This window comes from Micromonospora sp. NPDC050795 (genome assembly GCF_044456785.1).
In the GTDB taxonomy this organism is placed as follows: Bacteria; Actinomycetota; Actinomycetes; order Mycobacteriales; family Micromonosporaceae; genus Micromonospora.
On sequence record NZ_JBITGE010000026.1, the window covers coordinates 55,627 to 106,966 of the forward strand.

The window sequence follows — 51,340 nt, forward strand, 5'->3', positions numbered from 1 at the left end:
TTGGCGATCAGAGCGGTGGTCGAGTTGGGCGCGCTGACGTACTGGTTGTTGGCCCGGGCCCGCAGGGTGGAACCGCTGACGGTGGGCGGCGGGGTGGTCGTGCGCGGCGAGCAGTCGGCGGTCACGGAGCCCGCGGCGACCTGGAGGCCACCGAGAAGCATCCGGGTGAAGTTCGGGTCGGTGTACGACGCCTCGGTGTGCCCGAGGCCGGTGTACCAGGCCCGTCCGCCGCCGTACGCCTTGCACCAGGTGATCGGGTGGTCGCCGCTCATGTTGCCGCCGCTGTAGGACGACTCGTCGAGGTTGGCGAGGACCCGAGCGGTGGACCGGGGGTTGGTGCGGTAGTTGTACCACTCGTCGGAGCGGACCCAGGTGGTGCCGAGGTGCGCGGTGGACGGGTTGGTGTTGTCCTCGATCCGCACTGTGGCGTTCTGGATCGCCGGGTGCGAGTCGAAGTACGCGCCGACCAGTTGGCCGTACCACGGCCAGCTGTACTCGGTGTCGGCCGCGGCGTGCACGCCGACGTAGCCGCCACCAGCGGCGATGTACGACTCGAAGGCCGTCTGCTGGCTGGCGTTGAGGACGTCGCCGGTCGTCGACATGAACACCACCGCCTGGTACTGGGCCAGGTTGGAGGTGGTGAACTGGGCAGCGTCCTCGGTCGCCGTCACGGTGAAGCCGTTGGCCGAGCCGAGCTGCTGGATCGCGGCGATGCCGTTGGGGATCGACGAGTGCCGGAAGCCGGCGGTCTTGCTGAACACCAGGACCTTGGTCAGTGGTGCCGCCGAGGCGGGTGTCGGCAGGGCGACCAGACTGGCCAGCATGACTGCCAGGCCGGTGACGAGTGCCAACAGGCGGGGACGGGAACGCATGGTGTTGCTCCTCTGCTGAGCGTCGACCTCAGGCCGGTGCGCATGGGCAGGCCAGGGGCCATGGTGGCGGTGGTGCGGAAGCCGGGCCGCCGATGCTCGGCTGAGGTGCTGCGGGGTGGTGGGGTGATGGAGGAGTGGTGGGGTGGAAACAGTCGATGACCTCGCCGAAACACTGTGGACGGTCAAAATTCATCGATTGGTATCGCTGACGCAGTAAACCTCCGATGTATGCGCCCCGTCAACCCCACCGGTTACGGCCCGGGTGCGCCCGCGCACGGCCCACGTCACGGTGGAGGTGGAACGCGTGGTCGGTGGCATGAGCACCGACGAAGATCGAGAACGCCTCGCAGGGCACCTCATGGCGCTGCCGGTCCGCGAGCTTGTCGACGTCCTCCGCCGTGCCCTAGCGCACTTCACCGAGGGATCCGCGTGCGCCCTGACCTGACCTGCAAAGACGACGGGACGTGGTACGGCTGGGCCCGGTCACCTATGCGGGCCTGCGGGTGCCAGTGGTCGCCATGAGGATGAGGTCGGCGATCGTCTCCGGGTGGGTGACCATGGCGAGATGCGACGACTCGACCTCGATGGTCGTGGCGTTCATCCGGTCGGCCAGAAACCTCTCCAGCTCCGGCGCGGTCGTGCGGTCCTGCGTGGAGATCGAGTAGTAGCAGGGCTTGTCCCGCCAGGCGGCCGTTGTCGTCCGGCCCGTGAAGAGGTCGTCGGCGATCGGCCCCTGCACCGCGTACAGAGCGCGGGCGCGGGCCTCGTCGACACCACCCGCGAAGTCGCTCAGGAAGGCGTTCTCGCTCAACTGTGCGTACCCGTCGTGGTGCACGAGGCCGGCGTTCGCCGGCGGCGTGGGGAACTTCGCGGCGAGCGCGGCGTAGTCCTCCCCGGCGTCCGGCGCGCGGGCCGCGACGTACACCAGGGCGGTAACCGTCGGATGATTGCCGGCCTCGCTGATGATCGTTCCGGCCCAGGAATGGCCCGCCAGCACGGTCGGCCCGTCCTGCCGGTCGAGGGCGCGGTTGGTGGCCGCGACGTCGTCGGCCAGCGAGGTCAGCGGGTTCTGCACAGCGGTGACCGTGAGCCCGGCCCGCTGCAGGATCGGGATGACGTCGGACAAGGAGGAGCCGTCGGCGTACGCGCCGTGGACCAGGACGACGTTGCGGGCCCTCTTGACCGAAGACGTGTCGCTCATCCGAAAACCTCCGCACGACGCCGTGCCGTCGCTCGCTCGTCGACAGCTCTCGTCCGCCACTCTTCCGCGCGCCGGTCGGACCGGTGGGCCGAATGCCCAGGCTTCAGCCGCTCTGGCGCGCCGGTTCCGGTGCGAGGGCGTTCCAGTTCAGGTGGTCGCGGTAGCGGTGCCGCAGGACGATCCAGCTGACCGAGAACGGAATGGCTCCCATGGCCACCACGCCCAGGACGGTCGCGCCGACCACCTCGAAGACCGCCCCGACGTCGCCGAACAGCTGAGCGACCGTCTGGAACGCGACGTGCAGGCCGATGCCGGCCCAGATGTCGCCGGTGGCGGCACGGAAGGCACCCACCAGCAACGCGAAGACGAAGAACAGCGCCAGCCGGTCGACGGATCTGGCCGCCCCGATGAGGAACCCGAACACGGTGAACAGCACCGCCTGCCCGATGACCGCCTGCCAGGCGGGCAGCCGGGTGGCGAGGTGGTGTTGCAGGTACCCACGGAAGACCAGTTCCTCCGGCAGCGCCTCCTTGAGGAAGACCAGCACGACCAGCAGCGCCGCCACCCGCAGGGCGTCTCCGACGGACGTCCGGACACTGATCTCGACCCAGCCGAGACCGAGGCAGAGCGTGAACCCCGCCGCGGCGGGGACGAGCCAGCAGGCCATCCCGAACAGCAGACGCCGCCAGCCGGCGCGCAGCGACGGCAACCCGAGGCCGGCCCAGGGCCGACGGTCCAGGACACGACGGGCGACGACCACCAGGGGTACGACGACAGCGGTGGTGAGGACCGCCCCGATCGCGTGGGTCAGTCGGTCGTAGTCCCGACCGAGCAGAGCGCCCAGGACCAGCCACACCAGCACGGCGGCACCGGCCACGACGAGGATCCGCCACGGCAGGGCGGGGCGAGATCCGGCGCTCACCACGCGCAGCGTAGCCAGCGGCGTCAACTGGTGACGGTCAGCGGCCGAGGACGAGGTAGCCGAGGCCGAGGACACCCCGGTAACCGCCGACGTACTCGCGCAACCGGTCGTCGAGCTCCGCGCGGACCTCGGCCGCACGGGGATCCTCCGGGTACGCCAGCAGCCACTCCTGCCGCCCGGCGAGCCAGGTGGACTCGAAGTCATCCCACTCCCGCTGATCGGCGGTGCTCAGGTGCAGCAACCGCCAGCCCCGCTGAAGGGCGGCCTCGACCAGCCCGGGCAGGGTCGGGACCTCCGGACCGAAGACCTCCGCGATCTCCGCCGTGGGGGACCGCTCCCAGTACGCGTCGCCGAACAGCAGCCGCCCACCGGGTCGGACCACGGCGGCGAGGGCGTCGAGGGCAGTCTCGGTGCCGCCGAAGGCGTGTGCCGAGCCGATGCAGAGAACCCGGTCGGCCGGCTCCTGCCAGGTCGCCGCTTCCCCCATCACGAAGGCGACGTGCCGGTTCAGCGACCGCCCCGCGGCCAGCCGCCGCCCTCGGTCGAGCGCGGCCTCGTCGGTGTCGACGCCGACGCCGCGCGTCGGAACCGGGCCGGAGACACCACCGGCGGCGACCGCCCGCAGCAGCAGCTCACCCCAGCCGCAGCCGAGGTCGAGCACACGCGCGCCGGGCCGGACGTCGAGCCGCTCCAGCAGCAACGCGGCGTGCTCCGGCGAGAGTGGAGTGTTCCAGCGCATCCGCGCGTAACGGCTGGCGGCGAGGTGGTCGGTTGACTGCATCCGTTGAGGGTGTCAAAGCGTGCGCCGGGTGCGGCACCGGGGCGTGCGGCAGGATCGGTGGGATGGACGCGCAGAGACCGGGGCCGGCGCGGCGGCCGACCCCGCAGGAGGTGGCGGCGGCGGCCGGCCGGGGTCTGCCGGACATCATCGGCCCCGGGCTGCGTGTGCTGTTCTGCGGCTTCAATCCGGGCCTCTACTCGGCCGCCGTGGGGGAGCCGTTCGCCCGCCGGGGCAGCCGATTCTGGCCGGCCCTGCACGGGGCGGGCTTCACCGACCGCCAACTGCACTCCTGGGAACGCGACGAGCTGCTGCGGCAGGGCCTGGGCATCACCAGCCTGAGCAACCGGGCCACCGCCCGCGCCGCGGAGCTGACCTCGGAGGAACTGGTGGCCGGGGTGACCGGGCTGGCGGTGAAGGCCGAGCGCTACCGGCCGCGGTGGGTGGCGATCCTCGGGGTGAGCGCGTACCGCATCGCCTTCGCCCGACCGAAGGCCGGGCTGGGCCCGCGACCGGACCGGCTGGGCCCGGCCCAGGTCTGGGTGCTGCCGAACCCCAGCGGCCTGAACGCGCACTTCCCGCTGCCGGCGTTGACCGCCGAGTTCGCCAGGCTGCGGCGGGCCCTCGACTCCTAACCGGCCGCGGCGACCAGCCCCTGGTAGTAGGGCTGCATCGCCGGGTGGTAGTCGTCGAACTCGGGACGGGGCGAACCATCCCGGGAGGCGACCAACATGTCCAGGTAGTACTCCCAACCGGCGCCCACCTCGGCGATGCCCTCCACGCTGCTCAGGTGCTGCACGAACCGCAGCTCGGTGGTGCCGTCGGTCTCGGTCAGCGACAGCTCCAGCAGCCAGCTGCCGTAGTCGTCGACCATCGACACGGCAAGGCGCTGCCGCGGTTCGCACGCGTCGATGCGCATCTCGCACCAGGGCTGCTGCTCCTCGTACGCCATCTGGACCCGGATGGTCCGGCCGGGGCCGGCGTCGCCCTCCCACGGGCCGAACCAGCGGGCCGTACGCTCGGACTCGGTCAGGCTGGCCCAGACGTCCGCTGCCGGAGCGCGGAAGGTTCGGGTGAGGACGAGATCGTGGCCGGAGTCGGTGTGAAACAGGCGTCCGGCGGGTGTGCGGGTCATGCCGTGTGCTCCCTTCGGTGCTCCACCGGGCCGCGGCTGCGGCGCTCTCGGCGGGTGCGATAGACCTCGGTCTCCAACGCGTCGAGGTGCCGCTCCCACCGGTCGGTGGCCGCGAGCGCGGCGAGCCAGTCGACCAGCGGGGCGAGCGGGCGCGGATCGAGTCGGTAGATCCTCTGTCGGCCGACCATCTCGTCGTGCACCAGACCGCTCTCGCGCAGCAGCCGCAGGTGGCGGCTGATCGCGGGTCGGCTGATCACGAATCGCTGCGCGATGTCACCAGCGGACAGCGGCTCGTCGCGCAGCAGGGTCAGGATGTGCCGCCGTACCGGGTCCGCGATCGCGGTGGCCACCTCGTTCACCTGGAAAGCGTAACCTATGGGTTACGCGTTGGCGTGGCGAAGGCCACGGACGGCCGTATGTCGCCGCGTCGATGGTGGGCACATGATCACTTGACCTGGCACTCTGTATGGCATGGCCGCCCTCCTTCGCTCCCGCCTGACCGACTGGACGTTCGTCGTACCTGTGCTCGCCGTCCTGATATTGATGGTCACCTGGGGGCGGAGCCTGCCTGGGCCCGTCATCGTGGTTGTCGCGGTGCTGCTGGGCGGCGCGGTGCTCGCGGCGGTGCACCACGCGGAGGTGGTCGCCCACCGGGTGGGAGAGCCGTACGGGTCCCTCGTGCTCGCCGTCGCGGTCACCGTGATCGAGGTGGCCCTGATCGTCACGCTCATGATCAGCGGGCCGGAGAAGACCCAGTCGCTCGCCCGGGACACCGTCTTCGCCGCCGTCATGATCACCTGCAACGGAATACTGGGTCTGTCCCTGCTGCTCGGGGCGCTGCGTCGCCGCGTCGCGGTGTTCAACCCGGAGGGCACCGGCGGAGCCCTGGCGACCGTGATCACCCTGGCCACCCTGAGTCTGGTCATCCCCAGCTTCACCACGGCCCGCCCCGGCCCGGAGTTCAGCCCGGCCCAACTCGTCTTCGCCGCCGTCGCGTCGCTGGCCCTGTACGGGCTGTTCGTGCTCGTGCAGACCGGCCGGCACCGCGACTACTTCCTGCCGGTCGACAGCCGGGGCAAGGTCATCGAGACGGAGGAGCACGCCAAGCCGCCCACCACCCGCGCGGCGATGGTCAGCCTGGGCCTGCTGCTGGTGGCGCTGGTCGCGGTCGTCGGCGACGCCAAGACGGTCTCCCCGACCATCGAGGCCGGGGTCGCGGCGGCGAACCTGCCACACGCGTTCGTCGGCGTGATCATCGCCCTGCTGGTGCTGCTGCCGGAGACCCTGGCCGCCGCCCGCGCCGCCCGCCGAGACCGCGTCCAGACCAGCCTGAACCTCGCGCTCGGCTCCGCGATGGCCAGCATCGGCCTGACCATCCCGGCCATCGCGATCGCCTCGATCTGGCTGGACGGCCCGCTGCTGCTCGGCCTCGGCGGCACCCAGCTCACGCTGCTCGCGCTCACCGCCGTGACCGCCGTCCTCACTGTGGTGCCCGGCCGGGCCAACGTGTTGCAGGGCGGCGTACACCTGGTGCTGATGGCCGCCTTCGTCTTCCTGGCCGCCAGCCCGTGATCCGCACGGCCCGCCGGTTCAGCCCGTGACCCGCACGGCCCGCCGGCTCGTTCCGTGACCCGCACGGCCCGTGCGGGTCAGCCGGCGGGCGGCGGGTCGCCCGCGAGGCGCTCCGCGCGGGCGTTCAGGTAGCGCTGCTGCGCGAGGTTCGTCGAGCGCGCCGCCGCCATCCGGTACGCCTCCCGCGCGGCGACCCGCTCGCCCTCCAGCTCCCAGAGGTGGGCGCGGGCGGCCGGCAGCCGCGGGTCGTCGGCGAGACGGGGGTCGTCGGCCAGGTCGGCGAGCAGCGCCAAGCCGGCTGGCGCGCCCCGGCTCATGGCCACCGCCACCGCGTGGTTGAGCGCCACCACCGGGTTGTCGGACATTCCGAGGAGCACCTCGTACAGCGCGGTGATCTGTGGCCAGTCGGTGGCCGCCGCGCTGGGCGCCTCGTCGTGCACGGCCGCGATGGCCGCCTGGAGCTGGTACGCCCCGACCACCCCGCGCGGCAGTGCTCCGGTGATCAGCTCGACGCCCTCGGCGATCTGGTCGGCCCGCCACCGGGAGCGGTCCTGCTCGGCCATCGGCACCAGCTCACCGTGCGGGCCGATCCGCGCCGGCGCGCGGGCGTCGGTGAGCAGCATCAACGCGAGCAGCCCGGTGACCTCGGGGTCCTCGGGCACCAGCCGGCGCACCAGTCGGGTCAGCCGGATCGCCTCGGCGGTCAGGTCGGCGCGCAGCAACCCGGGCCCGGCGGTGCGGGCGTACCCCTCCGTGAAGATCAGGTAGAGCACGTGCAGCACGGCGGCGAGCCGGTCGGCGCGCTCCGGACCGGTGGGTGGCGCGAACCGCAGCCCACTGTCACGGATCCGCTGCTTACCCCGACTGATCCGCCGGGTCATCGTCGCCTCCGGCACCAGGAAGGCGCGCGCCACCTCGGCGGTGCTGAGCCCGCCCACCGCCCGCAGGGTGAGCGCGATCTGCGACGCCGCCGACAGCGCCGGGTGGCAGCACAGGAACAACAGGATGAGCGTGTCGTCGGCGTCCCCCTGCGGACGGTCGGCGGCGGGGGCGCTCCAGTGTTCCGGCAGCACCCACCGGGCCACCGTGTCCTCCCGTCGCATCCGGGCCTGCTCGCGACGAAGCAGGTCGGTCAGCCGACGGGACGCCACGGTGATCAGCCAGCCACGCGGATTTTCCGGTACGCCGTCGCGCGGCCAACCGTGCGTGGCGGCGATCAGCGCCTCCTGCACCGCGTCCTCGGCCGTGTCGAAGTGCCCGTAGCGGCGGACCAGCGCGCCGAGGACCTGCGGCGCCAGTTCGCGCAGCAGGTCCTCGGCGGGAGTCTCCGGCACCGGGTCAGCCGGCCAGGTCCTCGACACCGTCGAGCACCGGGCGCACGTCCACGTACCCCCCGGGGGCGTCCGGGTCGACCAGGCCGGCGGCGATCTCGGTGGCCCGGTCGAAGCTGGCGCACTCCACGATGGTGTAACCGGCGAGGACCTCCTGTGTCTCCGGGTACGGGCCGTCGGTGACCACTGGCGCCCCCTCGCGCACCTGGACCCGGCGGGCGTGCACCGGCTCGCTCAGGCCCCGGGCGAGGCACCACCCCGGCACCCAACGAAACGTCGAACCCAACCCCCGCCCTCCGGACACGCCACCCCAACCCGAATCGGTGATCATGAAGTTAGCGTCACGACACGCCGAGCGGGATGACGCCAACTCCATGATCACCGGGGTTCGGGGGTGGTGGGTGGGGCTTAGGTTGGCGGGGTGACTGTGGTGTGGGTGGTGGTGGGGGGTTTCGTCATTGCGGCGGGGGTGGCGTACGGCGTTGTGGCTCGGCGGGGGCGAGCGGACGTCGGGGACGATCCGGCGGCTGGGCGGGAGGCTCGGGGTCGCCAGCACAGGTACGAGGCCGAGCGGCACGGTGACCAGGGTGACACCTGGCATCGCGGTCGGGAGTCGGGCGGTTGAGCGACGCTACTGGCCGTACGAGCGGCGGAGCCGGCCGTTGATCAGGTAGTTGAGGCGGTGGCGTAGGTGCCCGAGGGTGCTCTCGCTCGAGGAGGTCGCCGTCGGTGGAGAGCGTCCAGCGCAGCGTGCGCCGCGCAGACCCGCTTCCCGTGGGCCGCGCAGAGCCGCCGCCCCTTTGCCGCCAGAACAGCACCGAGCTGATCGGCGTGAACCGTCCGTCCGCACCCTGCGTAGAACCGGTGATGGGCGTGGCGGTCGTATCGTCGGGGTACATCGCCGCGCGAGCACCGATGTCTGGGGAGGCACAGTGGGGGCACGGTTCGGACGCGACGCGCGGGGCCCGCTGGCGGGACTGCTGATCGCCGCTCTGGTCTCCCTCGCCTGCGCGGGCGGTGGGCTGGCCGAGCCGGAGGCCGAGCGCCCCCGGGCGAACCCGCCGGCAGCGTCACCGGGACCGGACACCACCCGGGCCGACAGCACCACCAGCGTCGCCGAGTTCGAGCAGGACGTCGCCGACGCGCAGGCGATCGCCGAGCGGTACTGGGCGGCCCAGTTCAAGGAATCCGGGCAGCAGTTCCGACCGATCCGGCGGATCATCCCGTACCAGCGTGACGGCGAGGTGTCCTGCGGCGGCCAGGCGTTGCCCCGCAACAACGCCGTCTACTGCTCGCAGGGCGACTTCATCGCGTACGACGTGGCGTGGTCGGTGGCGGCGTTCCGCGAGGTCGGCGACGCGTTCGTGTTCTACCTGCTCGGGCACGAGTACGCGCACGCCATCCAGGTGCGGCTGGGCATCAACTACAGCTTCACCATCCAGCAGGAGTTGCAGGCCGACTGCATGGCCGGGGCGTACCTCGGCGACTCGGTGCGCTCGGGGACCCTGACCCTCGCCGAGGGCGACCTGGACGAGTTCCGGGAGGGGGTGGCGGCGGTCGGCGACGACCCGGACCAGCCGTGGTTCGCGGAGGGGGCGCACGGCACCGCCGAGCAGCGCACCGACAGGTTCTTCCGGGGTTACGAGGGTTCCCTGAAGGAGTGCGACCTGGGCTGAACGGGGTTGTCCGGATCACCCTGGCGCCCGTTGCCGCCACGAGCCCCTGCGGCTGCTGGCAGGATCGCCGGTGTCGGTCACGACCCTGGAGGTTCCGCTGAGCAGCCATCACCCCGCCGCTGTGCTCTTCGACATGGACGGCACGTTGGTCGACAGCGAGAAGCTGTGGGACGTCGCGTTGCAGGAACTCGCGAAGGAGTACGGCGGGGAACTCTCCGTCGACGCCCGCCAGTCGACCATCGGCACCGCCATGGCCGAGTCGATGCGCATCCTGCACGACGACCTGGGGCAGCCCGAACGGGATCCGGAGATCAGCGCGGCGTGGATCAACGCCCGGATCCTGGAGCTGTTTCGCACCGGTCTGCCCTGGCGGCCGGGCGCGTTCGACCTGTTGGGTGCGGTCCGCGCGGCGGGCATCCCCACCGCGCTGGTGACCTCCAGCCCCCGGGCGCTCGTCGAGATCGCCCTGGACACTCTCGGTCGGGACAATTTCGACACGGTGGTCGCCGGCGACGAGGTGGTGGCGGCCAAGCCGCACCCCGAGCCGTACCTGACCGGCGCCCGGCTGCTGGGTGTGCCGATCGAGCGGTGCGTGGCGATCGAGGACTCACCGACGGGGGTGGCCAGCGCGCTCGCCTCGGGCGCGGCGGTCCTGGCCGTACCGGCGGAGGTGGCGTTGCCGAGCACTGTCGGCGTACACCAGGTGGAGAGCCTGACCGGTGTGGACCTGGCGCTGCTCGCGGCGCTGTTGACAGATCGGGCCGCTGCCTGAACGAACAGAAAGGGAGGCCCTGCTGACGCGCTCGCGTCAGCAGGGCCTCCCTTTTTCGCCCGATCAGTCGTGGGCGATGGCGCCCAGGACGTTGATCCGGGCCGCCCGGATGGCCGGGAGCACCGCGGCCACCACGCCGATGATGGCGGCCAGGCCGAGGAAGACACCCATCTGCCCCCAGGGCAGGATCAGGTCTGTGATGCCCTCGTCCTTGAGGGCCTCGACCACAGCGGCGCCGAGGCCGGTGCCCACCACCACGCCGAGCAGCGCGCCGAACACCGAGATCACCACCGCCTCCACGGTGATCATGCCCATGGTCTGGGACCGGCGGAGACCGATCGCCCGCAGCAGACCCAGCTCGCGGGTCCGCTCCAGCACTGACAGGGCCAGGGTGTTGATGATGCCCAGCACGGCGATCACGATGGCCAGCGCGAGCAGGATCTGGATCATCGTGAGCAGCCCGTCGAGCGAGCTGGTCTGCTGCTTGATGAACGCGTCCCGGTCGGCCACCGACACCTCGGGGCTGTCCGCGAGCAACGCCTCCACCTGCGGCTGGACGTCGGACACCCGGGTGCCCGGGTCCAGTTGGATGAAGCCCTGGATGGGCTGCGGGATGGCGAAGTCCTTCGCCGCGGTCGCCGGCAGCGTCACCGGGTTGGTCAGCTGCGACGACTCGTAGATGCCGCTGATCGTGTAGGTGCGTGCCTCGCCCCGGGTCAGTTGCACGTTGACCGTCGAGCCCACCGACCAGCCACGGGACGTGGCCGTGTCCGAGCTGGCGAGCATCTGGGTCGGCCCGAGCCGGTCGATGTCACCGGCGGTCGGCTTCGCGCCGAAGATCTGCCGCAGCGACGCGATGTCGCTGCTCGCCGCGACCCAGGTGCTCTCGCCGTCGATCCGGCCCATGTCGCCGTATTCGCCGTCGACCAACCGCACACCGGGCAGGGCCTTGGCCTGGTCCAGCACACCCGGGTCGAAGGTCGGCGGACGCGGGCCGCCCTGCTGACCGGCGATCACCAGTTCGGCCTTGATGGTGTCCTGGGCGAGCGCGCTGATGCTGCCCTTGGCCGAGTCGAGGATCACCGTGACGCCGGTGACCAACGCGATGCCGACCATCAGCGCGGCGGCGGTGATCGCCGTACGACGTGGGTTGCGCCCGGAGTTGAGCCGGCCCAGCTTGCCCGGCACCGACCAGGAGAAGATCACGCCCAGCAGGCTCACCACCGGCCGGCTGATCAACGGGGTCAGCAGCGCCACCCCGATGAAGGCGAACAGCACGCCACCGAGGATGGTCGACAGCGTCTGACCGCCGGCGTTGCCGCTGAGCCCGAGGAACAGCAGCACCGCGCCGATGCCGGTGACCAGCGACCCGGCGACCGTGACCTTGGTCAACGGCCGGTCCGGGGTGGCCACGTCCTGCATGGCCGCGATCGGCGGGATCCGGGACGCCCGCAGCGCCGGCAGCAACGCCGCCACCACGGTGATCACCAGACCGACGGCGAACGAACCGATCACCGCGGCCGCCGGCACGCCGATCCCGGCCAGGGTGAGCCCGCCGGCCAGCTTGCCGAACAGGAGGGCCAACAGCGCGCCCACCCCGATGCCGGCGGCGAGGCCGAGCACCGACGCGATCAACCCCACCGCGATGGCCTCCAGCACCACCGAACCGATGATCTGCCGTCCGCTGGCCCCGATGGCGCGCATGAGCGCCAACTCCCGGGTCCGCTGCGCCACGATGATCGAGAAGGTGTTGAGGATCAGGAAGGTGCCCACCAGCAGCGCCACCGCGGCGAAGCCGAGCAGGATCTTGTTGAAGAAGGACAACCCCTCCTTCAGACTGGCCGAGGCGTCCGCTGCCACCTCCTTGCCGGTCTTCACCTCGAAGTCCGCGCCCAGGGTGCGGGCCACGTCATCGCGAAGCTTCTCGTCCGAAACCCCGTCGGCGGCCTGCACGGTGATGCTGCTGAACACGTCCGGCTCGCCCAGCATCAGCCGCTGCGCCACCGGCGTGGTGAAGAAGACCTCGTTGACCCCGCCGATCGAGTCCCGGTCACCGCTGTACCCGAAGACGCCGACCAGGGTGAAGTCCCGCTTCTTCGACTCGAACGCGGTCAGCACACCGACCCTCTGGCCGACCTGCACCTTCGCTGCCGTGGCCAACGCCTTGTTGATGACGATCTCGTCCTCGGCCTGCGGCGCGCGCCCCTCACGCAGCTTCAACAGATCGCTCTCGCCGGTCCAGTTCTCGCCCAACTGCGGCGGGCCGAACGAGGTGACGACCTTGCCGTTGCTGCCGATCACCCGGGCGCCGTCGGCGTTGACCACACCGGTCGCCGAGGCCGCCCCCGGCACCTGCTTCACCCGGTCCACCAGGGCGGCCGGCAGCGGGGCGGCGGTCTGCTCGCCCTCCAGCTCGTTGACCTGCACCTTCGGCTTCGCCGCGACGTTCACGTCGATCTCGGAGAAACCGTCGGCGAAGACCGAGTCGAAGGAGCGGCCCAGCGTGTCGGTGAGCACGAACGCGCCGGAGACGAACATCACCCCGAGCACCACCGCCAGGCCGGACAGGATCAGCCGGACCTTACGGGCCAGCAGACTCTTCAGCGTCGCGCGGAACATCAGTTGCCCACCTCGGCCGCAGTGTCCAGCTTCTTCATGGTGTCCAGCACCGTCTCGGCGGTCGGCTCGACCAGCTCCGAGACGATCTCACCGTCGGCGAGGAAGACCACCCGGTCGGCGTACGCGGCGGCCGTCGGGTCGTGGGTGACCATCACGATGGTCTGGCCGTGCTCCCGGACCGAGTTCCGCAGGAAGTTGAGCACCTCCGCGCCGGAGCGCGAGTCCAGGTTGCCGGTCGGCTCGTCCGCGAAGATCACCTCGGGGCGGGAGACCAGCGCCCGCGCGCACGCCACCCGCTGCTGCTGCCCACCGGAGAGCTGCGCCGGGCGGTGGTCCAGCCGGTCCTTCAGCCCCACCGTCTCGATCACCGTGTCGTACCAGGCCGGGTCCGGCTTGCGTCCGGCGATCGACAGCGGCAGCAGAATGTTCTCCTTGGCGGTCAGCGTCGGCAGCAGGTTGAACTGCTGGAAGATGAAGCCCACCTTGTCGCGCCGCAGCTTCGTCAGCCCCGCGTCGCCCAGCCCGGTGACGGTCGTCTCACCGATCGACACCGTCCCCCGGGTCACCGAGTCCAGACCGGCCAGGCAGTGCATCAGCGTCGACTTACCGGAACCCGACGGGCCCATGATCGCGGTGAAGCGGCCACGTTCGAACTCCGCGCTGACCCCCCGCAGCGCGATGACCTGAGCCTCGCCGCTGCCGTACACCTTCCACACGTCGTTCGCCCGGGCCGCGGCCTGCGCCTGCTGGCCTACCGTCGCGGTCACGTCATCTACCTCTTCCGTCTGTCCGAAAATGCACGCCGCCCCCCGATGGTCCGGCGCGACTGTTCAATCATCGGTGCCGAATACGCCCGCCCCGTCCGACCCTGGGGGGACCCGGAGCGGATTTCCCGCTGCGGGTGCACCCCCATATCGCATCAGGGTTGCCCCTGAGTCGACGGCCGGTCGACCGTTTTTCCACACAGCGGCGGCAGCACCGACACGTGCACCTGACGCCACAGGAGGGTCAACCGAACCGAGCCGTCTGCGGTCACGGTAGGTGACGACCGCAACGCCGGCCGTCCCCCCACGGAGGGATCTTCGAGTACGCCGGGTGAGGTACCTCAGCCGGCGCACCTACGCCCGGGGGCGGACCAGCCCCGACTCGTACGCCAGCACCACCGCCTGCACCCGGTCGCGCAGCCGCAGCTTGGTCAGCACATGCCCGACGTGTGTCTTGATGGTGGTCTCGCTCACCGACAGGACCGTCGCGATCTCGGCGTTGGACAACCCTCGGGCGACCTGCACGAGCACCTCGCGCTCCCGGTCGGTGAGCGCGTTGAGCGCAGCCGCCGGCGTCGCCGCCGGGTCGGGCAGCAGGTCGGCGAAGCGGTCGAGCAGTCGCCGCAGGATCCGAGGCGACACCACCGCGTCCCCGCCGGCGACAGTGCGGATCGCCGCGATCAGATCCTCGGCCGGCACGTCCTTGGCCAGGAACCCGCTGGCGCCGGCCCGCAACGCGCCCACCACGTACTCGTCCAGGTCGAAGGTGGTGAGGACCAGCACCCGTACCGGCAGCCGGGCGTCGACGATGGCCCGGGTCGCCGCCACCCCGTCCATCCGGGGCATCCGGATGTCCATCAGGACGACGTCGGGCAGCAGCCGGCGGGACAACTCCACCGCCTCCACGCCGTCACCGGCCTCCGCCACCACGTCCAGGTCGCTCTCGGCGCCCAGCACCATCCGGAACCCGGTCCGCAGCAGCGGCTGGTCGTCGGCGAGCAGGATCCGCACCGGCCGCGCCGAGGGCGCCTGAACGCTCATCTGCTGCTCTCCCGTCCCGCCGACGTCGTGGCGCGCACCGGTCATCCTCGCGCACCGGAGCCGGTGCGTCGCGGATCACCGTAGAGGCCAGCCGGTCGTCCTGTCCCGACCGCGGCGGCACCGCTGCTGTCGGGTCTTCGGCGTGCGGCAGGCGATTCCGGCGGCCGGAATCGCCGCGCCCGGCGTACGCGTCGCTCAGGAGGCCGTCACTCGTCGGCGCCCGGCGCGACCGGAGTGGCCGCCCGGGAGTCGCGCAGCGGGTCGGCGCCCGCCGCCGCGACCGGGAACGGCGGCGGGGTGCCGCCGAAGCTGGGACAGAGCGCCTGGTGGCTGCACCAGTCGCAGAGCCGGCTCGGCCGGGGCCGGAAATCCTGCCGGGCGGTGGCCTGCTCGATCGCCCGCCACAGCGCCACCACGGTGCGTTCGAAGCGGACCAGCTCGTCGGCGTCCGGGGTGTAATCCAACACCTCGGCGTCGCGCAGGTAGAGCAGACGCAGCACCCGGGGCACCACCCCCCGGGTGCGCCACAGCACCAGGGCGTAGAACTTCAGCTGGAACAGCGCCCGCGCCTCGAACGCCTCCCGCGGCGCACCCCCGGTCTTGTAGTCGACGACCCGCAGCGCGCCGTCCGGAGCGACGTCGAGCCGGTCGAGGTAGCCCCGGATCAGCAGCTCCTCGTCGACGACCGCGGAGATCAGGCTCTCGCGCTCGGCCGGCTCCAGCCGGGTCGGGTCCTCCACCGCGAAGTAACCCTGCAACAGCCCGGCGGCCGAGCGGAGGAACTCCACGGGGCCGGCCGGCTCCGCGCCGTCGAAGATCCCGGCCAGCTCGGGCTGCTCGGTGACCAGCCGGTCCCACTGTGGGGCCACCAGGTCGCCGGCCGCCTCCGGTGTGCGGCCGGTGGCCGGCAGGTCGAAAAGGCGCTCCAGCACCGCGTGCACCAACGTGCCCCGGGCCTGCTCGATGGTGGTGCGCTCGGGCAGCCGGTCGATGCTGCGGAACCGGTAGAGCAGCGGGCAGGTCTTGAAATCCGCCGCCCGCGACGGGGACAGCGAGGCCCGGACCGTCGGCGGCGCCTGCGCCGCGGGGGAGGGTTGGGGGGTGGTGACCGATTCCGCCGTCATGTCGGCAAAGGTTAGGGCACCGGTGTGACACCGCCCGCCGCCCGCCCCGCCCAGCGACGGTCCGTAGCATCGTGGCGATGGAGCAGACAACCAGGCCGCCGCGCCGACCGGACCGACGTCTCGGCCTGAACGTCGGCAAGGTGTTCGGGGTGCCGCTGTACCTCAACGGCTCCATGGTCCTGCTCGCGGTGCTCATCGCCGTGCTGTACGGCGAGTTCGCCCGCCGACAACTGGACCTGCCGCAGCTCAGCGGCTACCTGATCGGCTTCGGGTTCGTCGTGTCGCTGCTCGGCTCGGTGCTGCTGCACGAGCTGGGCCACGCCCTCACCGCCCGGCGGTACGGCATCGGTGTGCGCGGGATCACCCTGGAGCTGCTCGGCGGTTACACCGAGATGGACCGCGACGCCCCGTCGCCCCGCGTCGACCTGCTGGTCTCGTTGGCCGGCCCGGCGGTCTCCGCTGTGCTCGGCGTCCTGGCGGTCGCCGCCACGCTCGCCCTGCCCGAGGGAACGGTGGCGCACCAGCTCGCCTTCCAGCTCGCGGTCAGCAACGTCATCGTGGCCCTGTTCAACAGCCTGCCCGGGCTTCCGCTCGACGGCGGCCGGGCGCTGCGCGCGGCGGTGTGGGGGCTGACCCGCGACCGGCACCTCGGCACCGAGGTCGCCGGGTGGGCCGGCCGGATCGTCGCCGTCGGCACCGCGGCCCTGGTGGTGCTGCTCACCGTCGAGCGGCGGCTGGCGCCGCTGGCGCTGCCGCTGATGCTCCTGGTCGCCATCACCCTCTGGCGTGGCGCCGGGCAGTCGATCCGGGCCGCCCGGGTCAGCCGCCGGTTCCCGCTGATCGACCTCTCCCGGCTGGCGCGTCCGGTCTGGCCGGTGTCCACCGGAACGCCACTGGCCGAGGCCCAGCGCCGCCGCGCCGAGAGCGGGCAGCCCGACGCCGCGCTGGTGGTCACCGACTCCACCGGTCGACCGGTGGCGTTGGTCGACCCGGCCGCCGCCGACGCGGTGCCGGTCGAGCGCCGACCGTGGTTGGCGGTCGACGCCGTCGCCCGGTCGCTGGGCAGTCTTCCCACGTTGTCGCTCGGGTGGGACGGCGAGCGGGTGATGGAGGCCGTACAGACCTACCCGGGCGCACAGTACGTGGTGACGTCAGGCGAAGATGTCGTCGGCATTCTGCACATCGCGGACCTGGCACAGCTCCTCGAACCCAACCGGAAGATGACACCGTGACCGCAACTCCCTCCACCGTCGCCGCCGACTCCGCCAGCCGGGCGCTGACACCCGTGCACCGTGGGCCGTTCCGGCCCGGGGACCGGGTCCAGCTGACCGACCCCAAGGGGCGGATGCACACCGTGACGCTGGAGCCCGGCAAGGAGTTCCACACCCACCGCGGCATCCTGGCCCACGACGCGCTGATCGGGCTCCCCGACGGCAGCGTGGTGACCACCTCCGGTGGGGGCACCGCCTTCCTGGCCCTGCGGCCGCTGCTGTCGGACTACGTGCTGTCCATGCCGCGCGGCGCGCAGGTGATCTACCCGAAGGACTCGGCGCAGATCGTGGCGATGGGCGACATCTTCCCCGGCGCGAAGGTCCTCGAGGCCGGCGCCGGCTCCGGCGCGCTGAGCTGCTCCCTGCTGCGAGCCGTCGGCACGGAGGGCGAGCTGCACTCGTTCGAGGTACGCGACGACTTCGCCCAGATCGCCAAGCGCAACGTCGAGGCGTTCTTCAACGGGCCGCACCCCTCGTGGAACCTGCACGTCGGCGACGTCGCGCAGTGCCGGGAGACCGGCTTCGACCGGATCATCCTGGACATGTTGACCCCCTGGGAGACCCTCGACATGGTCGAGCGGGCGCTGGTGCCCGGTGGGGTGTTCATCGGCTACGTCGCCACCACACCGCAGCTGTCCGAGCTGGTGGAGGCGCTGCGCGAGCGGGGCGGCTGGACCGAGCCCCGGGCCTGGGAGTCCCTGGTGCGCGACTGGCACGCCGAGGGCCTCGCCGTCCGTCCGGACCACCGGATGATCGCGCACACCGCCTTCCTGGTGTCCGCCCGCAAGCTGGCCCCGGGGGTCACCGCGCCGCCGCGTCGCCGCAAGCCCAGCAAGGGCACCGAGGCGTACGCGCAGCGCCGTCAGGACCTGCGTGAGGCGGAGGCGGCCCGACAGGCCGCCGCCGCGCAGGCGGCGGGCGCGCAATCCAACGGTGCGGGGGAGATGGACAGGCCGTGACCATCGAGCTGGGTGTCGGCAGCGCCGAGCAGGGGGAGACGCTGGCATGAGCCGACCGGGCTACGGCGGTGGAGACCTCCCCGCGGTCTTTCCCGACTGGTCGCCCTACCAGGACCTGGAGTCGGCGGCGCGGGCCTACCTGCGCGACCCGGACGTCGCCCTGGAGGCGCTCGGCGGCGTGCTGCGCGGCGCGTCGGTGCTCGGCTTCACCCTGGAACGCTTCGTCAACGAGGTCAACGGGGTGTGGCAGGAGGTGGTGGTCTGCGATGGCAGCCGGCTCATCCTCTGGCACGGGGAGGACGTACCGCCGGAGGAGGGCCCTCCGGGCTCGATGACCTCGTCGCTGCGGGTGGTGCCGGTCTCCACCGTCACCGAGGTGGGCTGCCGGCGGCGGCTCAACCGTGCCGAGAACGGCGAGATCCGGGTCGACAGCATCGACGTCTACCTGCTGCTGACGTCGTTGGACGAGGCGCCGCCGAGTGAGGAGATGCCCGGCACGCCCCGGCACGACGCGTTGCGCTTCGGCAAGACCCTCGACGACGGCGGGGCCGGGCAGATCGCCCGGTTGGAGGAGTTCGCGCGGTTGGTCGCCTCGGTGGTCGGCCGCCCGATGCTCTGAGGCGTACCCCGTTCTGGACCGGCCGGGCCGCGCGGCCCGGCCGGTGGGTCAGTCGTCCTCGGCGTCCGGGCCGGCGACCTCGACGCCGTCGCCGCGCACCACGTGGATGCAGTCGCCCGGGCACTCCTTCGCGGAGTCGATCACCTCGAGTCGCAGGTGCGCGGGGACGTCGACCCGGCTGCCCGGTGCCATCCGCAGCTCACCGTCGACGCCCTTGACGTAGGCCAGGCCGTCGATGTCGAACTCGAACACCTCCGGCGCGTACTGCACGCAGAGCCCGTCGCCCGTGCAGAGGTCCTGGTCGACCCAGACCTGCAATTCGTCGGTCGCGACCTCGGCCACCTGTGCACCCCCCATGTTCTCCCGTGCCACGCTCCGACGGTACCCGAACGCCGGTAACGGCCCGTCAGGCCACCCTTGGCGATCAAGGTTCAGTGACGAGGGTGTTGCGTGGGACCGAATCGGCCTCATAGCGGCTAGTGTTAGGGCAGAACGTTCAAGCCCCCCGGGGAGGTGGGACGTGGCAGCACGTAGCGACGACGCGGACTCGCGCGCCGCACGGTGGGAGAAGGAAGCCCACGATCTCTCCACGCAGGTCGCGTTCCTGCAAGAGGAACTCGCCCTGGTGCGGCGGAAGTTGACCGAAAGCCCCCGACACGTCCGGCAGCTCGAAGAGCGGCTGGCGGCCACCCAGGCACAGTTGGCGCGGCTGACCGAGAACAACGACCGGCTGGTGAGCACCCTCAAGGAAGCTCGCACGCAGATCGTGACGCTCAAGGAGGAGATCGACCGGCTCGCGCAACCGCCGAGCGGTTACGGAGTCTTCCTGGCCAAGCACGAGGACGGCACGGTGGACGTGTTCACCGGTGGCCGCAAACTACGGGTCGCGGTCTCGCCCTCGCTCGATGTGGGTGACCTGCGGCGCGGCCAGGAGGTCCTGCTCAACGACGCGCTCAACATCGTCGACGCGTTCGGTTACGAGCGGGTTGGCGAAGTGGTGATGCTCAAGGAGATCCTGGAGGGGCCGAACGGCGGGCCGGGCGACCGGGCTCTGGTGGTCTCCCACTCCGACGAGGAGCGCATCGTGCACCTCGCCGAGACGCTCATCGGCTCGGCGATCCGGGCCGGCGACTCGCTCATGATCGAGCCCCGTTCGGCGTACGCGTACGAGCGGATCCCGAAGAGCGAGGTCGAGGAGCTGGTCCTGGAGGAGGTGCCCGACGTCGACTACGGCGACATCGGTGGCCTCCAGTCGCAGATCGAGCAGATCCGCGACGCGGTGGAGTTGCCGTTCCTGCACGCGGACCTGTTCCGTGAGCACCAGCTCCGTCCACCCAAGGGCATCCTGCTCTACGGCCCACCCGGCTGTGGCAAGACGCTCATCGCCAAGGCGGTGGCCAACTCGCTGGCCAAGAAGATCGCCGAGCGGCAGGGCAAGGAGAAGCACACCAGCTTCTTCCTCAACATCAAGGGCCCGGAGCTGCTCAACAAGTACGTCGGTGAGACCGAGCGGCACATCCGGCTGATCTTCCAGCGCGCCCGGGAGAAGGCCGGCGAGGGCACGCCGGTGATCGTGTTCTTCGACGAGATGGACTCGATCTTCCGAACCCGTGGCTCCGGTGTCTCCTCCGACGTGGAGAACACCATCGTTCCGCAGCTGCTCAGCGAGATCGACGGCGTGGAGGGGCTGGAGAACGTCATCGTCATCGGCGCCTCCAACCGGGAAGACATGATCGACCCGGCGATCCTGCGCCCCGGTCGCCTCGACGTGAAGATCAAGATCGAGCGACCGGACGCCGAGGCGGCCAAGGACATCTTCTCCAAGTACATCCTCTCCGGGCTGCCCCTGCACCCGGACGACCTGGCCGAACACGGCACCGACCCCCAGGCCACCGTCGCGGCGATGATCGACGCCGTGGTGCTGCGGATGTACTCAGAAACCGAGGAGAACCGATTCCTCGAGGTCACCTACGCCAACGGTGACAAGGAAGTCCTCTACTTCAAGGACTTCAACTCCGGCGCGATGATCCAGAACATCGTCGACCGGAGCAAGAAGATGGCCATCAAGGAGTTCCTCACCTCGGGTCGCAAGGGGCTGCGCCTTCAGCACCTGCTCGACGCCTGCGTCGACGAGTTCCGCGAGAACGAAGACCTCCCCAACACCACCAACCCCGACGACTGGGCGCGCATCTCCGGCAAGAAGGGCGAGCGGATCGTCTACATCCGCACGCTCGTCTCCGGCGGCAAGGGCGCCGAGGCCGGCCGGTCCATCGAGACCGCCAGCAACACCGGCCAGTACCTCTGACCCCAGCAGCGAGGGTGCCCACCATCCGGTGGGCACCCTCGCTGCGGGTATTTCAGGGCGGCGGTCAGGCAGCGAAGATCCACCGCTTCGACACCACGTAGTTCGCCGCCGACAGCGACGCCGTCACCAACAGCTTCGCCAGCAGGTACGGCGTGCCCGCCCAGGTCAACGCGGACACCAGCACCACGTTGGCGGTCAGGTTCGCGAGGACCAGCGCGAAGTAGCGCCCCACCTGCGGCACCATCTGGGCGGACGAGCCGAACGACCACGCCCGGTTCAGCCCGAAGTTGACCCAGAACGAGGTCAGGAACGACATCCCGGCCGCAACCGGCAGGACGATCCGGAGAACTCCGTGGTACACGAAGAGCGATCCCGTGTCCACGGCGACGCTCAGACCCCCGACGACCAGGAACCGCACAGCGCTGTGTCGGGACAGGTGGCGGACGGACTCGGCAACAGGTGACAGCAAAGAGTTCTCCAAGGGGGGACCCGGAGCGGTGAGGACGACGAGGGAGTCTATCGTCTGTCCATCTACCCAGCGGGGCCTGCCCGCGCGAGCCGCGAGGTTGACGTGCCTGATCCCGGAAGTGTGACGTTGCCGGCCACCAGCGGAAGCCCGGCGGCCACCATCAGCACAGGCCGACGACACTGGGCCCTCGCCTTCGCCGCATTCTTCCTGATCATCTTCGCCTGGTCGATGGCCGCCCCGTACGACGGCACCCCGGACGAGCGGGAGCACATCGTCCGGGCGGCCGGCGTCGCCGCCGGGCAGATCGCACCCCCTCCCGCCGACGCGAAGAAGGGCACCGGCGCCTTCCAGACCGTTCCCGGTGGTCTCGTCCGCGAGCAGTGCTGGCAGTTCAAGAAGGAAGTCTCGGCGGCCTGCGCCCAGCCCCCCGGTAGCGACGACACACCGACCCGCGCCGGCACCGGGGCCGGTCGTTACTTCCCCGCCTACTACGCCCTCGTCGGCGCACCCACGGTGCTCTGGCCCGGCTGGTCCGGCGTCCTGCTCGCCCGCATGATCAGCGCCCTGTGCTCCGCGGCGCTGCTCGCCTGCGCGTACGTCGTGATCCGCAACCGGTCCCGCCGCGGCCTCATGATGGGCGCCCTACTCGTCGTCACCACCCCGATGGCCGTGCACATGGCCAGCGCGGTCAACCCGAACGGCCTGGAGATCGCCGCCGGCATCGCCTTCTTCAGCGCGGTCATCCCCCTGCTCCTCGGCCCACCCGGCCCACGGCGCGGCCTCATCGTCCTCGTCGGGATCAGCGCGCTGCTCCTCGCGGTGCTGCGCCAGACCGGCCCGCTCTGGCTGGCGACCGCCTTCATCGCGTTCGCCTTCCCGCTGCGCCGTGGCAACCTCCTCGGCCTACTGCGGGACCGGGCCGCGCAGCTCTGGGCAGGTGGCATCGTCCTGTCCACCCTCGCCGTGCTCGCCTGGTCCGTCCGCCAGCAGACCTCCGACCTCGGCAACTACTCCGCCGACCGGCTCACCTACGGGCAGGCGGCCCTGCGTGAGGCCGACCGGTGGCGGGGATACCTCGACCAGATCGTCGGGGTCACCTCCTGGCTGGACACCCGGATGCCCGCCCCGCCATACCTGATCTGGCAGCTCGTCGCCGGAGCGCTGCTGCTCATCGGGGTCGTCTGGGGCAGCACGCTCGACCGGTGGCGCCTGCTCGTTCTGCTCGGCGGCGGCGTGGCCGTTCCCTCCCTCATGCAGATCGCCCTGGTCAACGAGAGCGGCTTCGTCACCCAGGGCCGCTACATGCTGCCCATGCTGGTCGGCGTTCTGCTCTACGCCGCGTGGGTCGCCGAACAACGCGGCTTCGAGGTCGCCCGGGCCCGCTCGTTCACCCGACTCGCCGTACTGCTCCTCCTGCCGATCCAGTTGTTCTGCCTGGCGTACACGATGGTCCGCTGGCAGAACGGCCTGCCCGCCAACATCGGGCTGAGCAGCCTCAACCCCCTCGCCGGCGACTGGCACCCGGTGGTCGGCTCGGTGATCCCGCTGCTGAGCGCAAGCGTCGGCCTGGTGCTGTTCGGGTGGCTCGTCTGGACGACCCGTTCCGCCGCGACCGACGACCTGACGCCGCCCACGGGGCATTCCGACACCGAATCCAGCGACCTGTTGCGGCCCGCCGGCACTCACCTACAGAGTGCAGGTGCTCAGGGCGGACTACGCTCGACCTGACGGTGGACCGGGTCGGGCGAGCGAAGCGGGTAGGTCGATGAGCGTAAGACGGATCATGGGCACCGAGGTCGAGTACGGCATCTCCGTGCCCGGGCAGGCCGGAGCCAACCCGATGGTCACCTCATCGCAGGTGGTCAACGCCTACGGGGCACGCCCGGAACTCAACCGGGGCGGCCGGGCCCGGTGGGACTACGAGGAAGAGTCGCCGCTGCGCGACGCCCGCGGCTTCACCTACTCCGGTGCCGCGTACGACCCCGCCGAGGCCCTCGCGGACGAAGACCTCGGCCTGGCCAACGTGATACTCACCAACGGCGCACGGCTCTACGTGGACCACGCGCACCCCGAATACTCCACCCCCGAGGTCACCACCCCCAGGGACATCGTGCGCTGGGACAAGGCCGGCGAGCGGGTGATGGCCGAGGCTTCCCGCCGGGCCGCCACCATCCCGGGCACCCAGCCGATCCACCTCTACAAGAACAACACCGACAACAAGGGCGCCAGCTACGGTGCCCACGAGAACTACCTGATGCGCCGGCAGACGCCGTTCGCCGACATCGTGGCGTACCTGACGCCGTTCTTCGTCACCCGGCAGATCGTCTGCGGCGCCGGTCGGGTCGGCATCGGCCAGGACGGCGGCCAGAGCGGCTTCCAGATCTCCCAGCGTGCCGACTTCTTCGAGGTCGAGGTCGGCCTGGAGACCACCCTCAAGCGGCCGATCATCAACACCCGGGACGAGCCGCACGCCGACGCCGACAAGTACCGCCGGCTGCACGTCATCATCGGCGACGCCAACCTCTCCGAGATCTCCACCTACCTCAAGGTCGGCACCACCGCGCTGATCCTCACCATGATCGAGGAAAAGGCCCTCGGCGCCGACCTCGGCATCGCCGACCCGGTCAGCGAACTGCGCGCCGTCAGCCACGACCCCGCCCTGACGCACCGCATGCGACTGCGCGACGGCCGCCGGCTCACCGCCCTCGACCTGCAATGGGCGTACCTGGAACGGGTCCGGTCCTTTGTCGACGACCGGTACGGCACCGACGCCGACGAGCAGACCATCGACGTGCTCGACCGCTGGGAGAGCGTCCTGGACCGGCTCGGCCGGGACCCGATGCTCTGCGCCGACGAGTTGGACTGGGTGGCCAAGCTGCGACTGCTGGAGGGCTACCGGGAGCGGGAGAAGCTCGGTTGGGGCTCGCACAAGCTCCAGCTCGTCGACCTCCAATACTCCGACGTCCGGCCGGAGAAGGGCCTCTACCACCGCCTGGTCAGCCGGGGGGCGATGAAGACGCTGCTCACCGACGACGAGACGCGCAGCGCGATGACCGAGCCGCCGGAGGACACCCGGGCCTACTTCCGCGGTCGCTGCCTCGCCCAGTACGCCTCCGAGGTGGTCGCCGCGAGCTGGGACTCGGTGATCTTCGACGTGGGCCGGGAGTCGTTGGTCCGGGTGCCGATGATGGAACCCGAGCGGGGCACCCGCGCGCACGTCGGGGCGTTGTTCGATCGCTGCGCCAGCGCCAAGGACCTGTTGGAGACGTTGACCGGGGGCTGAGATCCGGTGCCTCCGCCGGGAATCGCTCTGTGGCATGCTAGGCCGTCCCCCGATCCGTCGACCCACACGGTGATGCGATGCTTCCCTCAGCCCGGCAGGTTGGCCTGCGTGCGATGACCGTTGTACCGCTGTCGAACGCGTACGCCGGGCGTGCCAACAGCTTCGGCTTCCTGCGGCTCTGCTTTGCCGTCGCGGTCGTCCTCGCGCACACCGCGGTGATCGGGTACGCCCGACCGTTGACCGAGGTCGTCGACGTGGCCGGTCTGGGGGTGGCCGGCTTCTTCGGCATTTCCGGCTTCCTCATCACCCGCAGCGCCCGGAGGGCCAGCCTGCCCCGCTACCTGTGGCACCGTGCCCTGCGGATCTGGCCGGGCCTCTGGGTGTGTCTGCTGTTCATCGGCTTCGTGGTGGCCCCGATCGTCTGGTACGCCGATCGCGGCAATCTGGACGGCCTGTGGCGACACCCGGCCGGCGTGATCAACTTCCTGCAGGCGAACTGGTGGGGTGGCTACCGCCAACAGGGGATCATGGACGTCTTCCGGGACACGCCGTACGGCGACCTGGTGCGTAAGAGCGTCCTCGACGGCTCACTCTGGACGCTCAGTTACGAGATCTTCTGCTACCTGATCGTGGCTTCGCTGGCCGTGGTGGCGGTGCTGCGCCGTGCCCGCTGGCTGGTGCTCGCGGCCGCCGTTCTCGTTTTCGGTCTGCTGCTGTGGAACCAGTACGAGGCGCTGCGCTTCGGTGGATCGACATACTTCACCAGCGGTTCCGTCGGCACGTTGCCGCTGCTGGGCACACTCAGCAAGATCTGGTTCCTGCGGTTCGGCTTCATGTTCCTGGTGGGCGCCGTGGCGGACCTCTACAGCGACAAGCTGCCCATCAGCGACGTCCTGGGCGTGCTCGCCATCGTGGTGACCGGCTGGCAGACCCTGGAGGGCCACCTGTTCGGCCCGGCCTTGCTCGCCTACGAGTACGCCATCCTCTACCTCGCGGTCCGGTTGCCACGGCTGCTGCACCGCGTGGGCCAGAAGAACGACTACTCGTACGGCATCTACATCTACTCCTTCGTCGTGCAGCAGATGTTGGCCTGGCTGGGGGCGGCTGCCTGGGGGTTCGTCGGCTACTTCGCGGTGGTCATGGTCTTCACCGTCGTCCTGGCGTTCCTGTCCTGGCATCTGGTGGAGAAGCAGGCGTTGCGGTTCAAGGACTGGACACCCCGCCTGCGGCGCGGGGCACCTCCGGCGGAGGCGTCGGGGGAGGAGCGGCGTGAGCCGGAGCGGGTCCCGGTGCCGGTGCCGGGCCCGGCACCGGCAGACGCCTCGTCTCCTCGGAGCTGACCGCTCCACGGCAATTGAAGGCCCCCGACCCGAACACGGCGGACGTGAGGGCTTTCTGTCGTCTGCACGGGGTAGATTTCTTCTCAGACGATCGTGGAGGAGACAGCCATGGCCACTCATGACAGCGGCGGCCAGTCGCAGTCCGGCAAGTCCCGTCAGGGCGAGGAAATCGAGGACGTCACCACCGAGGCCAACCCCGAGGTGGCCGAGCGGCACGCCGAGATCACCGAGGACGTCGACGACCTCCTTGACGAGATCGACTCCGTCCTCGAAGAGAACGCAGAGGAATTTGTGAGGGGATACGTGCAGAAGGGAGGTCAGTAGACAGATAGGGCTTTTCGGACATGACTTCCTCAGGGCAAGATCAACATGGTCTACGGCGGTGCCGCGACTGCGGGGAGTGGAAGCCGCTGAACGTTTTCTGCTCTAGCAGTAAACGGCCCAGCGGTCGCGGCAGCTACTGCAAGCCATGCTTCAACGAGCGGTCGAAGGCCAGCTATGCGAAGCGGGTGAAGGAGAAGCCCGGCCGGGAGGTCCGTGAAGCGCGGGAGGTTCCGGAAGGACACCGATTCTGCCTGGACTGCGGGACGGCCAAGCCCTTGGCCGAGTTCCCCCGTAACCGTTCGGACAGCACCGGGTACGGCACATACTGCAAGCCGTGCCACAACGGCCGCACGCGCGAGACCAAGCAACGGCTCTACGGCGGCAACCGCGAGTACCACCTGCGACGGCGGTACGGCGTGGGTGAGAAAGAGTTTCAGGAGCTCCTGGCCGAGCAGGGCGGGGTCTGCGCGATCTGTGGCGGTGCCGACCCGCAACATCTGGACCACGATCATCGCACCGGATGGGTGCGCGGGATACTCTGCTTCAACTGCAACGGTGGTCTTGGCCAGTTCCGTGACAGTCCCATGAGGCTGGCCAGGGCGATCACGTACCTGAGAGGAACCACGTGGCAGCGGGCTTTGATCCATCCGGGCGTCTTCCAGATGTGTTCACCAACGCGGGGACGTCCTCCTTCACGACGTTTCTGAGTCGGGTGGCCCCCGAGATGTTGCCCGGTCGGCGACCGCTGCCGCCGGGCATGGCCGCCGACCTGGCGCCGCACGCGACCACCATCGTCGCCATCGCGGCGGCCGAGGGTGTGGTGATGGCGGGCGACCGACGGGCCACCATGGGCAACCTGATCGCGCAGCGCGACATCGAGAAGGTGCACCCCGCCGACGCGTACTCGCTGGTCGGCATCGCGGGCACCGCCGGTATCGGCATCGAGCTGATGCGACTGTTCCAGGTGGAGCTGGAGCACTACGAGAAGATCGAGGGCGCGATGCTCTCGTTGGACGGTAAGGCCAACCGGTTGGCCTCGATGATCCGGGGCAATCTGGGGGCGGCCATGCAGGGGTTGGCCGTGGTGCCGCTCTTCGCCGGGTTCGACCTTGCCGCCTCCGACCCGGCGCGGGCCGGTCGGATCTTCAGCTTCGACGTGACCGGTGGCCCGTACGAGGAGACCGGCTACGACGCGATCGGGTCCGGGTCGCTGTTCGCGAAGTCCGCGTTGAAGAAGCGGTTCCGGGCCGGGTTGTCCGTCGAGGACGCGACGCGGCTGGCGGTCGAGGCGCTCTACGACGCCGCCGACGACGACACAGCGACCGGTGGGCCGGATCTGACCCGCCGGATCTACCCCGTGGTGATGACCGCGACCGCCGAGGGCACCCGCCGGTTGACCGACCCCGAGACGGCGGCGATCGCCGAGGGCGTGGTTGCCGGCCGGATGGAGAACCCGGGCGGTTGAGACCCGCACCCCACCAGTCAGCAGTCGTCAGCACAGCGCCGTAAGGAGAACCGCCGACGTGGCCATGCAGTTCTACGCCTCTCCCGAACAGATCATGCGCGACCGCTCCGAGTTGGCCCGCAAGGGCATCGCTCGGGGTCGCAGCGCGGTGGTCCTCAGCTACTCCGGCGGGGTCCTCTTCGTCGCGGAGAACCTTTCCAGTGCCCTGCACAAGGTCAGCGAGATCTACGACCGGATCGGGTTCGCCGCGGTCGGCCGGTACAACGAGTTCGAGAACCTGCGCCGCGCCGGAGTCCGGATGGCCGACCTGAACGGGCTCAGCTACGACCGGCGTGACGTCACCGGTCGGGCCCTGGCCAACGCGTTCGCGCAGACCCTGGGTGCCATCTTCACCGAGCAGTCGAAGCCGTTCGAGGTGGAGATCTGCGTGGCGGAGGTCGGTGCCACCCCGGAGGCGGACGAGCTGTACCGGCTGACCTATGACGGTTCGGTGAACGACGAGCCGGGGCGGATGGCCATGGGTGGTCAGGCCGAGGCGATCACCGGTGTGTTGAAGTCGCAGCATCGGGCGGACATGTCCCTGGCCGAGGCGGTCAGGGTGGCGGTGCAGGCGTTGAGCACCGTCGGTGGTGAGGGCGGTGCCGCCCGGACGATCGCCGCGAACCAGCTCGAGGTGGCGGTCCTGGACCGTCAGCGGATCGGGCGCACGTTCCGGCGGATCACCGGTGCCGCGCTGACGACTCTGTTGGACGGGGATGCGGCGGCCGAGGGGCAGGCGGCGGACGCGGCGGGCGGTCCCGCCGAGCCGGTCGTGCCGACCACTGAGGGGCACAAGCCGACGTCGTCGGCCGGTTCCGCGGACCTGGAGGACCGGCCCGGGGAGGGCGGCGAGCGCTAGGGTTCTGCCCGCCTGTGCCGGCCCCGTGTTCCGGGGCCGGCACCAGCGGTCATCCTCGGCGCAGCAGGGGCCGGGCCAGGGCCCAGTAACCGCCGGCGACGGCGTTGAACGCTCCCAGGCCGGGGGTGGTCGGCACACCGGAGGGCGTGACCCGACCGGTCATCAGGTTCGCGATGACCCCGTCCGGCACCCGGCGTTCAGCCTGTAGCTGCCGGCGACGGCCGCGAACCCAGTCGCGGTTGCGCCACAACCAGCCCCAACCCCGCAGCTTCTGCCGGGACCAGCCGCCGGCGACCGCGGCGGTGAGCATGGCGGCCTCGGTGAGCAGCAGCGCCGGGGCGAGCACGACGAGTGTCCGCGCCTCGTACGCGGTGAGCAGGGTGACCAGTCGGTTCCGCTCGACCAGGTAGAGCTTCAGGGCGTTGCGGGAGAATTCGTAGTGGTGACGCACGACGGCGTCCGGCACGTACTCCAGTCGTAGTCCGCGCTGCCACAGTCGCAGGCTGAGTTCGGTGTCCTCGTGGTAGGCGAAGTATTCGGCGGCGAAGCCGTCGAGTTCGCGCCAGAGCTGTCGGCTGATCACGAAGCAGCAGCCGCTGAGGGAGGGCACGGCCCGGCGTACGGCGTGGTTGCTGGCCGGTTCGCCGTTGCCGCCGGCCCAGGAGAGGCCGGTGAAGTGCAGCGGGTTGCCGCTGGTGTTGATCAGCTCGGGGGTGTCGGCCAACCGGATCGACGCCATGGCCGCGCCTACGCCCGCTTCGGCGGCCACGGCGGTGGTCTTGGCCAGGGCGTCGGGTGCGACGACGGCATCGGAGTTGACGAACGCGAGCCAGTCACCGGTGGCCTCGGCGGCGCCGACCCGGCAGCCGCCGGAGTAGCCGGTGTTCTCCTCCGGTCGGATCACCCGCACCCCGGGCAGGCCCTTGACGATGTCGATGCCGTCGCCGGTGCAGCCGTTGTCGACGACGATGAGGTCGACCTCGACGTCGGTGCTGGCCAGCACCGCCTGGGCGGCGTCGACGAGGTAGGGCTCCGGGCCGTAGGCGAGCATGACGGCGCTCACCCGGGGTCGGGTCATCGGATGCCTCCGGTTGCGGCAGGGGCAACGGCCTCGGCGAGCGGCCGGGCGGGGGTGGTGGGTCGGCTGAAGCCGCCGCGCAGCAGCATCGCCATGGTGGCGGCCACGATGACGGAGCCGATGGTGTACGCCAGTTCGACCCGCAGGGTGACCGGAGCCGGGATCAGCGTCACGGCGATCAGGGCGGCGACGCCGGCGGTCCAGGCGAGGGCCTGGGCGCGGTGCCGGTCGAGGGCGAGCAGGGCCTGACCGAGCACCATCGCCCAGAGGTAGGCGAGCGTGGCTGCCGCCAACCAGGCGAAGTCGCCGTGGCCGAGAACGCCGGGTGCGTCGAAGAGGGTGCCGACCAACCATGGGCCGAGCAGCACGGCGCCGAGGGCGCCGGTGAGGCCGAGCGCGGTGACGATGCCGAGCGCCCGGCGCAGCAGGCTGTGGAAGCCTTCCTGGTCGCCGGTGGTGGCGGTGGTGGCCAGGCCGGGCAGCAGTGACGCCTGTAGGGAGCCGAAGACGAACAGGGGGATGCGGACCAGCACGAGGGCGGAGAGCAGTGCGCCGGCGGCTGCCGCGTCGGAGGGGGAGAGTAGCTGCACGTTGATCACGCCGATGTTCACCACGACCTGGGAGAGCAGGCTGGAGGCGGTGAGCAGGCCGAGTCCGCGTAGCAGCGTGGCCCAGGCGACCGGCGGGCCTCCGCCGATGGCGCGCAGCACCGGTGGCAGGGTGAGGAGGACGCTGACCAGGGGGGCGGCGACGAGCACGAGCCCGTACCAGACGGGCGACGTCACTCCGGCCAGCCCGAGCAGGGCCACCATGATGATCCGCAGGCCGCCGTCGATCCCGAGTTGAGCGCCGTACCAGGGGAACAGTTGCAGGCCGGAGAGGACGCCACGGGTGGCATAGGCGACGGCCATCGCGGCGAGTGCGCCGATCAGCACGGTGACCAGGTTGCCGTCACCGGCGAAGAGCTTGTCGGCGAGCGGCTGGCGGCCGATGGTGACGGCCAGCACCAGTACCGCGAGCATCACGGCGGCGACGGTGACGCCGCGGGCCAGCACCGGCCCGGGCGGCAGCCCCTGGCTGTGTCGGGCGGCGACGACCCGGGCGACCTCCTGCTCGATCGGCATGAACACGCCGATGCCGAGGGTGAACACGATCGACCAGAGCACCGACAGGGACGAGTAGTCGGCCTTGCTGAGGCTGTGGCCGGCGACGGCGAGGTGAACGTAGGAGGCGAGCCCGAGAAGGGCCAGCCCGGCACCGACAGCGACGGTGCCGGGCGGGACCAGGCTCAGTAGCCGTCGGATCACCGGCGGATGAGCGCCAGCGTGAGAACGGCGAACGCGCGGCCGAGGTAGACCATCGCCTTGGCGGGGGAGTGGCTGGGCGTGCCCGCCATCCGCTTGCGCATGGCGACCGGCACCTGGCGGATGCGGAAGCCGCGGCGAGCGGTGTGCACCAGGGTCTCCACGGTGTCGCCGAGGTATTCGGCCGGGTACCAGGTGGCGAACATCTCGATGACCCGCCGGTTGGCGGCCCGGAAGCCGGAGGTGGTGTCGGTGAGCTTGGTGCGGGCGACCCGGGACAGCACGGCGGAGAGCATGACCATCGCCCAGCGGCGGGGGCCGCGGACGTTGTAGTCGCCCTCACCGGCGAAGCGGGCGCCGATGACGAGGTCGTTGTCGTCGAGGAGGTCGACGAGCTTCGGCACGTACCGGGGGTCGTGCTGGCCGTCGGCGTCGATCTGGATGGCGACGTCGTAGTCGTGGTCACGGGCGTAGCGGTAGCCGAGGCGCATGGCTCCACCGACGCCGAGGTTGTACGGCAGTTTGGCGACGAGGGCACCGGCGGCGGCGGCGACGGCGGCGGTGCGATCGGTGGAGCCGTCGTCGACGACGAGCACGTCGACGCCGGGCAGTTCGCCGCGGACCTCGCCGACGACGTCGGCGATCGAGCCCGACTCGTTGAGAGCCGGAATGATGATCAATGTGCGCTTGCCGTTAACCATCGGTCGACACCAGTTCGTCTCGGGCTGCCCGGTCCGTGTCGATCTCGGCGCGGAGCAGGGCGAAGTCTTCGGCCAGGGTGCGGGTCTCTTCCTCCAGGGCGCTGACCTCCCAGCTCAGGTGCACGCACACCAACAGCAGGAAGACGATGCCGAGGAAGAGCACCAGGCTGACACCGGAGGCGACGCCGAGGAGTTCGGCGACGTTGTCGAGCAGCCGGGGGAAAAGGGACAGCGGAATCACAATGATCAGTACGGCGAGCCAGAGCATGCCGTACTTCTCGCGCAGCTGACGGCGGCGCAACAGCTCGACGATGGTGCCGAGGAGCAGCAGGCCGGTCAGGCCGGTGACGAGGGTGAGCTTCATGCGACCTTCCACGGGGCGGGTGGAGCGGGGGAGTGGAACGCGTCAACCAGGGCGCTGTGCCAGTCTGGAAGCGGGGGTAGACCCACGGCTGCCCAGCGACTGTGCCCTAGCACACTGTACGCAGGCCGTGGTGCGGGACGCGGATACCGGTCGCTGGTGGTGGGTCGGATCCGGTCCGGGTCCAGTCCGGCCAGCGTGAACGCGGCGCGCGCCAACCCGTACCAGGTCGTCTGCCCGGCGCAGGTGCCGTGGTAGACGCCGGGCGGCGCGTGACCGGCCAGCGCCGCGTCGGCGAGCGCGACGAGCCGTTCGGCGAGCGCGTACGACCAGGTGGGTTGGCCGTGTTGGTCGTCGACCACGTCGAGGTGTTCGTGCTGGGTGGCGAGTCGGAGCATGGTGGCCACGAAGTTCGGGCCGTGCGCGCCGTAGAGCCAGGCGGTGCGTACGACGTACCCGGTGTCGGGCAGCAGCCGCGCGACGGCCTGTTCGCCGACCAGTTTGCCGCGGCCGTAGGCGTTGACCGGCGCGATGGGCGCGTCCTCCGGGTACGGGGTGTCCGCGTTGCCGGCGAGGACGTAGTCGGTGGAGATCTGGATCAGCCGTGTTCCGTCGGTGGCGCATGCCGCGGCGAGGTTGGCCACGGCGTGGCCGTTGACGGCCGTCGCCGCGGCCTCGTCGGCCTCGGCGGCGTCGACGTTGGTCCACGCGCCGGCGTTGATCACCAGGTCGTGCCCGGCGACGGCGGTGCGGACCGCAGCGGGGTCGGTGATGTCGAGGTCGGCGCGGGTGGCGGCGGTCACCTTGAGGTCGGGTCGCGCACCCAGCACGGCGACCAGGTCCCGGCCGAGCATCCCGCCCGCGCCGGTGACGAGGAGTCGGGTCATGCGGTCGGCGCGGACTTGAGGGGTTCCCACCAGGTGCGGTTGTCCCGGTACCAGCGGACGGTGTCGGCGAGGCCCTGGTCGAGGGTGATGCTGGGGTGGTAGCCGAGCTCTTCGCTGATCTTGGAGATGTCGAGGGAGTACCGGCGGTCGTGGCCCTTGCGGTCGGTGACCGGGACGACCCGGTCCCACCCGGCGCCGCAGGCGTCCAGGAGCAGGCCGGTGAGTTCCTTGTTGGTCAACTCGGTGCCGCCACCGATGTTGTAGACCTCACCGGCACGGCCCTTCTGCTGGACGAGGGCGATGCCCCGGCAGTGGTCGTGCACGTGCAGCCAGTCGCGGATGTTGCCGCCGTCGCCGTAGAGGGGCACGGTGCCACCGTCGAGCAGGTTGGTGACGAACAGCGGGATGACCTTCTCGGGGAACTGGTACGGGCCGTAGTTGTTGGAGCAGCGGGTGACGACCACGTCCATGCCGTGGGTGCGGTGGTACGACAGCGCGAGCAGGTCGGAGCCGGCCTTGGACGCCGAGTACGGCGAGTTGGGGGCGAGTGGCCAGGTCTCGGTCCAGGAGCCCTCGTCGATCGAGCCGTAGACCTCGTCGGTGGAGACGTGCACGAATCGTCTGGTGCCGTGGCGCAGCGCCGCGTCGAGCAGCGTCTGGGTGCCCAGCACGTTGGTGGTGACGAACGGCGCGGCGCCCTCGATGGAACGGTCGACGTGTGACTCGGCGGCGAAGTGCACGATCACGTCGTGTTCGGCCACCGTCTCGTCGACCACCACCGGGTCGCAGATGTCGCCCTGCACGAAACGCAGTCGCGGGTCGTCGCGGACGGGCTCGAGGTTGGCCAGGTTGCCCGAGTAGGTCAGCTTGTCCAGCACGGTCACGACGGCCGGCTCGAGCGTCGGCACGCTCTCCGCGCTGCCGAGGGGCTTGCCCAGCAGCAGGCGAACGTACTCCGACCCGATGAATCCGGCTCCGCCGGTGACGAGGATCCTCACGGGTCCGGAAGTATACGCGACGGGCGGGGCGGCGCCCGGTGTGTGACCCCCGCATGACGTGTCCGGGTGCGGCTAGGCTTCCCCGATGCGCGGAATCCTACTTGCCGGCGGCACCGGGTCCCGGCTCTGGCCGATCACCCGGGCGGTCTCGAAGCAGCTGATGCCGGTCTTCGACAAGCCGATGATCTACTACCCGCTCTCCACCCTGGTGATGGCCGGGGTCCGGGAGATCCTGGTGATCACGACTCCGGACGACCAGGACCAGTTCCGTCGGCTGCTCGGCGACGGCAGCCAGTTCGGGCTGCGGCTGGAGTACGTCAGTCAGGAGCGCCCGGAGGGCATCGCGCAGGCGTTCATCCTCGGCGCGGACTTCATCGGCGCCGAGTCGGTGGCGTTGGTCCTCGGCGACAACATCTTCCACGGCGTGGGTCTGGGTGGGCAGCTCGCGGACCACAGCGACCTGGTCGGCGGGCGGGTCTTCGCCTATCAGGTGGCCAACCCGCAGGAGTACGGCGTGGTCGACTTCGACGCCGATGGTCGGGTGCTCTCGATCGAGGAGAAGCCGGCCCGGCCGAAGTCCCGCTACGCGGTTCCCGGCCTCTACTTCTACGACAACCGGGTGGTGGACATCGCCCGCAAGCTCACCCCGAGCGCCCGCGGCGAACTGGAGATCACGGCGGTCAACGAGGTGTACCGGGAGACCGGGGAGCTGGCGGTGACGGTGCTGGATCGGGGCACCGCCTGGCTGGACACCGGCACGTTCAGCTCGATGATGCAGGCCGCCGAGTTCGTCCGGGTGGTCGAGGAGCGGCAGGGTCTCAAGATCGGTTGCATCGAGGAGGTCGCCTGGCGGGCCGGCCTGATCGACGACGCGCAGCTGCGCGCGCTCGCCGAGCCGCTGACCAAGAGCGGCTACGGCACCTACCTGCTCGGTCTGCTCAGCGATCAGGCTGGCAACGGCGGGGGTTCCTGGTGAAGATCCGGGAGCTGAGCATCGAGGGCGCCTGGGAGATCACCCCCCAGCAGCACGGTGACCCGCGCGGCATGTTCATGGAGTGGTACCGCTTCGACAAGCTCGCCGAGGCGGTGGGGCATCCCCTGCGGCTGGCCCAGGCCAACCTGTCGGTCTCCGCGCGCGGCGTGGTGCGCGGCGTCCACTTCGCCGACGTCCCGCCCGGGCAGGCCAAGTACGTCACGTGCGTACGGGGCGCTGTCCTCGACGTCGTCGTGGACCTGCGGGTCGGCTCGCCGACCTTCGGTCGTTGGGAGGGCGTCCGGCTGGACGACACCGACCGTCGGGCGGTCTACCTCAGCGAGGGGCTGGGGCACGGGTTCTGCGCGTTGACCGACGACGCGACGTTGAGCTACCTCTGCTCGACCACCTACAACCCGACCGGGGAGCACGCCGTGCACCCGCTGGACGAGGAGTTGGGCATCGAGTGGCCCGCCGACGTTCCACTGCTGTCCGCGCGCGACGACGCGGCGCCGACTCTGGCGCAGGTCCGCGAGCGGGGTCTGCTTCCGGAGTACGACGGCTGCCGGCAGTTCGTGGCGAGCCTCGGCCCGGACGGAATGTCGCACTCAACCGGTATGTGACCGCGCTCGGGGCACGACCTGTGGTCTGACAGTGACGAACCGGGCCTCCGGGCGGCTAATGTCACACCATGGAGCGGCGAATCTTCGGCCTCGAGACCGAGTACGGCGTCACCTGTACCTATCGCGGGCAGCGGCGGCTGTCCCCGGACGAGGTCGCGCGGTATCTGTTCCGTCGCGTGGTGTCCTGGGGCCGGTCGAGCAATGTCTTCCTACGCAATGGGGCCCGGCTCTACCTGGACGTCGGGTCGCATCCGGAGTACGCGACACCGGAGTGCGACTCGGTGACCGATCTCGTCGCCCACGACCGGGCCGGCGAGCGGATCCTGGAGGGCCTGCTCGTCGATGCGGAGAAGCGGCTGCACGACGAGGGCATCGCGGGTGAGATCTACCTGTTCAAGAACAACACCGATTCGGCCGGCAACTCGTACGGCTGCCACGAGAACTACCTGGTCTCCCGACACGGCGAGTTCGGCCGGCTCGCCGACGTGCTCATCCCGTTCCTGGTCACCCGGCAGTTGATCTGCGGGGCCGGCAAGGTCCTGCAAACCCCACGCGGCGCGGTCTACTGCCTCTCGCAGCGGGCCGAGCACATCTGGGAGGGCGTCTCCTCGGCGACCACCCGCAGCCGCCCGATCATCAACACCCGCGACGAGCCGCACGCTGACGCCGAGCGCTACCGGCGGCTGCACGTGATCGTCGGCGACTCCAACATGAACGAGGTCACCACGCTGCTCAAGGTCGGCACCGCCGACATCGTGCTGCGGATGATCGAGGCCGGGGTGGTGATGCGCGACCTGTCCCTGGAGAACCCGATCCGGGCCATCCGGGAGGTGTCGCACGACATCACCGGCCGGCGCAAGGTGCGGTTGGCCAACGGCAAGGAGGTCAGCGCCCTGGACATCCAGCAGGAATACCTTGCCAAGGCCACCGAGTTCGTCGAGCGACGCGGCGGCGACCAGGCCGCCAAGCGGGTCGTCGAGCTGTGGGGCCGGGTGCTCAACGCGGTGGAGACCGGCGACCTGGAGCCCGTCTCCCGGGAGATCGACTGGGTCAGCAAGTTGCGGCTGATCGAGCGCTACCAGCGCAAGCACGACCTGCCGCTGTCGCACCCCCGGGTGGCGCAGATGGATCTGGCCTACCACGACGTGCGCCGCGGCCGGGGCCTCTACGGGCTCCTGGAGCGCCGCGGCGACGTCGACCGGGTGGCCACCGACCCGGAGATCTTCGAGGCCAAGGAGACCCCGCCGCAGACCACCAGGGCCCGGCTGCGGGGCGAGTTCATCCGGCACGCCCAGGAGAAGCGGCGGGACTTCACCGTCGACTGGGTGCATCTGAAGCTCAACGACCAGGCGCAGCGCACCGTGCTCTGCAAGGACCCGTTCCGGGCGTACGACGAACGGGTGGAGCGGCTGATCGCCAGCATGTGACCGGTTGCCGGCCCCGTCGACGCGCTGCGTCGACGGGGCCGGTCAGCCCGGCGCACCGAGCGGTTAAGCTGAGCGCGCCATGACGACTTCTGGACCTTCCGACCGCTCCGAGCGCGGCGCCGAGCGGCAGAACTGGGTCGAACGCCGGCGGGAGAAGATCCGCGCCGAGGTCGACCGTAACCGGCGCGGTGACTACACAGTGCCGACCTGGGTGCTGGCCCTGGCGCTGGCGCTCATCGTGGGCGGCTGGCTAGCCCTGATCTTCCTGGCCTGACCCCACCCCCGCCCCGCACCCACCCCCCACCCGACCCTCAGCCCGCGATGATCATGAAGTTATTGCCATGACACGCCGAGGCGGAGCGCAATAACCTCATGATCGACGCGGACTGGGCTGGGGTCAGGGGAGCAGGGTTGCTGCGTGGCGGCCGGCGGCGGCTGCCGCCAGGAAGTAGGCGTGGTCGGCGTCGAGGCCCCGACCCATCGTGGACAGGGGTACCGCGCTGGCTCGCAGCGCGGCGTCCAGACCGTCGGTGAGCACCCGGACGATCCGGTGTCGGGTCGCCAGGGGCGCCAGCGCCGCGTCCACCTCGGCGGCAAGGGCCGGGTCCAGGTCGTCGGGCACCACCAGCTCCGCCGCGGCGAGCGCCACCCGGCCGTACGCGGTGAGGCTGTGATGTGACACGCCCCGGTGCCGGGGGCGGGGGTCGGCGTCGGAGATGCGCAGCGAGCCGACCGGCTTCCCGCCCAGCGTGGCGATCGCGTTGACCGCCTCGCCGACGGCGACGCCGGAGAAGCCCCACCGGGTTCCGGTGCCCAGGTTGCCGGGCCCCTGGGCCACGATCGCCACGTCCGCGTCGAGCACGTGGCGGGCGGCGAGCAGACCACCGTGCAGGGTGGTGGCCTCCAGGTCGCCACCGAACGCCTGCCCGACGGTGATCGTGCCGGCCAACTCGTCCCGCAGCCCGGCGAGGGTACGGGAGAACCACGCGGGCAGCGCCCCACCGTCGGTCAGCAGGTACGCCACCCGCGCCTGCGGGGCGTCGGCCCGAATGCCGGCCAGGATCGCGGGGAGCGCGGAGTGCAGGTCGGCGGTGACCACCGGCAGGCCGCCCAGGTCGTCCGCGTCGGCCAGCACGTCGCGGTGCGGGGAAGCTTCCTCGTCGACGCCCAGGAGGATCGGCTGCAACGGTGTGTAGCGGGCCTTGACCAGATGCCCGGCGTCGCGGGTGTCGGCGACCTCCGGCGGGTCCGGCGGCAGTCGGTCGGGCAGGGCGACCACCAGGGCGTACCCGCCGGTGCCCAGCCCCATCAGCAGCGCGCCGGCGTTGAGCAGCACCCGGTCGCCGGGCTGGGGCGTGCCGACCAGCTCCGGGTAGGCCAGCGCGCGCATCCGCGTGCCGTCGGGCAGGTCGACGTCCAGCTCCACCGCCCCGGTCCACTGCCGTCGCAGCGTCGCCACCGTCCCCGTACGCCATCGCACCATGACGGGCACGCTAGCCGCGCGGGCGTGGCGGCCCGCGCCCGGGTGTGGGTCAGGTCGGTTCGGGGCCGTCGGCGTCCGGGCTCGGCCCGGCCTGGGTGTGCCGGGCGGTGCCGGTGGCGCCCGGCATCGAACGGGTCGGGTCGAGGAAGACGAAGCGGATCTCCGGGTACCGGTTGGTGAGCCGCCGCTCGGCCTCGTCGGCGCTGGCCTCGATCTGCGCGCCGGTGGCCTCGTCGCGGAAGTCGACCTTCGCGGCGACCAGGATGTCCTGCGGGCCGAGCTGCATGGTCAACAGGGTGTCGATGCGTTCCACCTCGGGCAGCCCGGCCAGATCCTGCTCGATCTCGTGACGCAGCCGCTCCGGAACGGCCCGGCCGACCAGCAACGACAGGTTGTTGCTGGCGAGGATCCCGGCGACGGTCAGCAGCAGGAGCCCGATCAGGATCGACGCGACGCCGTCCCACACCTCGTCGCCGGTGGCGTGCGACAGACCGACGCCGAGCCCGGCCAGCACCAGACCGATCAGGGCCGCGCTGTCCTCCAGGAAGACCGCCTTGACGGTGGTGTCGGCGGTCAACCGCAGGAATCGCCGAGGCGTGGTCCTCCAGCGCCGCGACTCGCGGCGGACCTGCCGCACGGCCCGGGCCAGCGAGATCGACTCGATGACGAACGACACCCCGAGCACGATGTACGAGATCAGGTAGTTGCCGCTGTGCTCGTGCACCAGGATCGTGGTGACGCCGTGGGTGACGGCGAAACCGGCGCCGGCGACGAACGTGAACATGGCGGCGAAGAACGCCCAGACGTAGCTTTCCTTGCCGTACCCGAAGGGGTGTCGCTGGTCGGCCGGGCGGGCGCCGCGGCGCAGCGCCTGGAAGAGCAGCACCTCGGTGGTGGTGTCGGCGATCGAGTGCGCCGCCTCGGAGAGCATCGCGGCTGATCCGGAGATCAGCCCGGCGATCAGCTTGGCGACCGCGATGGCGAGGTTGGCCGCACCGGCGACGACCACGGTGCCGACGCTCTCGCTCTCGGGTCTGGCCTCCGCTTGCGACATGAGGATCACCCTATGACCGCGGACGGCGACGCGCCGGGGGAGGCCCGATCCGAACAAGTGTGCGGCACGCCCGCGCGGGTGCGCGGTGTGGGCGGGTCGGCTGCTAGCGTCTACCGCGTGTCGCGGACCCGCACCGAACGCCTGGTCAACCTGGTGATCTGCCTGCTGTCCACGCGACGGTTCCTGACCGCCGCGCAGATCGCCGCGACCGTGCCCGGTTACGAGCACGATCCGGACGACGCGCGCGACCACGAGGCGTTCCAACGCAAGTTCGAGCGGGACAAGGCCGAGCTGCGCGAGCTGGGTGTGCCACTGGAGACCGGCACGGCGAGCGCCTTCGACGCCGAGCCCGGCTACCGGATCGCCCACCGCGAATACGCGCTGCCCGACATCCTCCTCGAACCGGACGAGGCCGCCGCGGTCGGCATCGCCGCCCGTCTGTGGCAGCACGCCGGGTTGGCCGCCGCCGCGTCGTCGGGGCTGGCCAAGCTGCGCGCCGCCGGGGTGGACGTGGACCCGCAGGCGACGCTCGGCCTGGAGCCGATGGTCACTGTCGACCCGGCGTTCGCGCCGCTGACCGCCGCCGCCCGGGACCGCCGCGAGGTGGGGTTCGACTACCGGGTGCCCGATCGCGACGCGCCCACCCGACGACGGTTGCAACCGTGGGGCGTGGTCTGCTGGCGCGGCCGGTGGTATGTGGTCGGCCACGACCAGGACCGGGAGGCGACCCGCTGCTTCCGGCTGTCCCGGGTCGTCGGCGCGGTCCGGGTGACCGGCGCACCCGGCGCGTACGAGCCGCCGGCCAACGTCGACCTGATCAGCCACGTGGCCCGCTCGTCGGGTCCGACGGAGCGCACCGGTCGGGCCACCGTGCTGGCCGCGCCCGGGCGGGCCGCCGGGCTGCGCCGTTGGGCGGTGGAGGTGACCGCCGGGCCGGACGGCGACTGGCTGGTCCTGCCGTACGCCGACCCGGACGGGCTGGCCGGTCATCTCGTCGGCTACGGCCCGGACGTGCGGGTCATCGACCCACCGGAGGTCCGCGAGGCGGTCATCCAACGACTCAAGGAGATCGCCGTGCGCCACGACGAGCTGGCCGTCGGCGGTGGTGCCCGGTGACCCGCCCGGCCGCCCGCAACGGCTCCCGCGCGTCCGCCGACCGGCTGGCCCGACTGCTCAACCTGGTGCCCTACCTGCTGGCCCGGCCCGGCATCGAGATCGCCGAGGCGGCCGGTGACCTGGGCATCACCGAGCGCCAGCTCCGGGAGGATCTGGAGCTGCTCTGGGTGTGCGGGCTTCCCGGGTACGGCCCCGGTGACCTGATCGACATGGCGTTCGACGGTGACCGGGTGACCATCACCTACGACGCCGGCATCGACCGGCCGTTGCGACTGACCCCCGACGAGGCCCTGGCCCTCGTGGTGGCGCTGCGGATGCTGGCCGAGACGCCCGGGGTGGCCAACCGGGAGGCCGTCGAACGGGCCCTCGCCAAGATCGAGGCCGCGGGTGACCTGGTGGGCGCGCCGGTGGCGGTCCGGTTGCCCGGGGACGCCCCGCGGGTCGAGGCGCTGCGCGCCGCCGTGGAGGGCGGCAGGGCCCTGCGGATCACCTACTACACGGCCGCCCGGGACGAGACCACCGAGCGGGTCATCGACCCGCTGCGGATGCTGATGGTCGGCGGGCGGGCGTACGTGGAGGCGTGGTGTCGGCGCGCGGAGGCCGTCCGGCTGTTCCGCGCGGACCGGATCGACGCGGTCACCGAGCTGGACGAGCCGGCCACGGTGCCGCCGCAGGCCGTCCCACACGACCTCACCGAGGGCGTCTTCCGCCCCTCGGCCGACCTACCGTTGATCACCCTGCGCATCGGTCGGGGCGAACGGTGGATCACCGAGTACTACCCGTGCGAGCGGGTGGAGGCCGGCGACGGCGACCAGTGGCTCGTGTCCCTGCGGGTCACCGACCTGGGGTGGGCCCGCCGGTTCGTGCTGGGCCTCGGCCCGGAGGTGACAGTGGTCGCCCCGGTGGAGCTGGCCGAGCAGGTGCGGGCGACGGCGGCCGCCGCGCTGGACGCGTACGCCGTGCCCGCGGCCGTGCCCCGGCTGCCCGAGGTCGACCAGGTGCGCGCGCCGTCGGGTGACCCGGCGGTGGCCGGCCGCACCCAGTAGGCTGACCGCCGTGCTGATCTGGATCGTGCTCGCGGTGGTGCTGTTACCCCTCGTGGTGCTCGCGTTGGCCGTGCGCCCGGTGCTGTCCCGGCTGCCCCGACTGCGCCGCGCCGCCGTGGCGTTGCAGCGGCGTGCCGCCGAGGCCGAGGCGCTGCGGGACACCGCCGAGGCGCTGCAACAGCGTGCCGAGGACGTCCAACGTCGGCTCGACACCACGTCCCAGCGGCTCGCGGTGATCAAGGCCAAGCGCGGCTGATCGGGTACGCGCCCGGCGGTGGTTGACGGATCATCGCGGGTTGGTCAAGACTTCACCCTCCCGCCCAGACCACCACCACCCAGCGGGTGGCGGGCAGCCGATCCGCACGTACGATGGGCTGCGTACCACCCCCCGGACACAGAGCGACTGGAGCTTCTCATGGGTGCCCTCAAGCCGTGGCACATCGCTGTTCTCGTGGTTGTGCTGATCCTGCTCTTCGGTGCGAAGCGGCTCCCCGACGCGGCCCGTTCGCTGGGTCGGTCGCTGCGGATCATCAAGGCCGAGACCAAGAGCCTGCAGGACGACGACCGCGACCTCGCCGAGAAGGCCGACGCGCAGGCCGGCTACCAGCCGCTGCCGCCGCACGCCGGGCAGCAGGCCCCGTACCAGCAGGCCCCGCCGCAGCAGCCGGTCGTCGACCCGGTGCACCGCGTCCGCGACAACTGACCGAAGGGCCCCACTCCCGTGGCCTTCGCACTGCGTAAACGCGGCCCGAGCCCGTTCGAACGGGCCGCCGACGGCTCGATGACGCTCATCGAGCACGTTCGAGAGCTGCGCAACCGTCTGTTCCGCGCGTCCGTGGCGATCCTCATCGGGTTCGGCTTCGGTTTCTGGTTGGCCAAGCCGGTGCTGCACCTGCTCCAGCAGCCCTACTGTGACCTGCCGCAGGCCCGATATGTCGACGGCAAGTGCGAGTTCGTTCAGCTCGGCCCGGCCGACCTGTTCCTGCTCAACCTGAAGGTCGCGCTCTGGGTCGGGTTGATCGTGGCCGCGCCGATCTGGCTGTACCAGCTCTGGGCGTTCATCGCGCCCGGCCTGCACCGGCACGAGCGGCGCTACGCGTACTTCTTCACCGCCCTCGCCGCGCCGCTGTTCGCGGCCGGTGCGGTGCTGGCGTACTTCGTCACGGCCAAGGGCCTGGAGTTCCTGCTCAGCATCTCGGACAGCGAGATCAGCACGACCTTGGAGATCACCAAGTACATCTCCTTCATCACCAACCTGATCCTGTTGTTCGGCGTGGCCTTCGAGTTCCCGCTCGTCGTGCTGATGCTCAACTTCGTGGGCATCGCCAGCGCGAAGCGGTTGCTCAGCTGGTGGCGCGTGGCGATCTTCGTGTTCTTCGCGTTCTCCGCCGTGGTCACCCCGACGCCGGACCCGTTCGGGATGACGGCCCTGGCGATCTGCCTCTCCGCTCTCTACTTCGGTGCGGTGGGCGTCGCCTTCCTCAACGACAAGCGGCGTGGGCGCGGCAAGGAGATCTACGCCGGCATCGACGACGACGAGGTGTCGCCGTTGGAGTTCGACGCGGACCCGGTCGTGGCCGGGCAACGGGTCGACTCGGCAGCGCCGATCGGCGAACCCGAGCCGATCGCTAAACCGGCGCCGATCGAACGCCGCTACGACGACATGACCTGACGGCTCCGCGCCGCCCGGTCCACCGACGCCGTCCCCGTGATTCGGGGGCGGCGTCGTCGCGTCACCTCCCGCGTCGGCGGCGGAACTGTTGGTGACGGCACCTGCCCCTGGTGAACGGCGGGTGTCCGACCGGTACGGTGCTGCCCGTGACCGCAGACGACCACCTGCCCGGCCCGGTCGCCGGCGAACCCGTCGACCGCGCCCCGCTCGCCGGTGGGCCGGTGGCCGTGCTCACGAACCCGTCCGCCGGTCGGGGACGGTACAGCGCGCTGCTGCCCCGGTTGTTGGACGGGCTGGCCGACGCGGGTCGGCCGCTTCGGTTGCTGTCGGCGTCCAGCCCCGGCGAGGCGGAGGCGGCATGCCGTCAGGCGGTCGCGGACGGCGCGGGTGCGCTGGTGGCGGTCGGTGGCGACGGCACCGTGCACCGGGCGTTGCAGGCGGTCGCCGGGACCGACGTGCCGTTCGGCCCGATCCCGGCCGGCACCGGCAACGACTTCGCCCTGGACACCGGCTTCCCGGCCGACCCCCTCGCTGCGGCGGCGGTGATCGCCGAGGCGGTACGCGAGGGCCGCAGTCAACCGGTCGACCTGGCCCGGATGGTGGGAGTCGACGGCGTCGAGCGCTGGTACGGGGCGGTCCTCGCGGCCGGGTTCGACGCGATCGTCAACGAGCGGGCCAACCGGATGCGCTGGCCCCGCGGCCCGCGCCGATACGACCTGGCGATCCTGGTCGAGCTGGCCCGGCTGCGCCCACGCCGCTACACGCTGCGCCTCGACGGGGTGCCGCACGACCTGGACGCGGTGCTCGTGGCGGTGGGCAACTGCCCCACGTACGGCGGTGGGATGCGGATCTGCCCCGACGCGGACCCGACCGACGGGCTGCTCGACGTGGTGGTGGCCGGTCGGGTCAACCGGCGCACCCTGATCCGGGTGAAGCCGCGTATCTACCAGGGCACCCACATCAGTCATCCGCTGGTGCGCAGCTTCCGGGCCCGCACCGTGGAGTTGGCGGCCGAGGGCATCACGTCGTACGCCGACGGGGAACGCTCCCTGGAGCTGCCGGTGACGATCAGCGCGGTTCCGGGCGCCGTGCGGCTGCTGCGTTGACCCGTACCGCGCCGATGCTGGCGGCGATCACCAGCACGATGGCGGTGCACTCCAGCACTGTCAGCTCCTGCCGCAGCACCAGCCAGCCGGCGAGGGTGGCGACGGCCGGGCCGAGGCTCATCAGCACGGCGAAGGTGGCGGTGGGCATCCGCCGCAGCGCCATCAGCTCCAGGGTGTAGGGCAGCCCGGAGGCGAGCACGGCGAGGGCGGCGCCGAGGGCCAGCACCGGCGGGTCGAGCAGCGCCGCGCCGCCGTCGGCGATGCCCAGCGGCAGGGTGACCAGCGCGGCGACGGTCAGCGCCAGGGCCAGCCCGTCCGCGCCGGGAAAGCGGCCGCCGACCCGGGCGCTCAGCACGATGTACGCGGCCCACATGGCGCCCGCGCCGAATGCGAAGGCCACCCCGACCGGGTTCAGCCGGTCGAAGCCGCCCTGCCCGAGCAGCGCCACCCCGGCCAGCGCGAGCCCCGCCCAGCCCCAGCTGGCCAGTCGGCGGGCGGAGAACACCGACAGCGCGAGGGGGCCGAGCACCTCGAGTGTCACCGCCGGGCCGAGTGGGATGCGTTCGATGGCCTGGTAGAACAGCGAGTTCATGCCGGCCAGCGCCAGCCCGAACGCGCCGGCCGCCAGCCAGGCCGACCGGTCGTGTCCGCGTAGTCGGGGCCGGCACACGACGAGCAGCAGCACCGCCGCGATGGTCAGCCGCAGAGTCACCGCGCCGGCCACCCCGGTACGCGGGAAGAGCAACGCGGCCACGGCGGCGCCGAACTGCACCGACAGGGCCCCACCGAGCACCAGCCCCACCGCGACGACGCCGCCGCCCCGGGCTGGTGGCGTTTCTGCCGGTGCCGGCGTGGGCAGCAGGATCTCGGTCACGGGCACGACGGTAGGCCGTCCGCCCTGGCCAACCTGCGGCGGCATCCACCGGCGTGGCCGAGGCAACCGCAGGTCAGCCGGGCAGGGCGAGGTCGAGCACCGCGCCCAGCCCGTTCTCCCGGCCCGGCTCGGCTGCCGGGAGCACCAGCGCCGAGCAGCCGGCGGCCACCGCGCCCGCGTCCGCCGGGGTGTCACCGACCATCAGGGTCTGCTCCGGGTCGACGCCCAGCATCCCGCAGGCACGCCAGAAGATCGCCGGGTCGGGTTTGCAGCGCCCCACCTCGTACGAGAGCACGAACGCGCCGACCAGGTCGGTCAGCCCCCAGGCGTCGAAGTGTGGCCGCAGGTCGAAGCCGATGTTGCTGACCACCGCCACCGGCACCCCGGCATCGCGTAACGCGGTCAGCGTGGGGGCGGTGTCGGCGTACGGCAGCCAGCCCTCGGTGGTCAGCAGCCGCTCGTAGAGCGCGTCGGCGAAGCCGTCGATGCCGGCGTCGACGGTCTCGGCCAGCCCGGTGTACGCGCCCCGGTGGGCGTGTTGGTAGAGGTCCCGGTCGGCCCACAGTTCGGCGAGTCGGGGCGGCACCCGCGCCGGCAGTGGCCCGCCGGCGCGGCCGGCGGTGAGCAGTCGGTCGGCCAGCGAGGTGGCGCGGACGCGGTCCAGGGTGACGCCGCACGCCGCCGCGGCCTCCGACACCCACCGCTGGGGGTCCTCCACCTGGGCCAGGGTGCCGTGGAAGTCGAAGAGCACCGCCTTGACCGGGCGTCGGGACGCCCGGCGCTCGGCGGTGCCCGGCGGACTGGTCTGGGGCGGTTCGGCATGGTCCGGCACGCCGTGCACCCTACCGACCGCCCCCGACCGCGCCTCCGGACGGCCTTGTGGGGTGACATGACGCGGCACGCACTAATCTTGGTGCCATGTCGAGCCCCGCCGAGCGGTACGCAGCGGCGCGCCGCAAGGCCGCACAAGCCGCACAGTTTCCGGCGCTGGACGAGTTCGCCCTCGAGTTGGGGTTCGACCTCGACGACTTCCAGCGGGAGGCGTGCCAGTCGCTGGAGCGGGGCAGCGGTGTGCTGGTCTGCGCTCCCACCGGCGCCGGTAAGACGGTGGTCGGGGAGTTCGCCGTCCACCTGGCGTTGCGGGGTCGGCCCGACGACCCGGCGCCCGACGTCGACGCGACGACCCCGCCGGCGCGCCGCAAGTGCTTCTACACCACCCCGATCAAGGCGCTGTCCAACCAGAAGTACCACGACCTGGTCGCCCGGTACGGCGCCGAGCAGGTCGGCCTGCTGACCGGCGACAACGCGATCAACGGCGACGCGCCGGTGGTGGTGATGACCACCGAGGTGCTGCGCAACATGCTCTACGCGGGCTCCAGCACCCTGCAGGGCCTCGCGTACGTGGTGATGGACGAGGTGCACTACCTGGCTGACCGGTTCCGCGGTGGGGTCTGGGAAGAGGTGATCATTCACCTGCCCGCCTCCGTCACCCTGGTCTCGTTGTCGGCGACCGTCTCCAACGCCGAGGAGTTCGCCGACTGGCTGGTGACCGTGCGCGGCGAGACCGCCGTGGTGGTCAGCGAGCACCGGCCGGTGCCGTTGTGGCAGCACATGCTGGTCGGCAAGCGGATGTTCGACCTGTTCCACGACGCCGACGCCGCCCGCAAGCACGACGTGCACCCGGAGTTGCTGCGCTACACCCGGGAGACCGCGCGGCGGCTGGAGCTGGGTGAGGGGCGCAGCGCCGGGCCCGGCGCCGGCCGGCGCGGCCCACGCTGGCGTGGCCCGTTGCGCCCGGACATCGTCGACCGACTGGACCGGGAGGGTCTGCTACCGGCGATCCTGTTCATCTTCAGCCGGGCCGGTTGCGCCGCCGCGGTGCAGCAGTGCCTCGCCGCCGGGCTGCGGCTCACCTCGGCGGAGGAACGGGCCGAGATCCGCCGGGTCGTCGAGTCGCGGGTCACCGCCATTCCCGGCGAGGACCTGTCGGTGCTGGGCTACTGGGAGTGGCTCGACGGCCTGGAACGCGGCCTGGCCGCCCACCACGCCGGCATGCTGCCGGTGTTCAAGGAGGTCGTCGAGGAGCTGTTCGTCCGCGGCCTGGTCAAGGCGGTCTTCGCCACCGAGACGCTGGCGTTGGGCATCAACATGCCGGCCCGCTGCGTGGTGCTGGAACGGCTGGTCAAGTACAACGGCGAGGCGCACGTCGACCTGACCCCGGGGGAGTACACCCAGCTCACTGGGCGTGCCGGCCGCCGGGGCATCGATGTGGAGGGGCACGCCGTCGTGGTGTGGTCCCCGGAGACCGACCCACGGCACGTGGCCGGGCTCGCGTCCACCCGCACCTATCCGCTGCGCTCCAGCTTCCGGCCGTCGTACAACATGGCGGTGAACCTGGTCGGCACGGTCGGCGCGGAGCCGGCCCGGGCGCTGCTGGAGTCCTCGTTCGCCCAGTTCCAGGCGGACCGGTCGGTGGTCGGCCTGGCCCGGCAGGTGCAGCGCAACACCGAGACCATCGAGGCGTACGGCGCGGAGGCCGCCTGCCACCACGGCGACTTCGACGAGTACTTCGCGCTGCGGGTGGCGATCGCCGATCGGGAGAAGGCCATCGCCCGGCAGGGGCAGACCCAGCGCAAGGCCGCCGCGGTGGCCTCGCTAGAGCGGCTGCGGGTCGGCGACGTGATCCGGGTGCCGTCGGGCCGTCGGGCCGGGCTGGCCGTGGTGTTGGACCCGGCGACCGGTGGGTTCGGTGAGCCCCGCCCGTTGGTGCTCACCCAGGACCGTTGGGCCGGGCGGGTCAGCCCCGGCGACTTCACCACTCCGGCCGAGGTGTTGGCCCGGATCCGGGTGCCCAAACACTTCAACCACCGGTCCCCGGGCGCCCGCCGGGATCTCGCCGCCGAGGTCAGCGGCACCGGCCTGGATCGGCACGCTGGCCGACGCGGGGGCCGTTCCCGGCAGGCGACCGGCGAGGACCACCAGATCACCCAGCTCCGCAGCGAGCTGCGTCACCACCCCTGCCACGCCTGCCCGGAGCGCGAGGATCACGCCCGCTGGGCGGAGCGGCGTCGGCGGCTGGAGCGCGACACCGAGGAGCTGCGCGAGCGAGTCAGTGGTCGTACCGGGTCTCTCGCGCGAACGTTCGACCGGATCGTGGCGCTGCTGACCGAGCGTGGCTACCTCGCCCGCGACGGCGCGGTCACCGACGCCGGTCGGATGCTGGGCCGGATCTGGACCGAGGCGGACCTGCTGGTCGCCGAGTGCCTGCGCCGGGGGGTGTGGAACGGGTTGTCCCCGGCCGAGCTGGCCGCCGCGGTGTCGGTGGTGGTGTTCGAGGCGCGCCGCGATGTCGACGAGCGGGCGTCGCTGCCGCGGGGGCCGGTGGCCGACGCGGTGGACGAGACGCTGAAGCTGTGGGGGGAGATCGAGGCCGACGAGGCGGCGCGGGGGCTGACGGCGACCCGGGAGCCGGATCTCGGTTTCGCCTGGCCCGTCTACCGGTGGGCCCGGGGGGAGGCGCTGGCGAAGGTGCTCGGCAGCGGTCACGAGATCGATGGTGAGATGCCCGCCGGGGACTTCGTCCGGTGGGCCCGGCAGGTCGTCGACCTGCTCGGTCAGATTGCCGACTCGGGTGGTGCCACAACGGAGCTGCGGTCGACAGCTCGACAGGCTATAGCGGCCGTCAATCGAGGCGTTCTCGCGTACCACACGTCAGCATGATGGTTACTCCCAGTAACTTTCGTTGGGCAAATCGACGCAGCGGACGGTTACCTGAACGGCACCCCTCGAATAGCCCGGGGGGCCTATTGCGCCTGATCACACCGCCCCCGATCATTGCCGGGGCGTCTTGTTGACGCGTCGGTAACGAATGGGGAGAAAGCCGCCGTGGCGGAAATCAATCACTTTGAGTACGGGTGGATCACGCCCGCGTTGAGTTACGCGCTGTCCGTGCTCGGCTCGATCCTCGGCCTGGTCTGCGCCGGGCGCATCCGTACGGCCCGGACGAACGGCCAGCGGGCGTGGTGGGGTCTGCTGTCGGCCTGGGCGCTGGGCGGCACCGCCATCTGGGCGATGCACTTCATGGCCATGCTCGGCTTCGCCGTCGAGAACACCCGGATCCGTTACGACGTGCCGCTGACCGCGGCCAGCACGGTCATCGCCGTGGTGGCGGTCGGTATCGGCCTGGCCATCGTGGGCACCGGTCGGCTCAATCCGGTACGACTGATCGCCGGCGGTGTCTTCACCGGCGTCGGCGTGGCCTCCATGCACTACACCGGCATGGCCGCCATGCGCCTCAACGGCACCCTCGGCTACGACACGGTCCGGGTCGTGCTCTCGGTGGTCATCGCCGTGGTGGCGTCCACCGTCGCGCTGTGGCTCGCGATGACCGTCCGGCGGGGGTTGGCGATCTTCGCCTCCGCGCTGGTCATGGGGATCGCCGTCAACGGGATGCACTTCACCGGTATGAGCGCCCTGTCGGTGCACCGCCACGAGCGGGCGGGTGAGGTGACCGGCGCCGGGGTGAGCACCCTGCTGGTGCCGATCGTGCTGGCGGTGATCTTCGGGGTGGTCGGTCTGCTCTACGCGCTGCTCGCCGCTCCGACCGACGACGACCGGGCCGCCACCGCGTACCTGAACGGGCTGCGGCTCTCGGAGCCGCCGGCCCCGGCGCCCACCCCTGCTCCCGACCCGGTCGGGTTGCGCGCCCGCTCCACCCTCGGCCAGCCCGGTACCCCGTTCCCGTCCCGCCGGGACACGCCGCCGCGCTGACGCCGTGCGGCCGGCCCGCGCCGCGTTGCCGGCGACCTCGTGGATCCGGCCGTCTCGGTGCCCGTACGGAGGCGGATCAGGCCGGCCGCCGGCCGGGACGGCTGCTGTCGATCGTGAGGGTGACCAGCAGCCCGGGATGGTCGGTCGTCCCGTTCATGGGCACCTGGCTGCGACAGCAGAGGATGATGTCGGCGGTCGCCGTGACGTGTTGCAGTCGGCCGTCGTCGACCCGCTGATGGCCAGGTGGGATGCAGGACCGCACGTCGGGGTCGGGGCCGGCGCGTAGGTTGAGGTCGCCGCCGAGCACGGTCGGCTCGTACCCGGCGTCGCGGCTGATCGTCGGCAGGATGGTGCCGAGCAGGTGGTCGCACTGCGCGAGCGCGACGCGGTAGCCGCCGCTGGCCGACAGGTGCGTGGTACAGGCGAGCAGGGCGCGGTCGACGTCGACGCAGAGCCAGGCGCGTTCCTCCGGGTCCGCTAGGTCCTGCGTCGGGTGGGTTCCGGCGTACACGGTGCTCGGTGTGCCCGCCGTCCGCAGGTGGGCCAGTAACCCGATGCCGAACCGTTGGCCGTTGCGGCAGCGGGTGTCGTCGCCGCTCGGGCGGTCGCCGGCGGCCTGGAACGCGGCCACCACCCTCTGGCCAGGGTGGACGGTTTGGAACACCCGGCGCAGGGCCGGCAGGTCGCCCGCGCAGATCTCGTTGAGGGTGACCAGGTCGGGCGCCTCGGCGGTGATCACCTCCGTGGCCCTGGTCATCGCACGGCCGGTGTAGCAGCCGGCGAGGCCACTGTTGCAGAGGTTCATCTGCAACATCCGCAGGACCGTGGGCTGCGCGACGCCGGTGGGCACGGCCGGCGGTGCGGCCGGCCGGTTGGCCGGCAGTGCGGCGGCGGCGAGGATGCAGCCCACGGCCAGGGTTCGGCGCAGGAACCGGTAGGGACGGGCGGCCACACGGACTCCGGGGTGCACGAGGCGACAGTCGTCGCCGAGGTGCCAGTGATCCTACTGGCGGCCGAGTCGACGATCGAGATCCTAGACGAGTAAGTCCTAACGACCCCGGGGTGTGGGCATAGACGAAGGGTGTTGAAGATCTGTTTGTGACGACAGACCTCAACACCCTTCTGAC

General features: G+C 71.2%; 53 protein-coding genes (1 of these 53 cut by a window edge). 28 read left to right on the forward strand and 25 right to left on the reverse strand.

Annotation, left to right across the window (positions count from 1 at the left end):
* The 4 genes from ACIBEF_RS22355 to ACIBEF_RS22370 all read right to left on the reverse strand — a co-directional run.
* A protein-coding gene (locus tag ACIBEF_RS22355) for a ThuA domain-containing protein (RefSeq protein ID WP_396795107.1) crosses the window boundary here: on the reverse strand, positions 1-872 show its 5' portion. It extends 316 nt beyond the left edge of the window; 872 of the gene's 1,188 nt are visible here — the first part of the coding sequence; the start codon lies at positions 870-872; the stop codon falls past the left edge of the window.
* Between the two features lie 487 nt (positions 873-1,359).
* Entirely contained in the window at positions 1,360-2,073 is a 714-nt protein-coding gene (locus ACIBEF_RS22360; RefSeq protein ID WP_396795108.1) for an alpha/beta fold hydrolase, read from the reverse strand.
* A gap of 103 nt (positions 2,074-2,176) precedes the next feature.
* Positions 2,177-2,995, reverse strand: a complete 819-nt coding sequence (locus ACIBEF_RS22365; protein ID WP_396795109.1) for a lysostaphin resistance A-like protein — start codon at positions 2,993-2,995, stop codon at positions 2,177-2,179.
* A 37-nt stretch (positions 2,996-3,032) separates the two neighbouring features.
* The gene (locus ACIBEF_RS22370) at positions 3,033-3,776 is read right to left on the reverse strand and encodes an SAM-dependent methyltransferase (RefSeq protein ID WP_396795110.1); all 744 of its coding nucleotides are present in this window, start codon (positions 3,774-3,776) and stop codon (positions 3,033-3,035) included.
* Between the two features lie 62 nt (positions 3,777-3,838).
* Between ACIBEF_RS22370 and mug the strand changes: the two genes are divergently transcribed.
* The gene (mug, locus tag ACIBEF_RS22375; protein ID WP_396795111.1) at positions 3,839-4,408 is read left to right on the forward strand and encodes a G/U mismatch-specific DNA glycosylase; all 570 of its coding nucleotides are present in this window, start codon (positions 3,839-3,841) and stop codon (positions 4,406-4,408) included.
* Here mug and ACIBEF_RS22380 read toward each other — a convergent pair.
* The gene (locus ACIBEF_RS22380) at positions 4,405-4,908 is read right to left on the reverse strand and encodes an SRPBCC family protein (RefSeq protein ID WP_396795112.1); all 504 of its coding nucleotides are present in this window, start codon (positions 4,906-4,908) and stop codon (positions 4,405-4,407) included. The two genes, mug and ACIBEF_RS22380, sit on opposite strands and share 4 nt — an antisense overlap.
* Positions 4,905-5,267 (reverse strand): metalloregulator ArsR/SmtB family transcription factor, encoded by a 363-nt coding sequence (locus ACIBEF_RS22385; protein ID WP_396795113.1) that lies wholly within the window; start codon positions 5,265-5,267, stop codon positions 4,905-4,907. The genes ACIBEF_RS22380 and ACIBEF_RS22385 overlap by 4 nt, the downstream gene beginning before the upstream one ends.
* Before the next feature lie 112 nt (positions 5,268-5,379).
* Here ACIBEF_RS22385 and ACIBEF_RS22390 point away from each other — a divergent pair, with 112 nt between their 5' ends.
* Positions 5,380-6,480, forward strand: a complete 1,101-nt coding sequence (locus ACIBEF_RS22390) for a calcium:proton antiporter (RefSeq protein ID WP_112673580.1) — start codon at positions 5,380-5,382, stop codon at positions 6,478-6,480.
* A gap of 77 nt (positions 6,481-6,557) precedes the next feature.
* Here ACIBEF_RS22390 and ACIBEF_RS22395 read toward each other — a convergent pair whose 3' ends face one another.
* The gene (locus tag ACIBEF_RS22395; RefSeq protein WP_396795148.1) at positions 6,558-7,814 is read right to left on the reverse strand and encodes an RNA polymerase sigma factor; all 1,257 of its coding nucleotides are present in this window, start codon (positions 7,812-7,814) and stop codon (positions 6,558-6,560) included.
* Positions 7,815-7,818: 4 nt separating this feature from the next.
* Positions 7,819-8,142, reverse strand: coding sequence for a YciI family protein (locus tag ACIBEF_RS22400; RefSeq protein WP_396795114.1), 324 nt, complete (start codon positions 8,140-8,142; stop codon positions 7,819-7,821).
* Between the two features lie 90 nt (positions 8,143-8,232).
* On the opposite strand from ACIBEF_RS22400, the gene ACIBEF_RS22405 reads away from it, so the two are divergent.
* From ACIBEF_RS22405 to ACIBEF_RS22415, 3 genes are all read left to right on the forward strand, one after another.
* Positions 8,233-8,436: a hypothetical protein gene (locus ACIBEF_RS22405; RefSeq protein ID WP_396795115.1), complete on the forward strand. Its 204-nt coding sequence runs from the start codon at positions 8,233-8,235 to the stop codon at positions 8,434-8,436.
* A 307-nt stretch (positions 8,437-8,743) separates the two neighbouring features.
* On the forward strand, positions 8,744-9,487 hold the full coding sequence (locus ACIBEF_RS22410; RefSeq protein WP_396795116.1) for a neutral zinc metallopeptidase: 744 nt from the start codon (positions 8,744-8,746) through the stop codon (positions 9,485-9,487).
* Positions 9,488-9,608: 121 nt separating this feature from the next.
* Positions 9,609-10,259 carry an HAD family hydrolase gene (locus ACIBEF_RS22415; protein ID WP_396795149.1) on the forward strand — a complete coding sequence of 217 codons (651 nt, stop codon included), beginning with the start codon at positions 9,609-9,611 and terminating at the stop codon, positions 10,257-10,259.
* Between the two features lie 63 nt (positions 10,260-10,322).
* Here the strand turns inward: ACIBEF_RS22415 and ACIBEF_RS22420 are convergent, their stop codons facing one another.
* From ACIBEF_RS22420 to ACIBEF_RS22435, 4 genes are all read right to left on the reverse strand, one after another.
* Positions 10,323-12,878: an ABC transporter permease gene (locus ACIBEF_RS22420; protein WP_396795117.1), complete on the reverse strand. Its 2,556-nt coding sequence runs from the start codon at positions 12,876-12,878 to the stop codon at positions 10,323-10,325.
* Positions 12,878-13,645 (reverse strand): ABC transporter ATP-binding protein, encoded by a 768-nt coding sequence (locus ACIBEF_RS22425; protein ID WP_396795118.1) that lies wholly within the window; start codon positions 13,643-13,645, stop codon positions 12,878-12,880. Before ACIBEF_RS22425 ends, ACIBEF_RS22420 begins: the two co-directional genes overlap by 1 nt.
* A 351-nt stretch (positions 13,646-13,996) precedes the next feature.
* Positions 13,997-14,683: a response regulator gene (locus tag ACIBEF_RS22430; protein ID WP_396795119.1), complete on the reverse strand. Its 687-nt coding sequence runs from the start codon at positions 14,681-14,683 to the stop codon at positions 13,997-13,999.
* Positions 14,684-14,889: 206 nt separating this feature from the next.
* Positions 14,890-15,807: a PD-(D/E)XK nuclease family protein gene (locus ACIBEF_RS22435; protein ID WP_357223810.1), complete on the reverse strand. Its 918-nt coding sequence runs from the start codon at positions 15,805-15,807 to the stop codon at positions 14,890-14,892.
* Between the two features lie 140 nt (positions 15,808-15,947).
* Between ACIBEF_RS22435 and ACIBEF_RS22440 the strand changes: the two genes are divergently transcribed.
* From ACIBEF_RS22440 to ACIBEF_RS22450, 3 genes are read left to right on the forward strand one after another with little or no spacing between them, the layout of a single operon-like run.
* The gene (locus tag ACIBEF_RS22440) at positions 15,948-17,039 is read left to right on the forward strand and encodes a site-2 protease family protein (protein WP_396795150.1); all 1,092 of its coding nucleotides are present in this window, start codon (positions 15,948-15,950) and stop codon (positions 17,037-17,039) included.
* Entirely contained in the window at positions 17,036-18,037 is a 1,002-nt protein-coding gene (locus tag ACIBEF_RS22445) for a tRNA (adenine-N1)-methyltransferase (RefSeq protein WP_396795120.1), read from the forward strand. The genes ACIBEF_RS22440 and ACIBEF_RS22445 overlap by 4 nt, the downstream gene beginning before the upstream one ends.
* Positions 18,038-18,083: 46 nt before the next feature.
* Entirely contained in the window at positions 18,084-18,656 is a 573-nt protein-coding gene (locus ACIBEF_RS22450; RefSeq protein ID WP_396795121.1) for a hypothetical protein, read from the forward strand.
* Positions 18,657-18,704: 48 nt separating this feature from the next.
* On the opposite strand, the gene ACIBEF_RS22455 is transcribed toward ACIBEF_RS22450, so the two are convergent.
* Positions 18,705-18,998, reverse strand: coding sequence for a ferredoxin (locus tag ACIBEF_RS22455; protein ID WP_266242041.1), 294 nt, complete (start codon positions 18,996-18,998; stop codon positions 18,705-18,707).
* A gap of 178 nt (positions 18,999-19,176) precedes the next feature.
* On the opposite strand from ACIBEF_RS22455, the gene arc reads away from it, so the two are divergent.
* Positions 19,177-20,961 (forward strand): proteasome ATPase, encoded by a 1,785-nt coding sequence (arc, locus tag ACIBEF_RS22460; protein WP_030332887.1) that lies wholly within the window; start codon positions 19,177-19,179, stop codon positions 20,959-20,961.
* Between the two features lie 64 nt (positions 20,962-21,025).
* Here arc and ACIBEF_RS22465 read toward each other — a convergent pair whose 3' ends face one another.
* Positions 21,026-21,430 (reverse strand): GtrA family protein, encoded by a 405-nt coding sequence (locus tag ACIBEF_RS22465; protein WP_355007942.1) that lies wholly within the window; start codon positions 21,428-21,430, stop codon positions 21,026-21,028.
* Between the two features lie 102 nt (positions 21,431-21,532).
* Here ACIBEF_RS22465 and ACIBEF_RS22470 point away from each other — a divergent pair, with 102 nt between their 5' ends.
* The 7 genes from ACIBEF_RS22470 to prcA all read left to right on the forward strand — a co-directional run bounded on the left by ACIBEF_RS22470 (position 21,533) and on the right by prcA (position 28,740).
* Positions 21,533-23,158, forward strand: a complete 1,626-nt coding sequence (locus tag ACIBEF_RS22470; RefSeq protein WP_396795122.1) for a DUF2142 domain-containing protein — start codon at positions 21,533-21,535, stop codon at positions 23,156-23,158.
* 37 nt (positions 23,159-23,195) lie between these two features.
* Positions 23,196-24,713: a depupylase/deamidase Dop gene (gene dop / locus ACIBEF_RS22475; protein WP_112726389.1), complete on the forward strand. Its 1,518-nt coding sequence runs from the start codon at positions 23,196-23,198 to the stop codon at positions 24,711-24,713.
* A gap of 113 nt (positions 24,714-24,826) precedes the next feature.
* Positions 24,827-26,053 carry an acyltransferase family protein gene (locus ACIBEF_RS22480; protein ID WP_396795123.1) on the forward strand — a complete coding sequence of 409 codons (1,227 nt, stop codon included), beginning with the start codon at positions 24,827-24,829 and terminating at the stop codon, positions 26,051-26,053.
* 108 nt (positions 26,054-26,161) lie between these two features.
* Positions 26,162-26,377, forward strand: coding sequence for a ubiquitin-like protein Pup (locus tag ACIBEF_RS22485; protein ID WP_030332902.1), 216 nt, complete (start codon positions 26,162-26,164; stop codon positions 26,375-26,377).
* Positions 26,378-26,562: 185 nt separating this feature from the next.
* Complete coding sequence (locus tag ACIBEF_RS22490; protein ID WP_396795124.1) at positions 26,563-27,084, forward strand: endonuclease VII domain-containing protein; 522 nt, start codon at positions 26,563-26,565, stop codon at positions 27,082-27,084.
* Positions 27,003-27,842, forward strand: a complete 840-nt coding sequence (gene prcB, locus ACIBEF_RS22495; protein ID WP_355007948.1) for a proteasome subunit beta — start codon at positions 27,003-27,005, stop codon at positions 27,840-27,842. Before ACIBEF_RS22490 ends, prcB begins: the two co-directional genes overlap by 82 nt.
* Before the next feature lie 58 nt (positions 27,843-27,900).
* Positions 27,901-28,740, forward strand: a complete 840-nt coding sequence (gene prcA, locus ACIBEF_RS22500; protein WP_396795125.1) for a proteasome subunit alpha — start codon at positions 27,901-27,903, stop codon at positions 28,738-28,740.
* A 49-nt stretch (positions 28,741-28,789) separates the two neighbouring features.
* On the opposite strand, the gene ACIBEF_RS22505 is transcribed toward prcA, so the two are convergent.
* Genes ACIBEF_RS22505 through rfbB form a run of 6 tightly spaced genes read right to left on the reverse strand, consistent with a single transcriptional unit; the run spans position 28,790 to position 34,069 of the window.
* Entirely contained in the window at positions 28,790-29,818 is a 1,029-nt protein-coding gene (locus ACIBEF_RS22505) for a glycosyltransferase family 2 protein (protein WP_396795126.1), read from the reverse strand.
* A complete protein-coding gene (locus tag ACIBEF_RS22510) occupies positions 29,815-31,125 on the reverse strand; it encodes a lipopolysaccharide biosynthesis protein (RefSeq protein WP_396795127.1) in 1,311 nt (436 codons plus the stop codon). Before ACIBEF_RS22510 ends, ACIBEF_RS22505 begins: the two co-directional genes overlap by 4 nt.
* A complete protein-coding gene (locus ACIBEF_RS22515; RefSeq protein ID WP_396795128.1) occupies positions 31,122-31,823 on the reverse strand; it encodes a glycosyltransferase family 2 protein in 702 nt (233 codons plus the stop codon). The genes ACIBEF_RS22510 and ACIBEF_RS22515 overlap by 4 nt, the downstream gene beginning before the upstream one ends.
* Positions 31,816-32,187: a DUF2304 domain-containing protein gene (locus tag ACIBEF_RS22520; RefSeq protein WP_396795129.1), complete on the reverse strand. Its 372-nt coding sequence runs from the start codon at positions 32,185-32,187 to the stop codon at positions 31,816-31,818. The genes ACIBEF_RS22515 and ACIBEF_RS22520 overlap by 8 nt, the downstream gene beginning before the upstream one ends.
* A complete protein-coding gene (gene rfbD / locus ACIBEF_RS22525) occupies positions 32,184-33,071 on the reverse strand; it encodes a dTDP-4-dehydrorhamnose reductase (protein WP_355007953.1) in 888 nt (295 codons plus the stop codon). Before rfbD ends, ACIBEF_RS22520 begins: the two co-directional genes overlap by 4 nt.
* Positions 33,068-34,069 carry a dTDP-glucose 4,6-dehydratase gene (gene rfbB / locus ACIBEF_RS22530; RefSeq protein ID WP_396795130.1) on the reverse strand — a complete coding sequence of 334 codons (1,002 nt, stop codon included), beginning with the start codon at positions 34,067-34,069 and terminating at the stop codon, positions 33,068-33,070. Before rfbB ends, rfbD begins: the two co-directional genes overlap by 4 nt.
* Before the next feature lie 85 nt (positions 34,070-34,154).
* On the opposite strand from rfbB, the gene rfbA reads away from it, so the two are divergent.
* The 4 genes from rfbA (at position 34,155) to ACIBEF_RS22550 (ending at position 37,366) form a co-directional block, all read left to right on the forward strand.
* Positions 34,155-35,045, forward strand: coding sequence for a glucose-1-phosphate thymidylyltransferase RfbA (gene rfbA, locus ACIBEF_RS22535; protein ID WP_396795131.1), 891 nt, complete (start codon positions 34,155-34,157; stop codon positions 35,043-35,045).
* The gene (gene rfbC, locus ACIBEF_RS22540) at positions 35,042-35,665 is read left to right on the forward strand and encodes a dTDP-4-dehydrorhamnose 3,5-epimerase (protein ID WP_396795132.1); all 624 of its coding nucleotides are present in this window, start codon (positions 35,042-35,044) and stop codon (positions 35,663-35,665) included. Before rfbA ends, rfbC begins: the two co-directional genes overlap by 4 nt.
* A gap of 68 nt (positions 35,666-35,733) precedes the next feature.
* Positions 35,734-37,092, forward strand: a complete 1,359-nt coding sequence (gene pafA / locus ACIBEF_RS22545; RefSeq protein ID WP_030332925.1) for a Pup--protein ligase — start codon at positions 35,734-35,736, stop codon at positions 37,090-37,092.
* A gap of 79 nt (positions 37,093-37,171) precedes the next feature.
* Positions 37,172-37,366: a hypothetical protein gene (locus tag ACIBEF_RS22550; protein ID WP_396795133.1), complete on the forward strand. Its 195-nt coding sequence runs from the start codon at positions 37,172-37,174 to the stop codon at positions 37,364-37,366.
* A 123-nt stretch (positions 37,367-37,489) separates the two neighbouring features.
* Here the strand turns inward: ACIBEF_RS22550 and ACIBEF_RS22555 are convergent, their stop codons facing one another.
* Together ACIBEF_RS22555 and ACIBEF_RS22560 are read right to left on the reverse strand one after the other, a co-directional pair.
* Positions 37,490-38,575, reverse strand: a complete 1,086-nt coding sequence (locus ACIBEF_RS22555) for a DUF3866 family protein (RefSeq protein ID WP_396795134.1) — start codon at positions 38,573-38,575, stop codon at positions 37,490-37,492.
* A 49-nt stretch (positions 38,576-38,624) separates the two neighbouring features.
* On the reverse strand, positions 38,625-39,629 hold the full coding sequence (locus ACIBEF_RS22560) for a cation diffusion facilitator family transporter (RefSeq protein WP_396795135.1): 1,005 nt from the start codon (positions 39,627-39,629) through the stop codon (positions 38,625-38,627).
* A 117-nt stretch (positions 39,630-39,746) separates the two neighbouring features.
* Here ACIBEF_RS22560 and ACIBEF_RS22565 point away from each other — a divergent pair, with 117 nt between their 5' ends.
* The 6 genes from ACIBEF_RS22565 (at position 39,747) to ACIBEF_RS22590 (ending at position 44,569) form a co-directional block, all read left to right on the forward strand.
* Positions 39,747-40,745: a helix-turn-helix transcriptional regulator gene (locus tag ACIBEF_RS22565; protein WP_396795136.1), complete on the forward strand. Its 999-nt coding sequence runs from the start codon at positions 39,747-39,749 to the stop codon at positions 40,743-40,745.
* Positions 40,742-41,791, forward strand: a complete 1,050-nt coding sequence (locus ACIBEF_RS22570; protein WP_396795137.1) for a helix-turn-helix transcriptional regulator — start codon at positions 40,742-40,744, stop codon at positions 41,789-41,791. The genes ACIBEF_RS22565 and ACIBEF_RS22570 overlap by 4 nt, the downstream gene beginning before the upstream one ends.
* 10 nt (positions 41,792-41,801) lie before the next feature.
* Positions 41,802-42,047 carry a hypothetical protein gene (locus tag ACIBEF_RS22575; protein WP_396795138.1) on the forward strand — a complete coding sequence of 82 codons (246 nt, stop codon included), beginning with the start codon at positions 41,802-41,804 and terminating at the stop codon, positions 42,045-42,047.
* Between the two features lie 159 nt (positions 42,048-42,206).
* Positions 42,207-42,494, forward strand: a complete 288-nt coding sequence (tatA, locus tag ACIBEF_RS22580; RefSeq protein WP_030491058.1) for a Sec-independent protein translocase subunit TatA — start codon at positions 42,207-42,209, stop codon at positions 42,492-42,494.
* An 18-nt stretch (positions 42,495-42,512) separates the two neighbouring features.
* Positions 42,513-43,463, forward strand: a complete 951-nt coding sequence (gene tatC, locus ACIBEF_RS22585; RefSeq protein ID WP_396795139.1) for a twin-arginine translocase subunit TatC — start codon at positions 42,513-42,515, stop codon at positions 43,461-43,463.
* 164 nt (positions 43,464-43,627) lie between these two features.
* A complete protein-coding gene (locus ACIBEF_RS22590) occupies positions 43,628-44,569 on the forward strand; it encodes a diacylglycerol kinase (protein WP_396795151.1) in 942 nt (313 codons plus the stop codon).
* Here ACIBEF_RS22590 and ACIBEF_RS22595 read toward each other — a convergent pair.
* A complete protein-coding gene (locus ACIBEF_RS22595; RefSeq protein WP_396795140.1) occupies positions 44,532-45,449 on the reverse strand; it encodes an EamA family transporter in 918 nt (305 codons plus the stop codon). The two genes, ACIBEF_RS22590 and ACIBEF_RS22595, sit on opposite strands and share 38 nt — an antisense overlap.
* Positions 45,450-45,516: 67 nt before the next feature.
* Entirely contained in the window at positions 45,517-46,275 is a 759-nt protein-coding gene (locus tag ACIBEF_RS22600) for an HAD family hydrolase (RefSeq protein WP_396795142.1), read from the reverse strand.
* Between the two features lie 86 nt (positions 46,276-46,361).
* On the opposite strand from ACIBEF_RS22600, the gene ACIBEF_RS22605 reads away from it, so the two are divergent.
* A complete protein-coding gene (locus tag ACIBEF_RS22605; protein WP_396795143.1) occupies positions 46,362-49,163 on the forward strand; it encodes a DEAD/DEAH box helicase in 2,802 nt (933 codons plus the stop codon).
* Positions 49,164-49,328: 165 nt separating this feature from the next.
* Positions 49,329-50,213 (forward strand): MHYT domain-containing protein, encoded by an 885-nt coding sequence (locus ACIBEF_RS22610; RefSeq protein ID WP_355007968.1) that lies wholly within the window; start codon positions 49,329-49,331, stop codon positions 50,211-50,213.
* A gap of 76 nt (positions 50,214-50,289) precedes the next feature.
* Here ACIBEF_RS22610 and ACIBEF_RS22615 read toward each other — a convergent pair whose 3' ends face one another.
* Positions 50,290-51,165, reverse strand: a complete 876-nt coding sequence (locus ACIBEF_RS22615; RefSeq protein ID WP_396795144.1) for an endonuclease/exonuclease/phosphatase family protein — start codon at positions 51,163-51,165, stop codon at positions 50,290-50,292.
* Positions 51,166-51,340: the final 175 nt, after the last annotated feature.

Excerpts from the sequence above, each read along its gene's own strand:
- ACIBEF_RS22430 (WP_396795119.1), bottom strand. The coding sequence starts at position 14,683 with ATGAGCGTTCAGGCGCCCTCGGCGCGGCCGGTGCGGATCCTGCTCGCC.
- ACIBEF_RS22560 (WP_396795135.1), bottom strand. The coding sequence starts at position 39,629 with ATGTCGCAAGCGGAGGCCAGACCCGAGAGCGAGAGCGTCGGCACCGTG.
- pafA (WP_030332925.1), top strand. The coding sequence starts at position 35,734 with ATGGAGCGGCGAATCTTCGGCCTCGAGACCGAGTACGGCGTCACCTGT.
- ACIBEF_RS22505 (WP_396795126.1), bottom strand. The coding sequence starts at position 29,818 with ATGACCCGACCCCGGGTGAGCGCCGTCATGCTCGCCTACGGCCCGGAG.
- ACIBEF_RS22555 (WP_396795134.1), bottom strand. The coding sequence starts at position 38,575 with ATGGTGCGATGGCGTACGGGGACGGTGGCGACGCTGCGACGGCAGTGG.
- ACIBEF_RS22390 (WP_112673580.1), top strand. The coding sequence starts at position 5,380 with ATGGCCGCCCTCCTTCGCTCCCGCCTGACCGACTGGACGTTCGTCGTA.
- mug (WP_396795111.1), top strand. The coding sequence starts at position 3,839 with ATGGACGCGCAGAGACCGGGGCCGGCGCGGCGGCCGACCCCGCAGGAG.
- ACIBEF_RS22550 (WP_396795133.1), top strand. The coding sequence starts at position 37,172 with ATGACGACTTCTGGACCTTCCGACCGCTCCGAGCGCGGCGCCGAGCGG.
- ACIBEF_RS22480 (WP_396795123.1), top strand. The coding sequence starts at position 24,827 with ATGACCGTTGTACCGCTGTCGAACGCGTACGCCGGGCGTGCCAACAGC.
- ACIBEF_RS22605 (WP_396795143.1), top strand. The coding sequence starts at position 46,362 with ATGTCGAGCCCCGCCGAGCGGTACGCAGCGGCGCGCCGCAAGGCCGCA.
- ACIBEF_RS22380 (WP_396795112.1), bottom strand. The coding sequence starts at position 4,908 with ATGACCCGCACACCCGCCGGACGCCTGTTTCACACCGACTCCGGCCAC.
- rfbA (WP_396795131.1), top strand. The coding sequence starts at position 34,155 with ATGCGCGGAATCCTACTTGCCGGCGGCACCGGGTCCCGGCTCTGGCCG.
- ACIBEF_RS22420 (WP_396795117.1), bottom strand. The coding sequence starts at position 12,878 with ATGTTCCGCGCGACGCTGAAGAGTCTGCTGGCCCGTAAGGTCCGGCTG.
- rfbD (WP_355007953.1), bottom strand. The coding sequence starts at position 33,071 with ATGACCCGACTCCTCGTCACCGGCGCGGGCGGGATGCTCGGCCGGGAC.
- ACIBEF_RS22400 (WP_396795114.1), bottom strand. The coding sequence starts at position 8,142 with ATGATCACCGATTCGGGTTGGGGTGGCGTGTCCGGAGGGCGGGGGTTG.
- ACIBEF_RS22485 (WP_030332902.1), top strand. The coding sequence starts at position 26,162 with ATGGCCACTCATGACAGCGGCGGCCAGTCGCAGTCCGGCAAGTCCCGT.
- ACIBEF_RS22360 (WP_396795108.1), bottom strand. The coding sequence starts at position 2,073 with ATGAGCGACACGTCTTCGGTCAAGAGGGCCCGCAACGTCGTCCTGGTC.
- ACIBEF_RS22370 (WP_396795110.1), bottom strand. The coding sequence starts at position 3,776 with ATGCAGTCAACCGACCACCTCGCCGCCAGCCGTTACGCGCGGATGCGC.
- ACIBEF_RS22435 (WP_357223810.1), bottom strand. The coding sequence starts at position 15,807 with ATGACGGCGGAATCGGTCACCACCCCCCAACCCTCCCCCGCGGCGCAG.
- dop (WP_112726389.1), top strand. The coding sequence starts at position 23,196 with ATGAGCGTAAGACGGATCATGGGCACCGAGGTCGAGTACGGCATCTCC.
- ACIBEF_RS22515 (WP_396795128.1), bottom strand. The coding sequence starts at position 31,823 with ATGGTTAACGGCAAGCGCACATTGATCATCATTCCGGCTCTCAACGAG.
- ACIBEF_RS22450 (WP_396795121.1), top strand. The coding sequence starts at position 18,084 with ATGAGCCGACCGGGCTACGGCGGTGGAGACCTCCCCGCGGTCTTTCCC.
- ACIBEF_RS22520 (WP_396795129.1), bottom strand. The coding sequence starts at position 32,187 with ATGAAGCTCACCCTCGTCACCGGCCTGACCGGCCTGCTGCTCCTCGGC.
- tatA (WP_030491058.1), top strand. The coding sequence starts at position 42,207 with ATGGGTGCCCTCAAGCCGTGGCACATCGCTGTTCTCGTGGTTGTGCTG.